Origin of the sequence: Pseudomonas sp. Pseusp11, assembly GCF_047304405.1 — a bacterium.
Classification (GTDB): Bacteria; Pseudomonadota; Gammaproteobacteria; order Pseudomonadales; family Pseudomonadaceae; genus Aquipseudomonas.
Genome location: NZ_JBGLZF010000004.1, coordinates 1 through 56,909, shown reverse-complemented (window position 1 = coordinate 56,909; position 56,909 = coordinate 1). Strand labels below are relative to the sequence as shown.

At 59.5% G+C, this 56,909-nt stretch carries 51 protein-coding genes and 2 tRNA genes (1 of these 53 running past the window's edge); 33 read left to right on the top strand and 20 right to left on the bottom strand.

What is annotated here, in order from left to right; genetic code table 11:
- Window positions 1-885, top strand: the 3' portion of a protein-coding gene (gene radA, locus ACCC96_RS04320; protein WP_019581287.1) for a DNA repair protein RadA. It extends 483 nt beyond the left edge of the window; only the last 885 of its 1,368 coding nucleotides appear in the window; its start codon lies beyond the left edge, outside the window; the stop codon is at window positions 883-885.
- A gap of 68 nt (window positions 886-953) precedes the next feature.
- Here the strand turns inward: radA and ACCC96_RS04315 are convergent, their stop codons facing one another.
- A complete protein-coding gene (locus tag ACCC96_RS04315) occupies window positions 954-1,322 on the bottom strand; it encodes a PilZ domain-containing protein (RefSeq protein ID WP_413695081.1) in 369 nt (122 codons plus the stop codon).
- 160 nt (window positions 1,323-1,482) lie between these two features.
- Here ACCC96_RS04315 and ACCC96_RS04310 point away from each other — a divergent pair, with 160 nt between their 5' ends.
- The 3 genes from ACCC96_RS04310 to yjiA all read left to right on the top strand — a co-directional run bounded on the left by ACCC96_RS04310 (window position 1,483) and on the right by yjiA (window position 4,855).
- Entirely contained in the window at window positions 1,483-3,549 is a 2,067-nt protein-coding gene (locus tag ACCC96_RS04310) for a carbon starvation CstA family protein (protein WP_413695080.1), read from the top strand.
- A 15-nt stretch (window positions 3,550-3,564) separates the two neighbouring features.
- Window positions 3,565-3,762, top strand: a complete 198-nt coding sequence (locus ACCC96_RS04305) for a YbdD/YjiX family protein (RefSeq protein ID WP_007937254.1) — start codon at window positions 3,565-3,567, stop codon at window positions 3,760-3,762.
- Window positions 3,763-3,883: 121 nt separating this feature from the next.
- Complete coding sequence (gene yjiA, locus ACCC96_RS04300) at window positions 3,884-4,855, top strand: GTPase (RefSeq protein WP_413695079.1); 972 nt, start codon at window positions 3,884-3,886, stop codon at window positions 4,853-4,855.
- A 93-nt stretch (window positions 4,856-4,948) separates the two neighbouring features.
- On the opposite strand, the gene ACCC96_RS04295 is transcribed toward yjiA, so the two are convergent.
- From ACCC96_RS04295 to ACCC96_RS04275, 5 genes are all read right to left on the bottom strand, one after another.
- Window positions 4,949-5,638, bottom strand: a complete 690-nt coding sequence (locus tag ACCC96_RS04295) for a GntR family transcriptional regulator (RefSeq protein WP_413695078.1) — start codon at window positions 5,636-5,638, stop codon at window positions 4,949-4,951.
- A gap of 26 nt (window positions 5,639-5,664) precedes the next feature.
- Window positions 5,665-6,369 carry a FadR/GntR family transcriptional regulator gene (locus tag ACCC96_RS04290; RefSeq protein ID WP_019650949.1) on the bottom strand — a complete coding sequence of 235 codons (705 nt, stop codon included), beginning with the start codon at window positions 6,367-6,369 and terminating at the stop codon, window positions 5,665-5,667.
- Between the two features lie 53 nt (window positions 6,370-6,422).
- Window positions 6,423-7,736, bottom strand: a complete 1,314-nt coding sequence (locus ACCC96_RS04285; RefSeq protein WP_413695077.1) for a C4-dicarboxylate transporter DctA — start codon at window positions 7,734-7,736, stop codon at window positions 6,423-6,425.
- Window positions 7,737-7,990: 254 nt separating this feature from the next.
- Window positions 7,991-9,244, bottom strand: coding sequence for a serine hydroxymethyltransferase (gene glyA, locus ACCC96_RS04280; RefSeq protein ID WP_018925867.1), 1,254 nt, complete (start codon window positions 9,242-9,244; stop codon window positions 7,991-7,993).
- A 279-nt stretch (window positions 9,245-9,523) separates the two neighbouring features.
- Entirely contained in the window at window positions 9,524-13,372 is a 3,849-nt protein-coding gene (locus ACCC96_RS04275) for an EAL domain-containing protein (protein WP_413695076.1), read from the bottom strand.
- A 278-nt stretch (window positions 13,373-13,650) separates the two neighbouring features.
- On the opposite strand from ACCC96_RS04275, the gene ettA reads away from it, so the two are divergent.
- The gene (ettA, locus tag ACCC96_RS04270; RefSeq protein WP_007938460.1) at window positions 13,651-15,315 is read left to right on the top strand and encodes an energy-dependent translational throttle protein EttA; all 1,665 of its coding nucleotides are present in this window, start codon (window positions 13,651-13,653) and stop codon (window positions 15,313-15,315) included.
- A gap of 85 nt (window positions 15,316-15,400) precedes the next feature.
- On the opposite strand, the gene ACCC96_RS04265 is transcribed toward ettA, so the two are convergent.
- From ACCC96_RS04265 to ACCC96_RS04250, 4 genes are all read right to left on the bottom strand, one after another.
- Entirely contained in the window at window positions 15,401-15,895 is a 495-nt protein-coding gene (locus ACCC96_RS04265; RefSeq protein WP_258671202.1) for a GreA/GreB family elongation factor, read from the bottom strand.
- A gap of 70 nt (window positions 15,896-15,965) precedes the next feature.
- Window positions 15,966-16,322, bottom strand: coding sequence for a hypothetical protein (locus ACCC96_RS04260; protein ID WP_413695075.1), 357 nt, complete (start codon window positions 16,320-16,322; stop codon window positions 15,966-15,968).
- 84 nt (window positions 16,323-16,406) lie between these two features.
- Window positions 16,407-18,260: a DUF4105 domain-containing protein gene (locus tag ACCC96_RS04255; RefSeq protein WP_413695074.1), complete on the bottom strand. Its 1,854-nt coding sequence runs from the start codon at window positions 18,258-18,260 to the stop codon at window positions 16,407-16,409.
- Window positions 18,261-18,367: 107 nt separating this feature from the next.
- Window positions 18,368-18,856 (bottom strand): DUF3015 domain-containing protein, encoded by a 489-nt coding sequence (locus tag ACCC96_RS04250; RefSeq protein ID WP_019650956.1) that lies wholly within the window; start codon window positions 18,854-18,856, stop codon window positions 18,368-18,370.
- A gap of 275 nt (window positions 18,857-19,131) precedes the next feature.
- On the opposite strand from ACCC96_RS04250, the gene ACCC96_RS04245 reads away from it, so the two are divergent.
- Together ACCC96_RS04245 and ACCC96_RS04240 are read left to right on the top strand one after the other, a co-directional pair.
- Complete coding sequence (locus ACCC96_RS04245; RefSeq protein WP_413695073.1) at window positions 19,132-21,570, top strand: Lon protease family protein; 2,439 nt, start codon at window positions 19,132-19,134, stop codon at window positions 21,568-21,570.
- A 291-nt stretch (window positions 21,571-21,861) separates the two neighbouring features.
- The gene (locus ACCC96_RS04240) at window positions 21,862-22,203 is read left to right on the top strand and encodes a hypothetical protein (protein WP_019581273.1); all 342 of its coding nucleotides are present in this window, start codon (window positions 21,862-21,864) and stop codon (window positions 22,201-22,203) included.
- 6 nt (window positions 22,204-22,209) lie between these two features.
- Here ACCC96_RS04240 and ACCC96_RS04235 read toward each other — a convergent pair whose 3' ends face one another.
- Window positions 22,210-24,039 (bottom strand): hypothetical protein, encoded by a 1,830-nt coding sequence (locus ACCC96_RS04235; RefSeq protein WP_413695072.1) that lies wholly within the window; start codon window positions 24,037-24,039, stop codon window positions 22,210-22,212.
- Window positions 24,040-24,199: 160 nt separating this feature from the next.
- On the opposite strand from ACCC96_RS04235, the gene ACCC96_RS04230 reads away from it, so the two are divergent.
- The 3 genes from ACCC96_RS04230 (at window position 24,200) to ACCC96_RS04220 (ending at window position 25,864) form a co-directional block, all read left to right on the top strand.
- Window positions 24,200-24,688, top strand: coding sequence for a TIGR00645 family protein (locus ACCC96_RS04230; RefSeq protein ID WP_007938436.1), 489 nt, complete (start codon window positions 24,200-24,202; stop codon window positions 24,686-24,688).
- Window positions 24,689-24,822: 134 nt separating this feature from the next.
- Window positions 24,823-25,116 (top strand): DUF6482 family protein, encoded by a 294-nt coding sequence (locus ACCC96_RS04225; RefSeq protein ID WP_413695071.1) that lies wholly within the window; start codon window positions 24,823-24,825, stop codon window positions 25,114-25,116.
- Window positions 25,117-25,246: 130 nt separating this feature from the next.
- Window positions 25,247-25,864, top strand: a complete 618-nt coding sequence (locus ACCC96_RS04220) for an FKBP-type peptidyl-prolyl cis-trans isomerase (protein WP_007938433.1) — start codon at window positions 25,247-25,249, stop codon at window positions 25,862-25,864.
- Window positions 25,865-25,925: 61 nt separating this feature from the next.
- On the opposite strand, the gene ACCC96_RS04215 is transcribed toward ACCC96_RS04220, so the two are convergent.
- From ACCC96_RS04215 to ACCC96_RS04205, 3 genes are all read right to left on the bottom strand, one after another.
- Window positions 25,926-26,183 (bottom strand): hypothetical protein, encoded by a 258-nt coding sequence (locus ACCC96_RS04215; protein WP_018925879.1) that lies wholly within the window; start codon window positions 26,181-26,183, stop codon window positions 25,926-25,928.
- Between the two features lie 205 nt (window positions 26,184-26,388).
- Window positions 26,389-26,730, bottom strand: coding sequence for a zinc ribbon domain-containing protein YjdM (locus tag ACCC96_RS04210; RefSeq protein ID WP_007938431.1), 342 nt, complete (start codon window positions 26,728-26,730; stop codon window positions 26,389-26,391).
- A gap of 190 nt (window positions 26,731-26,920) precedes the next feature.
- The gene (locus ACCC96_RS04205; protein WP_019650960.1) at window positions 26,921-27,889 is read right to left on the bottom strand and encodes a polyprenyl synthetase family protein; all 969 of its coding nucleotides are present in this window, start codon (window positions 27,887-27,889) and stop codon (window positions 26,921-26,923) included.
- A 240-nt stretch (window positions 27,890-28,129) separates the two neighbouring features.
- On the opposite strand from ACCC96_RS04205, the gene rplU reads away from it, so the two are divergent.
- From rplU to ACCC96_RS04180, 5 genes are all read left to right on the top strand, one after another.
- Window positions 28,130-28,444, top strand: a complete 315-nt coding sequence (rplU, locus tag ACCC96_RS04200; protein WP_007901869.1) for a 50S ribosomal protein L21 — start codon at window positions 28,130-28,132, stop codon at window positions 28,442-28,444.
- Between the two features lie 33 nt (window positions 28,445-28,477).
- On the top strand, window positions 28,478-28,735 hold the full coding sequence (gene rpmA / locus ACCC96_RS04195; RefSeq protein ID WP_003228360.1) for a 50S ribosomal protein L27: 258 nt from the start codon (window positions 28,478-28,480) through the stop codon (window positions 28,733-28,735).
- A gap of 195 nt (window positions 28,736-28,930) precedes the next feature.
- Complete coding sequence (gene cgtA / locus ACCC96_RS04190; protein WP_413695070.1) at window positions 28,931-30,154, top strand: Obg family GTPase CgtA; 1,224 nt, start codon at window positions 28,931-28,933, stop codon at window positions 30,152-30,154.
- A gap of 137 nt (window positions 30,155-30,291) precedes the next feature.
- Entirely contained in the window at window positions 30,292-31,410 is a 1,119-nt protein-coding gene (gene proB, locus ACCC96_RS04185) for a glutamate 5-kinase (RefSeq protein ID WP_007938428.1), read from the top strand.
- 12 nt (window positions 31,411-31,422) lie between these two features.
- The gene (locus tag ACCC96_RS04180; protein ID WP_007938427.1) at window positions 31,423-31,887 is read left to right on the top strand and encodes a CreA family protein; all 465 of its coding nucleotides are present in this window, start codon (window positions 31,423-31,425) and stop codon (window positions 31,885-31,887) included.
- Between the two features lie 122 nt (window positions 31,888-32,009).
- Here ACCC96_RS04180 and rpsT read toward each other — a convergent pair whose 3' ends face one another.
- A complete protein-coding gene (gene rpsT / locus ACCC96_RS04175; protein ID WP_007901883.1) occupies window positions 32,010-32,288 on the bottom strand; it encodes a 30S ribosomal protein S20 in 279 nt (92 codons plus the stop codon).
- Between the two features lie 387 nt (window positions 32,289-32,675).
- On the opposite strand from rpsT, the gene murJ reads away from it, so the two are divergent.
- From murJ to ispH, 6 genes are all read left to right on the top strand, one after another.
- Window positions 32,676-34,214: a murein biosynthesis integral membrane protein MurJ gene (gene murJ, locus ACCC96_RS04170; RefSeq protein WP_413695069.1), complete on the top strand. Its 1,539-nt coding sequence runs from the start codon at window positions 32,676-32,678 to the stop codon at window positions 34,212-34,214.
- A gap of 129 nt (window positions 34,215-34,343) precedes the next feature.
- Window positions 34,344-35,294 carry a bifunctional riboflavin kinase/FAD synthetase gene (ribF, locus tag ACCC96_RS04165; protein ID WP_019650963.1) on the top strand — a complete coding sequence of 317 codons (951 nt, stop codon included), beginning with the start codon at window positions 34,344-34,346 and terminating at the stop codon, window positions 35,292-35,294.
- Window positions 35,295-38,126 carry an isoleucine--tRNA ligase gene (gene ileS / locus ACCC96_RS04160; RefSeq protein WP_413695068.1) on the top strand — a complete coding sequence of 944 codons (2,832 nt, stop codon included), beginning with the start codon at window positions 35,295-35,297 and terminating at the stop codon, window positions 38,124-38,126.
- Window positions 38,119-38,631, top strand: a complete 513-nt coding sequence (gene lspA, locus ACCC96_RS04155) for a signal peptidase II (protein ID WP_007938422.1) — start codon at window positions 38,119-38,121, stop codon at window positions 38,629-38,631. The genes ileS and lspA overlap by 8 nt, the downstream gene beginning before the upstream one ends.
- 7 nt (window positions 38,632-38,638) lie before the next feature.
- Complete coding sequence (gene fkpB / locus ACCC96_RS04150; protein WP_177318289.1) at window positions 38,639-39,076, top strand: FKBP-type peptidyl-prolyl cis-trans isomerase; 438 nt, start codon at window positions 38,639-38,641, stop codon at window positions 39,074-39,076.
- 90 nt (window positions 39,077-39,166) lie between these two features.
- Complete coding sequence (ispH, locus tag ACCC96_RS04145) at window positions 39,167-40,114, top strand: 4-hydroxy-3-methylbut-2-enyl diphosphate reductase (protein ID WP_018925888.1); 948 nt, start codon at window positions 39,167-39,169, stop codon at window positions 40,112-40,114.
- Here the strand turns inward: ispH and ACCC96_RS04140 are convergent.
- Window positions 40,083-40,640, bottom strand: a complete 558-nt coding sequence (locus ACCC96_RS04140; protein ID WP_413695067.1) for a GspH/FimT family pseudopilin — start codon at window positions 40,638-40,640, stop codon at window positions 40,083-40,085. The genes ispH and ACCC96_RS04140 overlap by 32 nt on opposite strands.
- A 131-nt stretch (window positions 40,641-40,771) precedes the next feature.
- Here ACCC96_RS04140 and ACCC96_RS04135 point away from each other — a divergent pair, with 131 nt between their 5' ends.
- From ACCC96_RS04135 to thiO, 7 genes are read left to right on the top strand one after another with little or no spacing between them, the layout of a single operon-like run.
- Window positions 40,772-41,245: a GspH/FimT family pseudopilin gene (locus ACCC96_RS04135; protein WP_019650966.1), complete on the top strand. Its 474-nt coding sequence runs from the start codon at window positions 40,772-40,774 to the stop codon at window positions 41,243-41,245.
- The gene (pilV, locus tag ACCC96_RS04130) at window positions 41,242-41,691 is read left to right on the top strand and encodes a type IV pilus modification protein PilV (protein ID WP_026346003.1); all 450 of its coding nucleotides are present in this window, start codon (window positions 41,242-41,244) and stop codon (window positions 41,689-41,691) included. The genes ACCC96_RS04135 and pilV overlap by 4 nt, the downstream gene beginning before the upstream one ends.
- On the top strand, window positions 41,688-42,401 hold the full coding sequence (locus ACCC96_RS04125) for a PilW family protein (RefSeq protein WP_019650968.1): 714 nt from the start codon (window positions 41,688-41,690) through the stop codon (window positions 42,399-42,401). The genes pilV and ACCC96_RS04125 overlap by 4 nt, the downstream gene beginning before the upstream one ends.
- 11 nt (window positions 42,402-42,412) lie before the next feature.
- On the top strand, window positions 42,413-42,892 hold the full coding sequence (locus ACCC96_RS04120) for a PilX N-terminal domain-containing pilus assembly protein (protein WP_086945905.1): 480 nt from the start codon (window positions 42,413-42,415) through the stop codon (window positions 42,890-42,892).
- A complete protein-coding gene (locus ACCC96_RS04115) occupies window positions 42,879-46,001 on the top strand; it encodes a pilus assembly protein (protein ID WP_413695066.1) in 3,123 nt (1,040 codons plus the stop codon). Before ACCC96_RS04120 ends, ACCC96_RS04115 begins: the two co-directional genes overlap by 14 nt.
- 13 nt (window positions 46,002-46,014) lie before the next feature.
- Complete coding sequence (locus ACCC96_RS04110) at window positions 46,015-46,416, top strand: type IV pilin protein (RefSeq protein ID WP_019581258.1); 402 nt, start codon at window positions 46,015-46,017, stop codon at window positions 46,414-46,416.
- 56 nt (window positions 46,417-46,472) lie between these two features.
- Complete coding sequence (thiO, locus tag ACCC96_RS04105; protein WP_413695065.1) at window positions 46,473-47,573, top strand: glycine oxidase ThiO; 1,101 nt, start codon at window positions 46,473-46,475, stop codon at window positions 47,571-47,573.
- Window positions 47,574-47,592: 19 nt separating this feature from the next.
- On the opposite strand, the gene ACCC96_RS04100 is transcribed toward thiO, so the two are convergent.
- The 4 genes from ACCC96_RS04100 to ACCC96_RS04085 all read right to left on the bottom strand — a co-directional run bounded on the left by ACCC96_RS04100 (window position 47,593) and on the right by ACCC96_RS04085 (window position 51,901).
- Window positions 47,593-48,939 carry a sigma-54-dependent transcriptional regulator gene (locus ACCC96_RS04100; protein WP_413695064.1) on the bottom strand — a complete coding sequence of 449 codons (1,347 nt, stop codon included), beginning with the start codon at window positions 48,937-48,939 and terminating at the stop codon, window positions 47,593-47,595.
- A complete protein-coding gene (locus ACCC96_RS04095) occupies window positions 48,936-50,525 on the bottom strand; it encodes a sensor histidine kinase (protein WP_413695063.1) in 1,590 nt (529 codons plus the stop codon). Before ACCC96_RS04095 ends, ACCC96_RS04100 begins: the two co-directional genes overlap by 4 nt.
- On the bottom strand, window positions 50,515-50,748 hold the full coding sequence (locus tag ACCC96_RS04090) for a PP0621 family protein (RefSeq protein ID WP_007938406.1): 234 nt from the start codon (window positions 50,746-50,748) through the stop codon (window positions 50,515-50,517). The genes ACCC96_RS04095 and ACCC96_RS04090 overlap by 11 nt, the downstream gene beginning before the upstream one ends.
- A 136-nt stretch (window positions 50,749-50,884) precedes the next feature.
- Entirely contained in the window at window positions 50,885-51,901 is a 1,017-nt protein-coding gene (locus tag ACCC96_RS04085; RefSeq protein ID WP_413695062.1) for an outer membrane protein assembly factor BamD, read from the bottom strand.
- 151 nt (window positions 51,902-52,052) lie between these two features.
- On the opposite strand from ACCC96_RS04085, the gene rluD reads away from it, so the two are divergent.
- The 5 genes from rluD to ACCC96_RS04060 all read left to right on the top strand — a co-directional run bounded on the left by rluD (window position 52,053) and on the right by ACCC96_RS04060 (window position 56,908).
- Window positions 52,053-53,015, top strand: coding sequence for a 23S rRNA pseudouridine(1911/1915/1917) synthase RluD (gene rluD, locus ACCC96_RS04080; RefSeq protein ID WP_007901932.1), 963 nt, complete (start codon window positions 52,053-52,055; stop codon window positions 53,013-53,015).
- Window positions 53,012-53,734, top strand: coding sequence for a peptidoglycan editing factor PgeF (gene pgeF / locus ACCC96_RS04075; RefSeq protein ID WP_019650975.1), 723 nt, complete (start codon window positions 53,012-53,014; stop codon window positions 53,732-53,734). Before rluD ends, pgeF begins: the two co-directional genes overlap by 4 nt.
- 130 nt (window positions 53,735-53,864) lie before the next feature.
- Window positions 53,865-56,429 carry an ATP-dependent chaperone ClpB gene (gene clpB / locus ACCC96_RS04070; protein WP_413695061.1) on the top strand — a complete coding sequence of 855 codons (2,565 nt, stop codon included), beginning with the start codon at window positions 53,865-53,867 and terminating at the stop codon, window positions 56,427-56,429.
- Between the two features lie 317 nt (window positions 56,430-56,746).
- Window positions 56,747-56,822 (top strand) — tRNA-Asn (locus ACCC96_RS04065).
- Between the two features lie 9 nt (window positions 56,823-56,831).
- Window positions 56,832-56,908 (top strand) — tRNA-Pro (locus ACCC96_RS04060).
- Window position 56,909: the final 1 nt, after the last annotated feature.

The following is a 56,909-nucleotide window of genomic DNA, read 5'->3' as shown; positions in this document are numbered from 1 at the left end:
GCCCGGCAGGAAAAGCCCAAGGTGATGGTGATCGACTCGATTCAGACGATCTTCACCGAGCAACTGCAGTCGGCACCGGGGGGCGTCTCCCAGGTGCGCGAAAGTGCAGCATTGCTGGTGCGTTACGCCAAGCAAAGCGGCACGGCGATTTTCCTCGTGGGCCATGTCACTAAAGAAGGTGCGCTGGCCGGCCCCCGAGTGCTGGAGCACATGGTCGACACCGTTCTGTATTTCGAAGGCGAATCCGATGGGCGCCTGCGTTTGCTGCGGGCGGTGAAAAACCGGTTCGGCGCGGTGAATGAACTGGGCGTGTTCGGCATGACCGACAAAGGCCTGAAAGAAGTCTCCAACCCTTCGGCGATTTTCCTGACACGCGCTCAGGAAGAAGTCCCGGGCAGTGTGGTCATGGCCACGTGGGAAGGCACCCGGCCGATGCTGGTGGAAGTCCAGGCGCTGGTGGACGACAGCCACCTGGCCAACCCGCGCCGGGTGACGCTCGGTCTGGATCAGAATCGCCTGGCCATGTTGTTGGCGGTTTTGCACCGCCACGGCGGCATCCCGACCCACGATCAGGACGTGTTCCTCAACGTGGTCGGCGGCGTGAAAGTCCTGGAAACCGCTTCCGACCTGGCGCTGATGGCGGCGGTCATGTCCAGTTTGCGCAACCGGCCGCTGCCGCACGATCTGCTGGTGTTTGGCGAAGTCGGGTTGTCGGGTGAAGTACGCCCGGTACCCAGTGGCCAGGAGCGCTTGAAAGAAGCTGCCAAGCACGGCTTCAAACGCGCCATCGTGCCCAAGGGCAATGCACCGAAAGAGCCGCCGCCGGGGTTGCAGATTATCGCCGTGACGCGCCTGGAACAGGCCCTCGACGCACTGTTCGAATAAACCGTAAACGGGACACAAACCCTGTGGGAGCGAGCAGGCTCGCTCCCACAATGGAAGGCGGGAGGCTTTCAGACTTCGATCAGGGCAGCCAATTCGCGCTCTAGTTCCCGGGGATCGCCCAGGTTGAACTCAATCAACCGCCGCAGGCGCTCGATGGATTCCAGGCTGATGTGTTTGCAGACGAACCCGAGCTGGCCATGGTCATCGTGGGTCAGTTGCACATCCATCTTGATGGCGACGTCATCGTTGAGATGAATGTCGACCAGGAAATGCCATTCTCGATTACCCAGCCATGGCTCAGGCTTCTCGACCAGCAGTCCCTTGAGCGACAGGTCAATCAGCCGCACCGGCCAGGTGAATTCCCCTTGGCTCAGCTCGGTTCGAGCATCGAACGCAATACGTCTGAAGCGGCGGCGATCGGCAGTTTGTTCGCTCATGGCGCAATCCTCGTAAAGGTTCGCTGACTATAGACCCGCATTGCCGAAGGCTGCCAGCACAGTGATGGCTCTAGACTGATGTCGAACTATGGTCTTTGCCGCCAGTAGCGCTAAACTCGGGATGGCTGTCTTTCTTGTCCACTCTGGCTGGAATCATAAAATGAAAAATAATAATAGCCCGCTACGCCACTTACCCTGGCTGCTGCTGGCAGTCTTGGGAGCGTGCGCCCTGGGCGTAGTGGCATTGCGCCGAGGCGAGGCGATCAACGCCTTGTGGATCGTTGTCGCAGCAGTCGCTATCTATCTTGTCGCATACCGCTACTACAGCCTGTTCATCGCTAACAAGGTGATGCAACTCGATTCACGTCGGGCTACACCTGCCGTAATCAACAATGATGGTCTGGACTACGTGCCGACCAACAAACACATCCTTTTCGGTCACCACTTCGCAGCCATCGCCGGTGCGGGGCCGCTGGTCGGTCCGGTGTTGGCGGCGCAGATGGGCTACCTGCCCGGCACGTTGTGGCTGATTGCCGGCGTGGTGCTGGCCGGTGCGGTTCAGGACTTCATGGTCCTGTTCATGTCCACCCGCCGCAACGGCCGTTCCCTGGGCGACATGGTCCGTGAAGAAATGGGCCGCATCCCCGGGACCATCGCGCTGTTCGGCTGCTTCCTGATCATGATCATCATCCTCGCGGTGCTGGCGCTGATCGTGGTCAAGGCCCTGGCCGAAAGCCCGTGGGGCATCTTTACCGTGATGGCGACCATCCCGATCGCGATGTTCATGGGCATCTACATGCGCTACATCCGCCCGGGCCGCATCGGTGAAATCTCGGTGATCGGCGTGCTGTTGCTGCTCGGTTCGATCTGGCTCGGCGGGCAGATTGCCGCGGACCCGGTGTGGGCCAAGGCGTTCAGCTTCACAGGCGTACAAATCACTTGGATGCTGATCGGCTACGGTTTCGTGGCAGCCGTGTTGCCGGTGTGGCTGATTCTGGCGCCGCGTGATTACCTGTCCACCTTCCTGAAGATCGGCACCATCGTTGCGCTGGCGATCGGCATTCTGATCACCATGCCCGAGCTGAAAATGCCGGCATTGACCCAGTTCATCGACGGCACCGGACCGGTGTGGAAGGGCGGGCTGTTCCCGTTCCTGTTCATCACCATCGCTTGTGGTGCGGTATCCGGTTTCCACGCGCTGATTTCCTCCGGCACCACGCCGAAGCTGCTGGATAACGAAGTCAACGCTCGCTACATCGGTTACGGCGGCATGTTGATGGAGTCCTTCGTGGCGATCATGGCGATGGTGGCCGCTTCGGTGATCGAGCCGGGCGTGTACTTCGCCATGAACAGCCCGGCCGCGGTCGTCGGCGGTGATGTGGTGGCGGTAGCGACAGCGGTCAGCAACTGGGGCTTTGCCATCACGCCGGAAGCGTTGCAAGCGGTAGCCAAGGACATCGGTGAAACCACCGTCCTGGCCCGTGCCGGCGGTGCGCCGACGCTGGCGGTGGGTATCGCGCAGATCCTGCACAGCGTGCTGCCGGGTGAAAACACCATGGCGTTCTGGTACCACTTCGCGATCCTGTTTGAGGCGCTGTTCATCCTCACTGCGGTCGACGCCGGCACCCGTGCCGGACGTTTCATGCTGCAGGACTTGCTCGGCTCCTTCGTGCCGGCGCTGAGACGCACCGAGTCCTGGACCGCCAACCTGATTGCCACTGCTGGTTGCGTGGCGATGTGGGGCTATCTGCTGTACCAAGGCGTGATCGATCCATTGGGCGGCATCAACACCTTGTGGCCGCTGTTCGGTATCTCCAACCAGATGCTGGCTGGTATCGCGCTGATGCTGGCAACCGTTGTATTGATCAAAATGAAACGCCAACGCTACATCTGGGTCACCATGCTGCCAGCCGTTTGGTTGCTGATCTGCACCACCACCGCAGGCTTCATCAAGCTGTTCGACGCCAACCCGGCGATCGGCTTCCTGTCGCTGGCGAAGAAGTACAGCGACGCGTTGGCCAGCGGCCAGATCTTCGCGCCGGCCAAGAGCATCGAGCAGATGCAGCATGTGATCTACAACGCCTATACCAATGCAACGCTGACTGCGCTGTTCCTGTTCGTGGTGTTCAGCATCCTCTTCTACGCGCTCAAGGTCGGCATTGCCGCCTGGGGCACCAAAGAACGCACGGATAAAGAATCACCATTCCAGGCTCAGCCGGATGCGTAACCTGAGGATTGCACCATGTTCAATGACCTGAGTCGCCTCGGTAAATACCTCGGTCAGGCCGCGCGCCTGATGGTCGGCATGCCCGACTACGACAACTACGTCGAGCATATGCAAACCAAACACCCGGACAAACCGGTGATGAGCTACGAGGCGTTCTTTCGCGAACGTCAGGAGGCTCGTTACGGCGGCAAGGGTGGACCGAAGTGCTGTTGATGTACGCGGTTTAGGCAATACACCACTGTAGGAGCACGGCTTGCTGGCGAAGGCGATCTTCAAGATGCTTTCGCCGGCAACCCTGGCTCCTACAGTTTTTTTGCGTCCGGGAGATCTTATTTTGTTAGCGCCAATCCCTGTCACGATCCTCAGCGGCTTCCTCGGCGCTGGTAAAACCACTTTGTTGCGCCACCTGCTCAAAGCCGAGCACGGCCTGAAAATCGCCGTGATCGAAAACGAGTTCAGTGACGCCGGCATCGACACCCAACTGTTGGGCGACGAGCCTGTGCAAGTGATGACGCTGTCCAACGGCTGCGTCTGCTGCACCATCCACACCGATTTGACCAAAGCGCTGTACCTGCTACTGGAGCGCCTGGACAGTGGCGAAATCGCCTTTGACCGCCTGGTGATCGAATGCACCGGTCTGGCCGACCCGGCCCCGGTGGCGCAAACCTTTTTTATCGATGAAGAGCTGCGCGAACGCTACATCCTCGACGGCATCATCACCCTGGTGGACGCGGCTCATGCCGACCTGCACCTGACCCAGACCATCGCCCAGGCGCAGATCGGTTTTGCCGACCGCTTGCTGGTGAGCAAACGCGATCTGGTGGATGAGCCGAGCTTCACTGCCCTCAGCGAGCGCCTGACCCGTATCAACCGTCGCGCACCGATTCGTGTGGTCGACCACGGCAAGATTGATCTGGCCGAATTGCTCGATGTGCGTGGCTTCAACCTCAATGCCGACCTCGGTGGTGGCGTGAGTTTGCGCCCGGTGAGCAAGGCGCCCTCCATCGATCGCATTTCCAGCCTGGTGCTGCGTACCGACAAGCCGCTGGATATCGACAAGCTCAGCGAGTTCATGAACGAACTGCTGGAAGACCACGGCAAGCAATTGCTGCGCTACAAAGGCGTTTTGAACATCCTTGGTGAGCCGCGGCGCATGGTGTTCCAGGGCGTGCTGAAACTGTACGGCTTCGATTGGGATACGGAGTGGGCGGACGACGAGACGCGGGAAAGCGTGATCGTGTTCATTGCCGATGAGTTGCCGGAAGAGAAGATTCGCGAGGGGTTTGCGCGGGTTGCGGCGGATTGAAACTGTGTTCGTCGATGATGACGTCTTCGCGGGCAAGCCTCGCTTCTACAGATGATCAAAACTGTAGGAGCGAGGCTTGCCCGCGAAGGCGATCTAACCGGCAACACGATTTCGGCTAGATACCGGTTCTGAGTTCAGTAATGTCTCTTCCAAATGATCCAGATGCCGGGTCATCAACATCACTACCATTGCCACATCCCCGCACTCAACCGCATTCAAAATGCCTTCGTGCGCCTGCCACGTGCAATAACCCTCCGCCTGCGCATCAAACTGCGCAATCGCCAGCGAAGTCAGCGGCACCAGACTCCCGAGAAAATGCGCCAACGGTGCGTTCCCCGCCATTTCGGCCAGTTGCAGATGAAACTCCCCAGACAATCGAATGGCCGGACCACGCGACGTGCATTGGCGTTCGCTGTCGATCAAGGCGCGCAGGCGTTTCAGGTCCTGTGGGCGAGGTTGCTGGCAGGCCAGTCGAGCCAGCGTGACTTCGGTCAAACGGCGAGCATGAAGCGTCTGACGGGTCTGTTCGGCATCGGGATCGGCGACCCGGGGGCGATGATTAGTCCGCAGGATGATGATCTGCTGATGGGACAACTGCGTCAGCACACCACGAATGTCACTGCGCCTGGCACTGAACATCTGCGCCAGGCTTTCTTCGGTAAAGCGACTGGCCGCATTGATGCGCTGTTCTAGAATGGCGTCGAAGATTCGCGAATAGAGATCATCCACCGGCGGGCGAAAGGGCAGGGCAACAAGCGTTTGTGGTGAGGCGAAGCTGTTCATGGCCTGTCTCCAGTTCGAAGAGGGGGTCAATTGCCGAGGTGGTCGTCCGGGATATTCAATTCGATGCCCATCCGTTGACCTTCCCGAAGGATGTGCCGACGCATTTCGGCGCTGGCCTGGGCGCTGTTTTTGCTGCGGATCGCTCGTACCATGGCTTCGCTTTCTTCAAGGCGCTCAGCCAAGTGCTCGGGAGAATTGCGCAGCACGTCGGCGCTTTGCTTGAGGGCGTTGCTGGTCTGCTGCACCACGCTCTGGAAAATCGGATTCGAGGTCAGGGTGAACAACTCTTCGTGGAACGCGATGTAGGCGTTCACACCGGCCTCGCTGTCGTTGGCTTCCAGGGCTTCGCGCATGTCCATCAGGGTCAGGCGCAGTTGCCCGACTTCCTTGCTGCTGATGGACTGTGCCACCAGGCCGACGATGAACGGTTCGAGGGTGTAGCGCAGTTGCAGCACGTCTTCCAGGCTGGCCCCGGCGACCGCGCTGTCGTGGCTTTGGCTGTCGCTGAGATTGGCCTCCAGCACCACCACGCCTTTGCCCGGCATCGAGCGCACCAGCCCGAGGGTTTCCAGCACGATCACCGCTTCGCGCAGGCTTGGGCGGCTGATGCCCAGTTGTTCGGCCAGTTCACGCTGGCCCGGCAGCATGTCGCCGGAACGCCACTGACCGCGGGCCAGCGCGGCCCGAAGTTTTTCTACCACTGAATTTACGACGGTTGACGAGGTAATCACTGTTCGCTCCAAGTCGCGATAAATGTGCCCGCCCATGGGCAGGCACATGTTGTTTAAAATTCCTGCTGATGCGCCGGGACCACCGGTTTTCTCGGCTGGAAGGTATATCCCACTTGGCCGGAAAGCACTTTGTTTGCCCGTTGGATATCGATGTCCTTTTCCCAGCGAGCGATGGCCACCGTGGCGACGCAGTTACCAATCAAATTGGTCAGCGCCCGGCCGATGCCCATGAACCAGTCCACCGCCAGCACCAGCACCAGGCCCACCACCGGAATTGCCGGGATCGCTGTCAGGGTGGCGGCGAGAATCACCAGCGCCGAGCCGGGAATCCCGTGGGCACCTTTGGAGGTGATCAGTGACACCAGCAAAATCGTCAGCAGGTCAGTCATGGCCAGCGGCGTGCCGGTGGCATTGGCGATGAATACAATGGCCAGGGTCAGGTAGATCGAAAAACCATCAAGGTTGAACGAATACCCGGTTGGAATCACCAGCCCGACCGTGGAGCTGCCGATGCCCAGATGCTCAAGCTTGCGCATGATTTGTGGCAGCACGGCGTCGGAAGAAGCGGTGCCCATGACGATCAGCAGTTCTTCGCGCAGGTACTTGAGCAGCGGCCACATCCGCAGACCCGAGAGGCGCATCACCAGGCCGAGAATCAGCGTCACGAATGCCGCGCAAGTCAGGTAAAACAGGCCGACCAGGCTGCCCAAGTGTTGCAGCGAGTCCAGGCCATATTTACTGGTGGTGAAGGCGATGGCGCCGAAGACGCCGATCGGCGCCAGGCGCACAATCATGCCCATGATGCGGAAGATCACATGGCTCAGCTCGTTGATCAGCCGGGAAATACCCGACGCCGCTTCACCCACCAGGTTCAGCGCGCTGCCGAACAGCACCGAAAACAGCAGGACTTGCAGGATGTTGTTGTCGGCGAAGGCGCCGATCACCGACGTCGGAATCAGTTCCATCAGGAACTGCGTGGTGGTGTGCATGTGCTGACCGCGCTGGGCGATGTCGCCCATGTCGGCGGCGGAGAGCTGCTCAAGATGAATGTTCGCGCCGCTGCCGATGCCGGTCGTGAAGGCGAACACCAGGCCGATCACCAGCGCGATGGTGGTCAGTATTTCGAAGTAGATGACCGATTTGAGGCCGATGCGTCCGACCTTCTTCAGGTCACCGGCACCGCTGATGCCGCTAACCACCACGCAAAACACGATCAGGCCAATAAGCATCTTGATCAGTTTGATGAAGCCGTCGCCAAGGGGTTTGAGTTGGGCGGAGTATTCGGGAAGGGTCAGCCCGCAGACGATGCCGAGCACCAGTCCGAGAACCACTTGAAGGAAGATTGAACGCGAGCACCATCTGAGCATGGGAGGAATCCTGGTCGGTGTCCTGGCTGCCGTGCGCTAAGCGCATCAGATTCAGGACTTAATTATTGTGGTCTTACCGGTATGTCCAGTGCAGGCGCAGTCTACGCTGAGTTTTTTCGGGATTACAAGTGAAAATCTAAAAATTGGCATGACCGGTCTGACCAGTGGTGCTAACCCCATTGATCTTTATGGCGGACGAAAAAAAACCGGCCATCACTGGCCGGTTTTTTCATTGCTGCGGTTTAGCGGGGCAATTAAGCGCCGTACACCGGCAGTTTCTTGCAGATGGCCTTGACCTTCTCACGAACGGCATCGATCACCGCCTCGTTGTTCAGGTCAGCCAGGATGTCGCAGATCCAGCCGGCCAGCTCTTTGCACTCTGCTTCCTTGAAGCCGCGAGTGGTCACAGCCGGGGTACCGAAACGCAGGCCGGAGGTGACGAACGGGGAGCGTGGATCGTTCGGTACCGAGTTCTTGTTCACGGTGATGAACGCTTTGCCCAGTGCGGCGTCGGCGTCTTTACCGGAGATTTCCTGCTTGATCAGCGACAGCAGGAACAGGTGGTTCTGAGTACCGCCCGACACCACGTCGAAACCGCGCTCGATGAACACGCCGGCCATGGCCTGGGCGTTTTTCACCACTTGTTGCTGGTAGGCCTTGAACTCAGGCTGCAGCGCTTCCTTGAAGCAGATCGCCTTGGCAGCGATCACGTGCTCCAGCGGGCCGCCCTGGGCACCCGGGAATACTGCGGAGTTCAGCTTCTTCTCGATGTCGGCGTTGGCGCGAGCCAGGATCAGGCCGCCACGTGGACCGCGCAGGGTTTTGTGGGTGGTGGTGGTCACCACGTCAGCGAAAGGCACCGGGTTCGGGTAGACGCCAGCGGCGACCAGACCGGCCACGTGGGCCATGTCGACGAACAGGTAAGCACCAACCTTGTCCGCGATAGCGCGGAAGCGTGGGAAGTCCAGAACCTGCGAGTAGGCAGAGAAACCGGCCACGATCATTTTCGGCTTGTGCTCAACGGCCAGACGCTCGACTTCGTCGTAGTCGATCAGGCCATTGGCATCGATGCCGTACTGAACGGCGTTGTACAGCTTGCCGGAGGAAGAAACGCTGGCACCGTGGGTCAGGTGACCACCGTGAGCCAGGCTCATGCCCAGAATGGTGTCGCCCGCTTGCAGCAGGGCCAGGTAAACGGCGCTGTTGGCTTGCGAACCGGCGTGCGGCTGAACGTTGGCGTAATCGGCGCCGAACAGCTCTTTGGCGCGGTCGATGGCCAGTTGTTCGACGATATCGACGAACTCGCAACCACCGTAGTAGCGCTTGCCCGGGTAGCCTTCGGCGTACTTGTTGGTCAGTACCGAGCCTTGAGCTTCCATCACCGCAGGGCTGGTGTAGTTTTCCGAAGCGATCAGCTCAATGTGTTCTTCCTGGCGCTGAGCTTCTTGCTCCATGGCGGCAAAAAGATCGGCGTCGAACTTGGCAATAGTCAAATCACGGCTGAACATGGCGGTCCTCAAGGATCGGGGCAGAAAAGGGAGGCATTCTAACCCAATGGGTTTTAGATGGCATATGAAAGGACATCATGTCGCAGACAAGTGGTGTTCATGCGCAGGATTTGTGGCGTCTGTGGTGAGGGGGCTTGTCGGAACGCCGCATCGCCCCGTTCGGCTGCGAAGCAGTCGTAGTTTGCGCGAATGCGGTTTGTCTGAAGAAATGTCAGCGCAGGTTTTGGGGCCGCTTCGCGACCCAACGGGAGCAAGCTCCCTCGCCACAGAAGTTCCTCTTCAGTCGAACATGAACAACGCATCATTGCTGAACTGCGCTTCGAACCGGCTGGCCGGCATCGGGCGGCCGAACAGGTAGCCCTGAACCTCATCGCAACCGTGCTCGCGCAGGAAGTCGAGCTGTTCGTGGGTTTCTACGCCCTCGGCGATTACCGCCAGATTGAGGCTGTGGGCCATGGCGATGATCGCCCGGGCAATCTGCGCATCCTGTTCACCCGACGGCAGGCCATCAACGAAGGTGCGGTCGATTTTCAGCACATCGATCGGGAATTGCTTGAGGTAGTTGAGCGATGAATAACCGGTGCCGAAGTCGTCGACCGCAATGCTCAGGCCGAGGTTTTTCAGTCCGGCGAGGATCTGCATCGCCTCGCTGACTTCGCGCATCAGGATACTTTCGGTCAGCTCCAGCTCCAGGCACGCCGGCGGCAGGCCGGTTTCCCTGAGGATGGTGGCGATCCGTGTGCCGAGCTGCCCGTCGGAGAACTGCCGGGCCGAAATATTCACCGAGACCTTCGGCACCCGCACCTTGGCCTGGTGCCAGGTCTTGAGTTGACGACAGGCCTCACCGATCACCCAGTCGCCGACATCCACCACCAGCCCGAGCTCTTCGAGCACCGGAATGAAATCTCCCGGCGGCACCAGGCCGCGGCGCGGATGGCGCCAGCGCAGCAGGGCTTCGGCGCCGGTCAGGCGTTTGCCGTCGCCGCTGAATTGCGGCTGGTAGTACAGCACGAATTCGTTTTGTTCCAGGGCGTGGCGCAAGTCGCTTTCCAGCTCCAGACGCTCCAGGGCGCTGGCGTTCATGTCGGCCTGATAGAACTGGAAGTTGTTCTTGCCGCGCTCCTTGGCGTGGTACATCGCGGTGTCGGCGTTCTTCATCAGCTGACTGAGTTCGCTACCGTCCTGAGGACTCAGGGCGATGCCGATACTGGCGGTGACGAAGAACTCGCGGCCTTCGAGCACGAACGGTTTCACCAGGCTGGCGAGGATCTGTTCGGCCACGTGAATGGCCCGGTTCAGCGCGATCTCGCGGTTGACCCGCGGTTGCAGCAGCAGCGTGAACTCATCGCCGCCCATGCGCGCCACTGTGTCGTCATCGTCGACGCAGCCGAGCAGGCGCGTGGCCATTTCCTTGAGCATGCGGTCGCCGGCGGCATGACCCAGGGAGTCGTTGATCGGCTTGAAGCGGTCCAGGTCGAGGAACATCAGCACCACCCAGGACTTCTGCCGTTCGGCCGACTGCAGCGCGGTGTGCAGGCGATCCTGGAACAGCGTGCGGTTGGGCAGGTGGGTCAGGGCGTCGTAATAGGCGAGGCGGTGAATCCGTTGCTCACTGGCCTTGCGTTCGCTGATGTCGCTGAAGAAACACACATAACTGGCCAGATCGCCTTCGTCGTCGAGCACCGCCGTAATCCCGACCCAGGCCGGGTAGTGCTCGCCGTTGCGACGCTTGAGCCAGACTTCGCCTTCCCAGGTGCTGTGCTGATGCAATTGCTTGAGCACGTAGCGCAGATGAGTTTCCTGCTGCTCGTCGACGGTGAGCATGTTCGGCAACTGATCGAGCACCTGGGACACCGCATAGCCGCTGACTCGACTGAAGGCCTCGTTGGCCTGGACGATGTAGCCGGCCGGGTCAGTGATCAGAATCGCCGAGGTCGAGTGCTCGAATACCGTGGCCGCCATGCGCAGGTCTTTCTCGGCCCGGCGTTGCTGGCTGATGTCGCGACCGACCCCGAGCACACCTTCGAAGGCGCCGTGTTCGTCCCAGACCAACACCAGACGCAACTCGATAGGGATCTTGCGTCCATCGGCCCGCAGGCAGTCGAACAAAAACAGTTGGGTCTGCACCTGACTGCGCAGCAGTGTCAGTTGATCGGGTTTATCCAGCGCTTTGCTGACCCGGTCCATCAGGCTGTAGATGCCGCTCAGTTGTTGCGGGTTGGCGATGGTCGATTGCCAGCCGTTCTGGAATATCCAGTCGGCGTCGAAGCCCAGCACCGCTTGTACCGAAGGGCTGACGTAATTGAGCGCCATCTTGCTGTCAGTGGAGAAAATCACGTCGCTGATACTTTCGGCGAGCATCCGGTAGCGCTGCTCGCTGTCGCGCAGGGATTCACTGGCTTCGATCTGCTCGGTGATGTCCTTGGCCACGCCGATGATGCGCGTGACCTGATCGTGCTTGTCCCGCGCCAGGGCCTGTTCGCGAATATCGAAACGCCGCCATTTGCCATCGCGATGACGGAAGCGCAGCTGGCACTGCAGCAATTGGGTATAACCCGCCTGACGCTGAGACTGGCGAGAGCGGTGGTAGTAGTCGGCATCTTCCGGGTGCAAGAGGATTTCCCAGAAGTACTCGCCCATCTGGTGCAGCTCGGTGCGGTTGTAACCCAGCGTCTGCCCAAGGTGATGGTTGCTGAAGATCATCCGCTGGCTGATCACGTCTTGCACATACAGGTGATCCGGCACGGTACGCACCACATCGGACCAGAATCCTTCGCGCTCCAGCAGCGAAAGCTCAATGAGTTTGCGGCTGGTGATGTCGCTGATGCTCAGGATCACCGCTCTATAGTCGGGCTGATCTTCCGGCAGGCGCAGCACGAGCCACAAGTGCTGGTCGCGGCCATTGGCGTCCTGAAGCTTGATTTCCAGCTCAAGCTGTTTCTGCTGGTGGAGCACCGCTTCGAGCACTTGATTACCGATGGCCGTGCAGTCCAGTGGGCAGCCGTTGATCAGTAGTTTCCAGGCCTGATCGCAGGAATTGACGTTGAGCAGTTGCAGGGCGACCTGGTTGACTTCGGTGATGCGCAGTTCCTGCAACAGTTGCTGGCGTTGCTCCGGTATCTCGAGCCAGGTTCTCAGCTGCTCGCTGCTGGTGAGTTGCTCTTTGTCGAAAAAACTTTTGAGCCCGGACAGGTCCAGCACGCACAGGGCAACGCCGGTGCCTTCGAAGATGTCCTGATAGCGTCGGCGGCCTTCATGCAGTTGGCGTTGGCGGCGACGAATGTTCAGCAAAGCGATGAACGGTAACAGTGAGAAGGCCAGGCCCAGAAGGCATTTGCCGATGAATGCCGGCAGCAGTTGTTCGATCACCCGTTGCCGGTCGAACAGTCCGCGCAGTTGCCAGTCGCTGCTGCTAAGGGGGACGGTCAACACGCTGTTGGTCAGTTCGTCGGGTGTCAGCACCGCGGGTTTGGCTGAAGCCAGGGCGTCATCGCGACTGATGATCTGATGATTGATGCGGTTTTCCACCAGCCACAGGGGGCGAATGCCGGCGTCGCCCTGTTTGGTCAATGAAGAGAAAAATGTCGGTGTCAGGCGCAGGGCCCAGTAGCCGCGAGTGCTGCCGCTGGCCTGATGCAGGAGCAGGTGCACCACCGAGCCGTCATCGGCATTGCTGAAATAGTGGGCCTGGGCGCGGCTGCGCTGGACCAGTTCGCTCAGGTAGTTGGCGTCCTGGCTGTCGACGGCGCTGTCACTCAGGACTTTCCCGGAAGGGCTGAGCAGCGCCAGGCTGCGCAGGTCGGGCAGCGACTGTTGCAGTTTGCGCAGCAATGCCTGCTGTTCGTCGGCGCTTTGCGGTTGTTCGACGATCGGTAGCAGATTAAGGGCGATCTGGGCGTTGAGCGCCATGTTGAGGCTGACTTGAGAAGCCAGATCGGCGGTGTAGTCGATGGTGTACTGGCGCTGGTTTTTCTGGGTTTCGCGCAGCTGATCCAGCAACTGCCAGAACAGCAGAGCGAGCAGCAACAGCACGAGAGTCGCCAGCGCGCCCTTCAAGCTTCCGCGCAGGGGCGAGCCGAGCCCAGGGTTGAGCACGCTCGCGGACGGTGGCGGAGTGACATTGGACAAACTGTAATCCTGCGGTTTGGCTGGACTGGCGCGGCGTGCACTATAAGCCGGACGCCCGAAGGGCGGCTAGCATGCCTTGAGTTGTGGCGAAGTGCCAGCCCCGCTCGGCTGGACTGCCTTCTGTCAATGAGGTAGCTTTGCCGGTTACGCGGGAGCGTTCCAGCTCCTAGGTTTTTTCAGCGCGCCGCCTTGATACCCATCAAACGAACGACGCGCATGGCCTGGCCGGGCATCGCCTGCGCTCCAATCATTCATCAGTCACTGACCCTAGGTTCTCCATGGCTCAATACGTCTTCACCATGCATCGGCTGGGCAAAGTTGTTCCGCCGAAGCGGGAAATCCTGAAAAACATTTCGCTGTCGTTCTTCCCCGGCGCCAAAATCGGCGTCCTCGGCCTCAACGGTTCGGGTAAGTCCACGCTGCTGAAAATCATGGCAGGCGTCGACACCGAGTTCGACGGCGAAGCCCGTCCGATGCCGGACCTGAACATCGGCTACCTGCCGCAAGAACCGATCCTGGACCCGACCAAGACCGTGCGTGAAGTGGTCGAGGAAGCGGTCAGCGTGATCAAGGACGCCCAGGCGCGTCTGGACGAGGTCTACGCGGCCTACGCCGATCCGGATGCCGACTTCGACAAGCTGGCTGCAGAGCAAGCCAAACTTGAAGCCATCCTGCAGGCCAGCGATGGCCACAACCTGGATCGCCAACTGGAAGTCGCTGCCGATGCGCTGCGTCTGCCGGCCTGGGATGCCAGGGTTGAACATCTTTCCGGTGGTGAAAAGCGGCGTGTGGCCCTGTGCCGCCTGCTGCTGTCCGCCCCGGACATGCTGCTGCTCGACGAACCAACCAACCACCTGGACGCCGACTCCGTCGCCTGGCTGGAGCACTTCCTGCACGATTTCCCGGGCACCGTGGTTGCGATCACGCACGACCGTTACTTCCTGGACAACGTTGCCGGCTGGATCCTCGAACTCGACCGCGGCGCCGGTATCCCGTACGAGGGCAACTATTCGGGTTGGCTCGAAGCCAAGTCCGATCGTCTGGCGGCCGAATCCAAGCAGCAATCGGCTCACGAAAAGGCCATGAAGGAAGAACTGGAGTGGGTTCGCAAAGGCGCCAAGGCCCGCCAGTCCAAGTCCAAGGCTCGTCTGCAACGCTTTGAAGAAATGCAATCGCAGGAATTCCAGAAGCGCAGCGAAACCAACGAGATCTACATCCCGGCCGGTCCACGCCTGGGCGACAAGGTCATCGAATTCAAGAACGTCACCAAGGGCTACGGCGATCGCGTGTTGATCGACAACCTGTCGTTCTCCATGCCTAAAGGCGCCATCGTTGGCGTGATCGGCGGTAACGGTGCCGGTAAATCGACCCTGTTCCGCATGCTGATGGGCAAGGAAACGCCGGATTCGGGCAGCATCGAAGTCGGCGAAACCGTGCAACTGGCGTGCGTCGATCAGAGCCGTGAAGACCTGGATGGCAGCAAGACTGTGTTCCAGCAGATCTCCGACGGTTCCGACCAGATTCGCATCGGCAGCTACGAGATCCCGTCGCGTACCTACGTCGGTCGTTTCAACTTCAAGGGTGGCGATCAGCAGAAGTTCGTCAAGGACCTGTCCGGCGGTGAGCGTGGTCGCTTGCACCTGGCCCTGACCCTGAAAGAGGGCGGCAACGTCCTGCTGCTCGACGAACCGTCCAACGACCTCGACGTTGAAACCCTGCGTTCCCTGGAAGAAGCCTTGCTGGACTTCCCGGGCGCCGCCATTGTGATCTCTCACGATCGGTGGTTCCTTGACCGCGTCGCGACGCACATCCTGGCGTACGAAGACGACTCGCAAGCGGTGTTCTTCGAAGGCAACTACACCGAGTACGAAGCCGATCGCAAGAAACGCCTCGGCGAAGCGGCCTCCCAGCCGCACCGCGTACGGCACAAGAAACTGGCCTGATTTCAGGTTGGTCGCATAAAAAAACGGAGCCTTTCGGGGCTCCGTTTTTTTATGGGCGTTCAGCAAGATCGTGGCGGCCTGAAGATCACCCGATCTCTATGGCCAGCACCTCAATCACCAAATCCCCCGCCGGCCGCTTCCACAGCACTTCATCGCCCTTGTGCGCGCCCAGCAACGCCCGTCCCAGCGGCGAACTCCAATTGATCAGCCCATGGGCGGCATCCGCCTGGTCTTCTCCGACCAATTGCACGCGCTGTTCATGATCGTGCTCGTCGGCAAAGGTCACCCAATTGCCAATCTGCACTTTGTCGGTCGAGGAGGCTTGTGCGACCACCTGTGCGCTTTGCAGGCGCTGCTTGAAGTAGCGCCAGTCGCGATCGAGGTCAGCCTGGCGCTGCTTGTCGGCCAGGTCACCTTTGGCGCTTTCCTCGTCGAGCAGGCTTTGCAGCGCGGCGACTTTCGCCTGAAGCTGCATGAGCCCGGCGGGCGTGACGTAATTGGGCTGCGCGCTAACCTGTCGTTCGACTGGCAGGTCGGCTTGTGCGGCGGCGTTATCTTCATTGACGAAGGCGCGACTCATGCTTTTCTCCCGTTATAGGGTTTGGGCCATGGTCGCAGGCTTTAAGTTTCGACGAATGTCTGTAAACGACTTATTGCGAGCGATAGGCTCGCGCGGCGTCCCGGTCTTTCTGCTGTTGCCAGGCCCGTTCGCGCTCGTCCCAATGGCGTTCCCTGTACTCGTTTCGATCCTCGTTTTCGCGCATGGCCTGGCACTGACGGAAGCCATCGGTCCAGCCTTCGGCGTATTGCTTGTCCTTGAGGTAGCGCGGGACGTTTTTGCGAAATTCACCGGTAATCGCCCCGGCGGCTTGTCGACCGCTGCTGCAACCGTCATCGAAGCCATCGGCGAACGCCGGCGGATAACCCCTGGCGATCAGATCCTCGTGGGTCGACTGACACCCTGTGATCAGGACCAATAACCCCAACACTCCCACGCAACGCCACATCTCGGACTCCAGGGCCGTTCAACGGCCTATAGGGGAAGTCTAGAAGCGGATTTGTCGGATGGGAGTGAAAGAAAGGTCAAAAGATCAATAGTGATACCACTTCACTTCAAGCATCACTTCGTTTTCAGGTGATGCCAGGTGGCTGAATTCGCGTTGGGCACTCAGGCGCAAACCGAGGTTACGCGACAACTCCCACTGCTGATTCAGGCTCATGCTCCGGCGCACTTCGCCATTGGTGAAGTAATCGCCCTTGGCTTCCAGGCTGAAATTACCCAACGGGTTTTTCCACAGCAGGCCACTGTTGAAGCCTGCCGCCGGGGCAATGAAGCCCGCGAAGTCGTTGTTGTGCTCCACGCGCACGGTGCCCAAGGCGAACCCGAGGATGTCGTCGCTCAGTTGCCAGGTTCCGCCGCCACCACCGTTGACATGACTGACCAGGGTTTCGTCATCATGCTTGCCCGGCACACGCTCCAGGCCGCCGGTGACTTGCCACGACAGCGGCTGCAACAGCGCGTTGCGCGGGGTCAGGGAGCGGATGGTCGCCAGGTCCAGTTGCTGCAACTGCCAGTGATTGCCTTCGTATTGGCGCAGCTTCATCTGCAGGATTTCGATCTGCGCGCCAAGGGGGAAGCTTTCGGCGTTGTCGTTGAGGTCGTGGTAGGCCATGCGCAGGCCATATTCGCCGAAGGCTTTGTCACCCCGGGTGCCGATGCCAGCCTGCCAGGTGCGGGACTCGTGGCCATCCTCAGGCAAGCCAGGTCGCGTAATGTCCAGTTCCGGAGGCGGGTTTTGATTGATCGCGCGCAGCAATTCGAAACTGCGCTGAGCCCGTTGCGGGTCACGTTCCTGACCGTTGGCCCGATAACGCTCCAGACGATAGGCCGCATCGATGATCAGCGCCTGACGCTCGCGCGGTTGCGCCTTGAACGCCGGTTCCTGCAATTGCTTCTGATCGGCGCTGACTTTCAGCACCCACTGCTGCTCTTCATCGGTCAACGGCTGCGCGCGGCTCAGCAGTTCACGCTCGCGGGACGGGCGATATTCGATCGACTCCACCAGCCCGGCCTGTTTCACCGCTTTGACGGTGTCGGTGGGAATGGCGGTCAATGGGAACTGATCGGTCAGCTTCAGGCCCGGCCGCGCCACCTGCAGCAGCTCAAGCAGGCGATAGGAGCAGTTTTCATCGAAGAAGAAGTAGTCGAACTGGATCTGCTTGAGCTCCCAGACATGCTCGACCATGCGCTCGGTTTCCTGCTGGGTCAGGTTCAAGCGGTATTCCCATAGGTCGCGGTTTTCGAGGCTACGGTATTCCGAGAGTTTTTCCTGATAGGGCACCAGTGCAAACAGCCCCGGATAACCACCCATCAGGCCTTTCCACGCGTACAAAATGCTGTTGTCCGACCCTTCGATGTAGGCGCCGAAGTTGATCGCGTAACTCAGCAGCGAGGTCTTGTCGCGCTGCACATCGGCCTGATCGATGCGCAGCAAGGTATGGCCGAACATCGACGACGGGCTGTTCAGGTAGGCGGCCGGGAAAATCATCACCGCACTGTGGGGCGAAACGTCCTTGAACCATTGCTTGAATTCAGCACAGTCCAGCGACGGCAGATCCGTCAGGTCAAGTTGCGCCTTGAGCCAGCGAGTACGGGCCGGATAGACGCATTGCGCATGCTGCTCGCCGGCACTGGTCGGGGCATACAGCGCCTGTACGGTCGCCGCCAGTTCGCGGTCGGGGTGTTCGTTGCCGTCGGAGGCGAGAAAGAATTTTTTGTCGCTGACATAGCTGCGCCAGCCACCGAGCTTGGCGGTTTCGTAATGACCCAGCGAAATCCAGAAGGGGTCGTTGGCCAGTTGCTGCAAACGTTGATTGTCGATGTGGGGCGCGGCGGATAGCGGGGCGCAGACACAGAGCGCCAGCCAGGCAAGGCGTTTGAGCATAGTGAGCAACTTAAGTCGAAAGAAACAAAGACCCAAAGAGGCAGGCGAAAAAGGGCCCGGGTCAAAAAATAAAACCCGCTCCCCAAAGAGAGCGGGACGGGTCGAGCTTAAGCTTGAGTGGCGTACTTGGCCAGACGAGGATCGTTCTTCAGTACGGCCAGGGTGTTGGTATGCACATCCTCAGCGGTCACGTCAGCTTTGCTGAAAATTTGCTGGAAGTGTTGATGAGTCACGGTGGCGAAGTGCGCACGGTCTTCCGGCGCCACACCCAGTACCACGGCGTAAGTGGTCAGCGCTTCACCCTGACCTTTAGCCATGTCTTCGGACAGCTCGTTCATCATGCCATTCATGGCGAGCCAGGATTTGCCGCCATAGGTCAGCGCCGCATTGGTCGAGCAACCGTTGGTACCGGAGGTCATGCCGAAAGTTGCGTTACCTGAGGTGCCGTTGGTGGTGGATGCCAGGAAGTGTGCCGGGGTGCCACGCTGACCTTCGAACAGCATGTTGCCCCAACCGCAGTCCGGACCGCCTGGCGCCTGAGCCATGGCGTTGATGGATACAACGGTGAAGAGAGTACCAAGAAGAATCCGTTTCATAGCTATGTTCTCTTTGTGTGCATACCAATGGACAGGGTGCTGGCCCCTAATGGTGCCAGTGGGCCGGTTATTCGTTCCAGCCGCGCAGTTTGGAGTTTAGGCAGGTTCCAGGGGTTCCGTGATTTTTTGCGAAACATTCCCTGAAAACCTTGATTTTGACCCGCGCGGCCCGAGGATGGGGGCTTGTCTAAGCTTTGGCTTGAGGTGCGCCTTGCCAGTGGGTACGGGCAGCGCCAGAATGCCGTTATCTGCCCCGCCTGATGTAAGGAAGCCCGATGCCTGATCCTGTTGCTGCCAGCTTGCGTCTAGCGCCTGAAGCGCTGACCCGTCCGTTTTCCGCTGAACAGTTCAGCTTCTCTACCACCAATGATCTGGAGCCCTTTCGCGGTGTGCTTGGCCAGGAACGTGCGGTCGAAGCCTTGCAGTTCGGTGTGGCCATGCCGCGCCCCGGTTACAACGTGTTCGTCATGGGCGAGCCCGGCACTGGCCGGTTTTCGTTCGTCAAACGCTACCTCAAGGCCGAAGGCAAACGCCTGCAGACCCCGGCCGACTGGGTCTACGTCAATAATTTCGATGAGCCTCGCGAGCCTCGCGCCCTGGAATTGCCGTCGGGCACCGCCGGCGCCTTCATCGGTGACATCAACGGCTTGATCGACAACCTGCTGGCGACCTTTCCGGCAGTGTTCGAGCACCCGTCCTACCAGCAGAAGAAAAGCGCCATCGATCGCGCCTTCAACCAGCGTTATGACCGTGCGCTGGATGTGATCGAGCGTCTGGCGCTGGAGAAAGACGTCGCGCTCTACCGCGACAGCAGCAACATTGCCTTCACCCCGATGAGCGAAGGCAAGGCCCTGGATGAGGCAGAATTCGCCCAGTTGCCGGAAGCCGAGCGCGAGCGCTTTCATGATGACATTTCCGGGCTCGAAGAGCGGTTGAACGAAGAACTCGCCAGCCTGCCGCAATGGAAGCGCGAGTCGAGCAATCAGCTGCGCCAGCTCAACGAAGAAACCATCACCCTGGCCTTGCAGCCATTGCTGGCGCCGCTGTCGGAAAAGTACGCGGAAAACGCAGGCGTTTGCGGTTACTTGCAAGCGATGCAGGTGTACCTGCTTAAAACGGTGGTCGAGCAACTGGTGGACGACAGCAAGACCGACGCCGTCGCCCGCAAATTGCTTGAAGAGCAATACGCCCCGAGCTTGGTGGTCGGGCATCCGCACAGCGGCGGTGCGCCGGTGGTGTTCGAGCCGCACCCGACCTACGACAACCTGTTCGGCCGCATCGAATACAGCACCGATCAGGGTGCGCTCTACACCACCTATCGGCAGCTGCGACCGGGTGCTTTGCACCGGGCCAACGGCGGTTTCCTGATCCTCGAAGCGGAAAAAATGCTCAGCGAGCCATTCGTGTGGGATGCGCTCAAGCGTGCCTTGCAATCGCGCAAGCTGAAAATGGAATCGCCACTGGGTGAGCTGGGCCGTCTGGCCACCGTGACGCTGACGCCGCAACACATTCCGTTGCAGGTCAAAGTCGTGATCATCGGCGCCCGGCAGCTCTACTACACGCTGCAAGACCTCGATCCGGACTTCCAGGAGATGTTCCGCGTCCTGGTTGATTTCGATGAAGACATTCCGATGGTCGACGAAAGCCTGGAGCAGTTCGCCCAGTTGCTCAAAACCCGTACCTCGGAAGAAGGCATGGCGCCGCTGACCGCGGATGCGGTGGCGCGTCTGGCGACTTACAGCGCACGTCTGGCCGAGCACCAGGGACGTTTGTCGGCACGGATCGGCGATCTGTTCCAACTGGTCAGCGAGGCAGATTTCATTCGTGACCTGGCGGGTGACAAGATGACTGACGCCGGGCACATCGAGCGTGCGCTCAAGGCCAAGGCCACCCGTACCGGGCGCGTTTCGGCGCGGATTCTCGATGACATGCTGGCCGGGATCATTCTGATCGACACCGATGGCGCGGCGGTCGGCAAGTGCAACGGGCTGACGGTACTGGAAGTCGGCGATTCGGCCTTCGGGATACCGGCGCGGATTTCCGCCACGGTGTATCCGGGCGGCAGCGGCATCGTCGACATCGAGCGCGAGGTCAACCTCGGCCAGCCGATTCACTCCAAAGGCGTGATGATCCTCACCGGGTACCTGGGCAGCCGCTATGCCCAGGAATTCCCGTTGGCGATTTCCGCAAGCATCGCCTTGGAGCAGTCCTACGGTTACGTCGACGGCGACAGCGCATCGTTGGGCGAGGCCTGCACGCTGATCTCGGCCTTGTCGAAAACTCCACTCAAGCAGTGCTTTGCGATTACCGGTTCGATCAACCAATTCGGTGAAGTGCAGGCGGTAGGCGGGGTCAACGAGAAGATCGAAGGCTTCTTCCGGCTCTGCGAGGCTCGCGGCCTGACGGGCGAGCAGGGAGCGATCATTCCTCAGGCCAACGTCGCCACGCTGATGCTCGACGAGAAGGTGCTGGCGGCGGTGCGCGCGGGGCAGTTCCATGTCTACGCGGTGCGCCAGGCCGACGAAGCCCTGAGCCTGCTGGTCGGCGAGCCGGCCGGTACGCCGGATGAGAATGGCGACTTTCCCGAGGGCAGCGTCAACGCGCGGGTGGTGGAACGATTGCGGGTGATCGCGGAAATGGTCAGCGAGGAAGACCTCAAAGAGGCCGAAAAGGAGTTGGCGCAGGAAGCATTGCTGGAAGTCAAACCAGCCTGATGTGAAGCAAAAGATCACAGCCTTCGGCAATTCCTACAGGGAAACGCGTTCGGCGTAGGAGCTGCCGCAGGCTGCGATCTTTTCAGCGAAATGCGATCCTCAAAGGATTAGCATTTCGTCACAACTCTGGCGTCAATATTTGCACGGCGACCACTCGGCGCCTTCTGGCCGCGTGCCGCGTGCGAGCTGAACTTTTCTTCTATTCTCTGCTCAAGGATATCGACAGTTATCACTGGATCGAGACAGCCTTCCCGTGGAGGCTGAATACCGGATCTACCGAGGGTCGCCGCCATGTCGCGCAACCTCTGCCTCACCCGTCAATGCCTGGGCCTTGTGACCCGTATCGAATGTGCTATCCGCCCGCTGGCGGGAGATACGGGCATGTGGACCTTGCTTTTTGCCGCCGGAATGGCCGGCGAGCAACCTTCAGCCATCAAGGCTCAAGGCCCGTTCCGTGGGCCGGTCGTGGCTGAATCGATCCTCGACACCATCGTCGAAAGTCTGACCCTGCATGGCTACGAGTTGGCCGATGACCCGCAAATCTGGTGCCTGCACCTGCAAGCCCAGTTGCGAGAGATCAACGGTGGCCGTTTCCACAACCTTGCCGGTCCCGGGTTTCGACCTGAAGGCTGATCCAGGCTATTGATCCAGGTTACCTGGCTCGGTCTTGTCGAGTTTGACCTCGAAACCGTATTGCACGGTGGTGAGGTTGGTTCGCTGATAAGTTTCCAGACGTGTGGGCTGGCCGTAGAAGTAATGCACTGCGAATAACCCCGGACCTTGCGCATTCGCGTCGTGACTGACCGAAAGAATCTCCTTCAGATAGTTGCCACTGTCGTCCTTGGCGAAAAAGCGCCAGTCCTGGTCGGGGAACAGCTTCAGATCAACCACCAACTCATTCCCTTTGAGCGCCAGGCCCTTGGGCAGTTGGTGGGCGTCGTAGGTTTGCTTGTCGACAGTCGCCAGGAACAGCGGCATGGAGCCCACTGCGTAGGCCGGAGTTTCTGCAAACAGATTCAGATCGTAGGTGATGCTGCCGCGTAGCGGGTCGACCTGATACGCCTCCGGTGGCAGCTCGATCGGCCCGTCGCGCCGGCCATTGCTGTCTTGGGTAAAAAACGTCACGGGACTTTCGCCGGGATTGAACGAGGTGCCGAGCAGTTCGTCATTGAAGCTTCTGGGGTGATCGAAATCGATGCGCGCGGCGCTTGGATCATCGATCGACTGGCTGATACTGATGCTTTTTTTCAGTTGGTTCTCGTCCAGCGTCGCACCCTTGAGCCAGGTCGCAGCCTGGTCGTCGTATACCACCACGGGCAAGGCCAGTGGCTGGATGGTTTTTTCCGTCGTGTGCGGGTCGAAGCGGCGTACCGGCAGGTTTAGGTTCTTGCGGGTCACCGTGACCGCCGAGAAGTCCAGCAAGCTGACTTCGAGCGTGTCGATCGGTCCGTTGAAGTACACCTTGGCGTACTGTCGGGTTTGTTGTTTTTCAAAGGCGCGCTGGTCGTCCTCGAGCTGTTTTTCGAACGCTTCGCTCCAGGCTTTCTGCTGTTGCATTTGCGCCAGTTGTTTTTGATAGAACGCAATTTGCGCGGCGGTTTCATTGATCGCGCCCGAGCGCGAGAGGAATTGCCCGGTGGTGTCCCTGGCCTGAACGATCAGCGGGTTGGGCGGTGTATCGCGAACCTCGGGGGCCGGTGGTGCGCTGTTACTGAATTCGATTTCGGCGTGGTTTTTTTCAAGCTTCAGCAGCGTGACACTAAGGTTGTCATTGGTGCGCGTCTGGCCGACGTCCTTTTTTGTCAGGTCGAAGCTGTAGATTCGGCGTGGGGCGATGACCTCCACCTTGCCTTGCAGACTCACCGGTTGTGGCAGGTTCTTCTTGTCCACACCCAGGCCTTCGATGAAGGGGTAGGTCACCGTCAAGTCATCGGGGTTGGTCAGGTTGGAGCTCGACGGGCTCAGCTGGATTCCGGGGTCGGTTTCCGACCATTCCGGCTGAAACGCGATGACGCGCTTGTTGCTGAGGGTCACCGATTGCCATTCCAGGTCATGAGGGAAAAGGAATGCGCCAGGGGTGTTGAAGTGAAGGGGGAATACCGGTTGCAGATCGGTCAGGTAATCTGAGCTGGACTCCTTGTGCAGCACGAGAAGCCCGTTGATGTAGGTGTCGACCAGCGCCTGGGGCGTGGGGTAGTGCTTGAACACGGCGAGGGCATCTTCGCCGTATTCGGTGACCACCGGTTTACTGTCGAGCTTGAGTTGCGCGCGCTCGAGCAGCAGCAGTGAACCGCCGAGTTCGGTCACCACGTCCTTGAGTTTCGGATCCTTGATCGCCTCCAGAGACTTTTCGAACTGCGCGGTCTTTTCTTCGAGGCTGACCTGGCGTTTCTCATCGCTGGGTGAACAACCACCGAGCAGCAATGCGAAGCCAAGTCCGGCACTCATTAAGGGCAATCGCACATCCATTTCCAGTTTTCCTGTCCGATGTCGCTGACCTGTCATTGATCTGGACACTAGCAGAAAAACTTTGTCACACACACGCAGGTTGCGGATTTTCCGGCGGTTTCTGGGTGTAACAGGCGGCTGTTATACTCGCCGCCATTTCCAGCCCCTTGTGTGAGATTCAATGGAACGCTTTATCGAAAATACAATGTACGCCTCCCGCTGGTTGCTGGCGCCGATCTATTTCGGTTTGTCGCTGGGCTTGCTGGCGTTGGCACTGAAATTCTTCCAGGAAGTCATCCACGTCATCCCTAACGTGTTCTCGATGGCCGAGTCGGATCTGATTCTGGTGTTGTTGTCGCTGATCGACATGGCGCTGGTAGGCGGCTTGCTGGTGATGGTGATGATTTCCGGTTACGAGAACTTCGTTTCCGAACTGGACATCGACGACAGCAAGGAAAAACTCAATTGGCTGGGCACCATGGACTCGTCTTCGTTGAAGATGAAGGTCGCGGCTTCCATCGTGGCGATTTCGTCGATCCACCTGCTGCGGATCTTCATGGACGCCAAGAACGTCGATCCCGAGCATTTGCAGTGGTACGTGATCATCCACATGACCTTCGTGGTATCGGCGTTTGCCATGGGTTACCTGGACAAGCTGACCAAGCACTGATCCGCCCTTACTTGCTGCACCGCACCGCCCGTCTGTTGCGAAACAGACGGGCGGTGTCGTTTGTGGCTTGTACTTTGGCGCGTCGAGGCATATCCCTGTAATGATCCTGGCTCGCCACTGCGTGAGGTGCACTCATGAACCTGCAAGAGTTGAATGCCTATGCTGTCGCCGGAAAAATCGATGAGCTGAACCTGATCTCGACGGAAGGCGTGTTCTACGTGCTGGAGGCTCGGATGCATGGCGTGGCGCATCGAGTGCTCGATGCCCATGGCGAGACATTGCGGCTGCGCTCAGTCGAGCATGCGCGTGAAGTGCTTCACGCCTGTCCCAAGTCATTCAACGTTGTACACACTCCGGCTGATGACGAAATGTGCGGTACCAGTGCCGAGGAAAGTCCGAAATTACCAAGCACCTTCCGTTCTGTGTAACAGGGCTGACGCCGCTCATCAACGTGGCGTCATCTGTGCTAGTCTGCTCGCCCTTTTGATTCCGGGCGCTCCGGGATGCGCTGTGCACGCACGGCAAGTTCCAGGGCCGTCCACACAGCGGAGCAGTGTCATGTCCGAAGTAAATCTGTCCACCGACGAAACCCGCGTCAGCTACGGCATTGGCCGTCAGTTGGGCGACCAACTGCGTGACAACCCGCCACCGGGCGTGAGCCTGGACGCAATCCTGGCGGGTCTGACCGACGCGTTCGCCGGCAAGCCAAGCCGTGTGGGTCAGGAAGAAATGTCCGCCAGCTTCAAGGTGATCCGCGAGATCATGCAAGCTGAAGCGGCTGCCAAGGCTGAAGCTGCTGCTGGCGAAGGTTTGGCTTTCCTGGCTGAAAACGCCAAGCGTGAAGGCATCACTACTCTGGCTTCGGGCCTGCAATTTGAAGTGCTGACTCAAGGTGAAGGCGCCAAGCCAACCCGTGAAGATCAAGTACGCACTCACTACCACGGCACTCTGATCGACGGCACTGTGTTCGACAGCTCCTACGAGCGCGGCCAGCCTGCAGAATTCCCGGTAGGCGGCGTTATCGCTGGCTGGACCGAAGCCCTGCAACTGATGAACGCGGGCAGCAAATGGCGTCTGTACGTGCCGAGCGAACTGGCTTACGGCGCTCAAGGCGTTGGCAGCATTCCGCCGCACAGCGTACTGGTATTCGACGTCGAACTGCTCGACGTTCTGTAATCCCGGTGTTGGAGCTGGCCCGCTCCTGCAGGGCCAGCTCCGGCATTTTTACAAATGATCTTCATACCTCGAACTTGGTATTCAGGTCATGACTCGGGCGCAACGCCCGGGCATAGCAAAACAGAAATAGATTGCGCACCAGTTCCTTGAGTACCACCGGCTCACTGGAACTCAGGCCATTGACGTCCAGATCACCCTGATCCTGCAGCTCGTTCAAGGCTTCTTCTTCAAGCACCGCACAGACTTCCCCGGTTTCCCGATGCAGGATTCTGAGGTAGGGATGTGGGCGGTCCAGCCAGGCATCGATCAAATAAGTCATGGGTCTCATCTCCATTGATTGGTTTCAATGAGAATAATTCCTATTCATTAAATAGCAAGGGCCTATTGGCGGTTTGCGTTTTTTATCGGGTAAGGATTGCGTAAGGTCAAAACGGCTGGTGTTTGGCTATTGCGAGGAGTGTTGGGTGACGCGGGGAAGGGCGAAGCACCATCCCACGCCAGGCGCGGGATGGAGTACAAAAGGCTCAGACTTTTCTGACGAACTCGGATTTGAGTTTCATCGGGCCGATGCCGTCGATCTTGCAGTCGATGTCGTGGTCGCCATCGCACAGGCGGATGTTCTTGACCTTGGTGCCGACCTTGACCACCAGGGAAGTGCCTTTGACCTTGAGGTCCTTGATCACGGTGATGGTATCGCCGTCCTGCAGGACGTTGCCGACCGAGTCCTTTTTCACGGTGTCGTCGGACGCTACTTCGGCTTCGCCGTTGGCGGACCACTCATGGGCGCACTCCGGGCAGATCAGCTGTGCGCCGTCTTCGTAGGTGTATTCGGAATTGCATTTCGGGCAGGGTGGCAACGTGCTCACTAAAGCTCCTTGGATTCAGGATGGCTAAAAAGCGCACATTATATAGGGATTTATCGCTGGAGGGAGCCAACAGCAAAAGATCAAAAGATCGCAGCCTCGCTCCGCTCGGCAGCTCCTACAGGAATGTTGACTAATGCGGTCACCGTAGGAGCTGTCGAGCGGAGCGAGGCTGCGATCTTTTGTTGTGAAATCAGTGCGTGCGAGCGACCGCAAACTCACTCAATTCCACCAGCGCATCGCGGTATTCGCTGGCGGGCAGGGCGTCGAGGCACTTGATCGCACGGGCCACGTAGTCGCGGGCCAGTTGCGCGGTGTAATCCAGCGAGCCGGAAGCTTCGACCGCTTCGCGAATGCTTTCCAGGTCTTCGATGCCACCTTTCTGGATCGCCTGACGAACCAGCGCGGCCTGCTCCGGAGTGCCTTCGCGCATGGTGTAGATCAGCGGCAGCGTCGGCTTGCCCTCGGCCAGGTCGTCACCGACGTTCTTGCCCAGGGTCTCGGCATCGCCACGGTAGTCCAGCAGGTCGTCGACCAGTTGGAAGGCTACGCCCAGGTGATCGCCGAAGGTGCGCAGCGCTTCGCTCTGTTCCAGCGAGGCACCGGCCAGGGCCGCGGCACTGTGGGTCGAAGCCTCGAAGAGCATCGCGGTTTTGCCGCGAATGACTTCCATGTAGGTTTCTTCGGTGGTGCTGGCGTCGCGGACCTTCGACAGCTGTAGCACCTCGCCTTCAGCGATGATGCGCGTGGCTTGCGAAAGGATCTTCATCACCGGCATGGAGCCCAGTTCGACCATCATTTCGAAAGAACGCGAATACAGGAAGTCGCCGACCAGCACGCTCGGCGCGTTGCCCCACATGGCATTGGCGGTCGAACGGCCACGGCGCATGCCGGACATGTCGACGACGTCGTCGTGCAGCAGGGTGGCGGTGTGCAGGAACTCGATGGTCGCGGCCAGCAGGCGCAGGTCATCGCCTTCGCGGCCCAGTGCCTTGCCGCATAGCAGTACGAGCAAGGGACGCAGGCGTTTACCGCCAGCCGAGGTAATGTAGTCGCCGATTTTCGATACCAGCGGCACTCGGGAAGTCAGCTGCTTCTTGATGATGCCGTCGACGGCGCTAAAATCGTCCGCCACCGCGCGGTAGAAAGCTTGGGGTTGCATCAGCGACAGTTGCTCCAGAAGGGTTGCGCGGCATGCTAGGACCCACGTCCGGGCCTGTCAAGGCGCGATGGACGGCCACTTGCAACGCCAGAGTAGCTTGCGTACAATCGCGCACCCTGAACTTCCTGGGCAGCACCTGCCTTACGCAATTGCAAACAGGCCTTCCAGCCTTATGCAGCCATGCCAGCCAATACCTCTTCTTATAAAGAGCTGGGTGAGCAGGATTATCGGAGAAATACCATGTCTTATGCAGTAATCGTTACTGGTGGCAAGCAGTACAAAGTTGCTCCAGGTGAATACCTGAAGATCGAAAAACTGGAAATCGCTACCGGCGAATCCGTAACTTTTGATCGCGTTCTGTTGGTTGCCAATGGCGACGACGTGAATATCGGCGCTCCAGTTGTTCCTGGCGCTACCGTTGTGGCTGAAGTGATCTCCCAAGGTCGTCACGATAAAGTCCGCATCATCAAGTTCCGTCGCCGTAAGCACCACATGAAGCGTATGGGCCACCGCCAGTGGTACACCGAGATCAAAATCACCGGTATTCAGGCTTAATCAGCCTAATTCCTCACTAGGAGAATTGAACTCATGGCACACAAAAAAGCTGGTGGTAGTACCCGTAACGGTCGCGACTCAGAAGCCAAACGCCTTGGCGTGAAGATGTATGGCGGCCAGGTCATCAAGGCCGGTAACATCATCGTGCGTCAGCGCGGCACCCAATTCCACGCTGGCTACGGCGTTGGCATGGGTAAAGATCACACCCTCTTCGCGAAAATCGAAGGCGTGATCAAGTTTGAAGTAAAAGGCGCCTTCGGTCGTCGTTACGTGAGCGTCGTCGCAGCTTAATTGCGCGATCGCTGGAAAAGCCCTGTCTTGCGACGGGGCTTTTTCGTTTGTGGGGTGAGTCTCTTGCAAAGCTGTTTGTGATGGGCTCCAGCGCTGTATTGGCGGTCGTTGATTGAGGTCGCTGCGCTCATTTTTGCAAGAGTCTTATGTCTTGGTTGTTTTTCGGCTCGTCCGTATGGCGAGAGGCGTTTTGTTATGAAGTTTGTTGATGAAGTATCGATTCGAGTAAAGGCCGGCGACGGTGGCAACGGTTGCATGAGTTTCCGTCGAGAGAAATTCATTGAAAACGGCGGCCCGAACGGCGGCGACGGTGGTGATGGCGGTTCCATCTACATGATGGCCGACGAAAACCTGAACACCCTGGTCGACTACCGTTACACCCGGCACTTCGATGCCGAGCGCGGTTCCAACGGTGGCAGCACCGACTGCACCGGCAAAAAAGGTGAGGATCTGATCCTGCGGGTGCCGGTCGGTACCACAGTGATCGACTCTGCCACCCAGGAAGTCATTGGCGACCTGACCAAGGCCGGCCAGAAGCTGATGGTGGTTCAGGGCGGCTGGCACGGTCTGGGTAACACTCGTTTCAAATCCAGTACCAACCGTGCGCCGCGCCAGACCACGCCGGGCAAGCCGGGTGAGCAGCGCGACCTGAAGCTGGAAATGAAGGTGTTGGCGGACGTCGGTCTGCTCGGTTTGCCGAACGCTGGCAAAAGTACTTTCATTCGCTCGGTGTCGGCCGCCAAGCCGAAAGTCGCTGACTACCCGTTCACCACATTGGTGCCGAACCTGGGTGTGGTCAGTGTCGATCGCTGGAAGAGCTTCGTGGTCGCGGATATTCCGGGTCTGATCGAAGGTGCTTCCGACGGCGCAGGCCTGGGGATTCGCTTCCTCAAGCACTTGTCGCGTACGCGTCTGCTGCTGCACCTCGTCGACATGGCGCCGCTGGATGACACCAGCGCGCCGGATGCTGCTGAAGTGATCGTCAGCGAGCTGACCAAGTTCAGCCCGTCCCTGGCTGAGCGTGATCGCTGGCTGGTGCTGAACAAGTGCGACCAGATCCTTGAGGAAGAGCACGATGCTCGCGTCAAGGAGATCGTTGATCGTCTGGAATGGACTGGTCCGGTCTATGTGATCTCGGCGATCGCCAAGCAAGGCACCGAGCGTCTGTGCCACGACATCATGCGTTACCTGGAAGATCGCGCCGATCGCCTGGCTAACGACCCGGCCTACAAGGAAGAGTTGGCTGAACTCGATCGGCGCATCGAAGATGAAGCGCGCGCCCAGTTGCAGGCGCTGGACGATCAGCGTGCCCTGCGCCGCAGCGGCGTGAAGTCGGTCCATGACATCGGTGACGACGATTGGGACGAAGAAGATGTGGATGACGAAGACGGTCCGGAAATCATTTACGTGCGTGACTGATTCGTTGCGATAAACTTAAGCGCCGCTCACTGGAGCGGCGTTTTAGTATCTGGAAATCGACTGTTGGTCACGAAGAACCACGAATAACGTCACGGGCAGTGCCAGGTCGCGCTGCCCTCAAGCTAAGGTTGAAGATGATGCGGAGCAAGGTGACAGGTGCGCAGCGTTGGGTCGTGAAGATCGGCAGCGCTTTGCTGACGGCGGACGGCAAGGGCCTGGATCGCGCGGCAATGGGTGTCTGGGTCGAGCAGATGGTTGCCCTGCATGAGGCGGGCGTTGAGCTGGTGCTGGTGTCCTCTGGGGCAGTGGCGGCGGGCATGAGCCGTCTGGGCTGGACCTCACGACCCAGTGCGATGCACGAGTTGCAAGCGGCTGCCGCCATCGGTCAGATGGGGTTGGTGCAGGCCTGGGAGTCGAGCTTCGCCGAACATGGTCGGCATACCGCACAGATTCTCCTGACTCACGACGATTTGTCCGACCGCAAGCGCTACCTGAATGCTCGTAGCACCCTGCGTGCGCTGGTCGAGTTGAAAGTGATCCCGGTGATCAATGAAAACGACACCGTGGTCACTGACGAAATCCGTTTCGGCGACAACGACACGTTGGCGGCGCTGGTGGCGAATCTGGTCGAAGCCGATTTGCTGGTGATCCTCACCGATCGCGATGGCATGTTCGATGCTGATCCACGCAACAATCCCGACGCCAAGCTGATTTACGAGGCGCGGGCCGACGATCCGGCGCTCGATGCGGTAGCAGGTGGCACTGGCGGCGCGCTGGGGCGTGGCGGCATGCAGACCAAGCTGCGCGCTGCGCGTCTGGCGGCGCGCTCCGGTGCGCACACCATCATCGTTGGCGGGCGTATTGAGCGAGTGCTGGATCGCCTCAAGGCTGGCGAGCGCATCGGCACTTTGCTGTCGCCTGAGCGCGGCATGCTGGCGGCCCGCAAACAGTGGCTGGCCGGGCATCTGCAAACTCGCGGCACGCTGGTGCTGGACGCGGGTGCGGTGACCGCGCTGTCCCAAGGCAATAAAAGTTTGCTGCCGGTAGGTGTAAAGCTGGTCCAGGGCAGCTTCCGTCGCGGCGAAATGGTGGTCTGTGTGGCGCCGGACGGTCGTGAAATCGCCCGTGGCCTGGCTAACTACAGTGCTCTGGAAGCACAAAAAATCATCGGTCAGTCGTCTGAGGCGATTATCGGTCTGTTGGGTTACATGGCGGAGCCGGAGCTGGTTCACCGGGATAACCTGATTCTGGTCTGAAGGAATACCTGAATGCGTGTGGCAAAAGGATTGTTGGGCTTGTTGTTGGCGATGCCGCTGCTGGCCTCGGCCGAGGAAATTGGCCAGGTGTCGACGGTGTTCAAATTCGTCGGCCCGAACGACCGTATCGTTGTCGAGGCGTTTGATGATCCGAAGGTGGAGGGCGTGACCTGTTACTTGTCGCGCGCCAAGACGGGTGGCGTGAAAGGTGGTCTGGGATTGGCCGAGGATCGCGCTGAAGCGTCTATTGCATGTCGCCAGGTCGGGCCGATCAACTTCAAGGGTGAGCTCAAGGATGGCGAGGAGGTGTTCAAGGAGCGCACCTCGCTGGTATTCAAGACTATGCAGGTGGTGCGATTCCTCGACAAGAAGCGCAATACCCTGGTGTATCTGGTCTACAGCGATCGTTTGATCGAGGGCAGTCCGCAGAATGCGGTGACGGCGATTCCGATTCTGCCGTGGACTCACGCCCAGTAATCTGACGCAGGTCCAGGTGTGGGGGCGAGCAGGCTCGCTCCCACATTTTTTTGCGTATCACCTGCTAAATCGCAGGCAATAAAAAACCGACCCTGAGGTCGGTTTTTTAACGAGCGCGTCGCTTAGGCAGCAGCGGCAACGTTCAGGGCCTTGACGTGGCCATTCAGACGGCTCTTATGGCGAGCAGCTTTGTTCTTGTGGATGATGCCTTTATCGGCCATACGGTCGATAACTGGCACGGCCAGAACGTAAGCAGCTTGAGCTTTAGCAGCGTCTTTTGCGTCGATGGCTTTAACTACATTCTTGATGTAGGTACGAACCATGGAACGCAGGCTGGCGTTGTGGCTGCGACGCTTCTCAGCCTGTTTTGCACGTTTTTTGGCGGAAGGTGTGTTGGCCACCGTCGAGCTCCTCGAAAGACTTTTTAGGAAATAGCAAACAAAATAGGCCGCGAATCATGCCGATGAGTTGATGGCTTGTCAAGGGCGGAAGAGACGTTCCGCTAAGTGGCCGGTTCCGGCCCCATGAAAACTACTGCGCTCGGCAATACAGCGTTGAAAGCAGACTCGAAATGCTCATTGACTAAAGTCAACTCCGCTTTCTCGCCTGCTTTCGCCTTGTCTTGCCTTCGCTCGCTACGTTTTCAAGGGGGCGGTGCGCTGGATATTTCTTTCCGGCGCGCGACCTGTAAACTCGCGAGCTTTGGCTCTGTGCTGTTGCGGCGCGGAGTATCGCATAAGTGGGCGCGTTGTTCGCCTGCTGTTTATCGACAGGCACAAACTCTTTCAATGAATCTACTCAAATCGTTGGCCGCTGTCAGCTCTATCACGATGCTTTCCCGGGTGTTGGGGTTTGTTCGTGACACTCTAATCGCCCGTGCATTTGGTGCCGGAATGGCGACCGACGCCTTCTTTATCGCCTTCAAACTGCCCAATCTGCTGCGGCGGATCTTTGCCGAAGGGGCGTTTTCCCAGGCCTTTGTGCCGATTCTTGCCGAATACAAAAGCCAGAAGGGCGAGGAGGCAACGCGGACCTTCATTGCCTACGTCTCAGGCCTGCTGACACTGGTACTGGCGCTGGTCACTGCGTTGGGCATGCTCGCCGCCCCTTGGGTCATCTGGGCCACGGCACCGGGTTTCGTCGATTCTCCTGAAAAATTCCGGCTGACAACCGATCTGCTGCGGGTCACTTTCCCTTATATATTGCTGATCTCCCTGTCATCGTTGGCCGGGGCGATCCTCAACACCTGGAACCGCTTCTCGGTGCCAGCCTTCGTGCCGACCCTGCTCAATGTCAGCATGATCATCTTTGCGGTATTCCTGACGCCGTATTTCGATCCGCCGGTGATGGCGCTGGGCTGGGCCGTTCTGGTGGGTGGGCTGGCGCAGTTGCTCTATCAACTGCCGCACCTGAAAAAAATCGGCATGCTGGTACTGCCGCGTTTGAACCTGCGCGATAGCGGTGTCTGGCGAGTCATGAAACAGATGCTGCCCGCGATCATCGGGGTTTCTGTGAGTCAGATTTCGCTGATCATCAATACTATTTTTGCCTCGTTCCTGGTGGCCGGTTCCGTGTCCTGGATGTATTACGCCGACCGCCTGATGGAGTTGCCATCCGGCGTGCTGGGTGTGGCGCTGGGCACGATTTTGTTGCCGACCCTGGCCAAGACCTATGCCAGTCAGGATCGCCACGAATACTCGCGAATCCTCGATTGGGGGCTGCGCCTGTGCTTCATGCTGGTGTTGCCGTGCGCCCTGGCGCTGGGGATTCTGTCTGAGCCGCTGACGGCCTCACTGTTCCAGTACGGCCAGTTCAGTGCTTTCGATGCGGCCATGACCCAGCGTGCGTTGATCGCTTATTCCGTCGGCTTGCTGGGGATTATTGTGATTAAAGTGCTGGCACCGGGCTTTTATGCGCAACAAAACATCCGCACCCCGGTAAAAATCGCGATTTTCACCTTGATTGTCACCCAGCTGTTCAACCTGGTGCTGATCGGTCCGCTGGCGCACGCCGGCCTGGCCCTGGCCATCAGTGCGGGTGCCTGCATCAACGCCGGTTTGCTGTTTTATCAACTGCGCAAGCAGCAGATGTATCAGCCGCAACCGGGCTGGGCGAAGTTCGGGCTTAAATTGCTGGTGGCGGTAGCGGTGATGTCTGCAGTATTGCTGGGTGCGATGCACTTTATGCCGGCCTGGGGGCAGGGGCCGATGCTTGAGCGGCTGCTGCGTCTGGGTGCATTGGTGATCGCAGGCGTCGTGGCGTATTTCGGCATGTTGCTGTTGATGGGCTTCCGTTTGCGCGACTTCAATCGCAAGGCCTTGAGCTGAAGACGTTATCTCGATAATCATGGGCGAACCGGCAGTTTTGTCGGCTCGATTACTTTGGGTTACGGTGTTGCCTGTCGTCGGCCGCCGGGTGTGGTTATAATCGACCACTTTATGAGCAAGAAGCGCGTTATGCAGCTGGTTCGAGGTCTCCACAACCTGCGCCCCCAGCATCGGGGCTGTGTCGCCACTATTGGCAACTTTGACGGTGTTCACCGTGGCCACCAGGCTATCCTGGTCCGGCTGCGAGAGCGTGCGCTCGAGTTGGGCGTGCCCAGCTGCGTGGTGATTTTCGAGCCGCAGCCGCGGGAGTTCTTCGCTCCGGAAACCGCCCCGGCCCGTCTGGCTCGTCTGCGGGACAAACTGCAGTTGTTGGCCGAAGAAGGTGTCGACCGGGTGTTGTGCCTGGCTTTCAACCATCGCCTGAGCAAACTCAGCGCCAGGGAGTTCGTCGATACCATTCTGGTGGACGGCCTCGGCGTGCAGCATCTGGAAGTCGGTGACGATTTCCGGTTTGGCTGCGACCGGCTGGGGGATTTCGACTACTTGCAACAGGCCGGCGTCCTTCAGGGCTTTACCGTCGAAGCAGCGCAGACCGTCGAGCTGGACGGCATTCGTGTCAGCAGCACTCAGGTCCGCAATGCTCTGGCGGCTGCCGATTTCGCCTTGGCCGAGCAACTGCTCGGTCGCCCGTACCGGATTGCCGGGCGGGTCCTGCACGGCCAGAAGCTGGCGCGCCAGCTGGGTACGCCCACGGCCAACGTGCAACTCAAGCGTCGTCGTGTGCCGTTGAGCGGGGTTTACCTGGTCAGCGTCGACATCGATGGCAAGACCTGGCCAGGCGTCGCCAATATTGGTGTGCGGCCAACGGTCGAAGGGGATGGCAAAGCCCACCTCGAAGTGCACCTTTTAGATTTTGCCGGCGATCTGTATGACCGGCGTTTGACGGTGGTTTTCCACCACAAGCTGCGTGAAGAGCAGCGTTTCGCCTCTCTGGAGGCGCTTAAGACGGCGATCAATGCGGATATCGCCGCCGCCCGTGCCCTGTCGCACCTAGCGCCAATCGCTAATGAAGAGCCTTAAATGACCGACTATAAAGCCACGCTAAACCTTCCGGACACCGCCTTCCCAATGAAGGCCGGCCTGCCTCAGCGCGAACCGCAGATTCTGCAGCGCTGGGACAGCATTGGCCTGTACGGTAAGTTGCGCGAGATTGGCAAGGATCGTCCGAAGTTCGTACTGCACGACGGTCCTCCGTACGCCAACGGCACGATTCACATCGGTCATGCGCTGAACAAGATTCTCAAGGACATGATCATCCGCTCGAAAACCCTGTCGGGTTTCGACGCACCTTATGTTCCGGGCTGGGACTGCCACGGTCTGCCGATCGAGCACAAAGTCGAAGTGACCCATGGCAAGAACCTGGGCGCCGACAAGACCCGCGAACTGTGCCGTGCCTACGCCACCGAGCAGATCGAAGGCCAGAAGTCCGAATTCATCCGTCTGGGCGTGTTGGGCGACTTCGCCAACCCGTACAAGACTATGGACTTCAAAAACGAGGCCGGTGAAATCCGCGCCCTGGCGGAAATCGTCAAGGGTGGCTTCGTGTTCAAGGGCCTGAAGCCTGTGAACTGGTGCTTTGACTGCGGTTCGGCCCTGGCTGAAGCGGAAGTCGAGTACGAGAACAAAAAATCCGCGACCATCGATGTGGCGTTCCCGATCGCCGACGAAGCCAAACTGGCGGCCGCGTTCGGTCTGCCATCGTTGGGCAAACCTGCTTCGATCGTGATCTGGACCACCACCCCGTGGACCATCCCGGCCAACCAGGCGCTGAACGTTCACCCGGAGTTCAACTACGCCCTGGTCGACGTCGGCGACAAGCTGCTGGTACTGGCTGAAGAACTGGTCGAATCCTGCCTGGCCCGCTACAGCCTGGAAGGTTCGGTGATCGCCACCACCACCGGTAAAGCGCTGGAACTGATCAACTTCCGTCACCCGTTCTACGATCGCCTGTCGCCGGTTTACCTGGCCGACTACGTTGAGCTGGGCGCGGGCACCGGCGTGGTTCACTCCTCGCCAGCCTACGGTGTAGACGACTTCGTGACCTGCAAGAAGTACGGCATGGTCAACGATGACATCATCAATCCGGTGCAAAGCAATGGCGTGTATGTGCCATCGCTGGAGTTCTTCGGCGGCCAGTTCATCTGGAAGGCCAACCCGGCCATCGTCGACAAACTGACCGAAGTCGGCGCGCTGCTGCACACCACCACCATCGAACACAGCTACATGCACTGCTGGCGTCACAAGACCCCGCTGATCTACCGCGCCACCGCGCAGTGGTTCATCGGCATGGACAAAGAGCCGACGGCTGGCGACACCCTGCGCAAACGCGCGATCAAAGCCATCGAAGACACCAAATTCGTCCCGGCCTGGGGCCAGGCGCGTCTGCACTCGATGATCGCCAACCGTCCGGACTGGTGCATCTCCCGTCAGCGCAACTGGGGTGTGCCGATCCCGTTCTTCCTGAACAAGGAAAGCGGCGAACTGCACCCACGCACCGTCGAACTGATGGAAATCGTCGCCCAGCGCGTCGAAGTCGAAGGCATCGAAGCCTGGTTCAAGATGGACGCCGCCGAGTTGCTCGGTGACGAAGCGCCGCTGTACGACAAGATCAGCGACACCTTGGACGTCTGGTTCGACTCGGGCACCACGCACTGGCACGTCCTGCGTGGTTCGCACCCGATGGGCCATGAGGCCGGTCCACGCGCCGACCTGTACCTGGAAGGCTCGGACCAGCACCGCGGCTGGTTCCACTCGTCGTTGCTGACCGGTTGCGCCATCGACGACCACGCACCGTACCGCGAACTGCTGACCCACGGCTTCACCGTCGACGAATCCGGTCGCAAAATGTCCAAGTCCCTGGGCAACGTGATCGCGCCGCAGAAGGTCAACGACACCCTGGGCGCCGACATCATGCGTCTTTGGGTCGCTTCCACCGATTACTCGGGTGAAATGGCGGTTTCCGAGCAGATCCTGCAACGCAGTGCGGACGCTTACCGGCGTATCCGTAACACCGCGCGCTTCCTGCTTTCCAACCTGACCGGTTTCAACCCGGCCACCGACATCCTGCCGGCCGAAGAAATGCTCGCCCTGGACCGTTGGGCCGTGGACCGCACCCTGCTGCTGCAACGCGAGCTGCAAGAGCACTACGGCGAATACCGCTTCTGGAACGTTTACTCCAAGATCCACAACTTCTGCGTGCAGGAGTTGGGCGGTTTCTACCTGGACATCATCAAGGACCGCCAGTACACCACTGGCGCCGACAGCAAGGCCCGTCGTTCGTGCCAGACCGCGCTGTTCCACATCAGCGAAGCGCTGGTGCGCTGGATCGCGCCGATCCTGGCGTTCACCGCCGACGAGCTGTGGCAGTACCTGCCGGGCGAGCGTAACGAGTCTGTGATGCTCAACACCTGGTACGAAGGCCTGAGCGAATTGCCGGAAGGCTTCGAGCTGGACCGCGACTACTGGGAGCGGATCATGGCGGTGAAGGTGGCGGTCAACAAGGAAATGGAAATCCAGCGCGCAGCCAAGGCCGTCGGTGGCAACCTGCAAGCCGAAGTGACGCTGTTCGCCGAAGACGCGCTGAGCGCCGACCTGGCCAAGCTGAGCAACGAACTGCGTTTCGTGCTGATCACTTCGACCGCCAGTGTTGCGCCATTGGTGCAGGCACCGGCCGATGCCGTGGTCACCGAAGTCAGCGGCCTGAAGCTCAAGATCGTCAAGTCGGCTCACGCCAAGTGCGCCCGTTGCTGGCACTGCCGTGAAGACGTCGGCGTGAACCCGGAGCATCCGGAAATCTGCGGTCGTTGCGTCGACAACATCAGCGGTGCGGGCGAGGTTCGTCACTATGCCTAATGCGGCTGGCCGTTTCGGACGGCTGAGCTGGCTCTGGTTGAGTTTGCTGGTCCTGGTCATCGACCAGGCCAGCAAGTTCTACTTCGAAGGCAAGCTCGAGATGTACCAGCAAATCGTGGTGATTCCCGATTTGTTCAGCTGGACCCTGGCCTACAACACTGGCGCGGCGTTCAGCTTCCTGGCCGATAGCTCGGGCTGGCAGCGCTGGCTGTTCGCCCTGATCGCGGTGGTGGTCAGTGCGGTGCTGGTGATCTGGCTCAAGCGCTTGGGGCGCAACGAAACCTGGCTGGCGATTGCGCTGGCCCTGGTGCTGGGTGGCGCGCTGGGCAATCTGTACGACCGCATTGCCTTGGGCCATGTGATCGATTTCATTCTGGTGCATTGGCAGAACCGCTGGTATTTCCCGGCGTTCAACTTTGCTGACAGTGCCATTTCTGTCGGTGCCGTGATGCTCGCGCTGGATATGTTCAAAAGTAAGAAGACCGGAGAAACCGTTCATGACTGAACAGGTATTGGCTGAACAACGTATCGGCCAGAACACGGAAGTCACCTTGCACTTTGCATTGCGCCTGGAGAACGGCGACACCGTCGACAGCACGTTCGATAAAGCCCCGGCGACCTTCAAGGTCGGCGACGGCAACCTGTTGCCAGGCTTCGAGGCCGCGCTGTTCGGCTTCAAGGCCGGCGACAAGCGCAGCCTGTCCATCGAGCCGGAAAACGCTTTTGGCCAGCCTAACCCGCAAAACGTGCAGATCATCCCGCGCTCGCAGTTCCAGGACATGGAACTGTCGCCAGGATTGCTGGTGATCTTCAATGATGCGGCCAATACCGAGCTGCCAGGCGTGGTGAAGGAATTCGATGACGCGCAAGTGACCATCGACTTCAACCACCCGCTCGCCGGTAAGACCTTGACCTTTGACGTCGAGATCATCAACGTCAAGGCGCTGTAAAGTTGTGGGAGCGAGCCACAGCAGGCTCGCTCCCACAGTTGGTTTTTCACTGTTTTCGCTATTTCTTGCGCGCAAGACACGAGGCACAGCATGCAAATCAAACTCGCCAACCCCCGTGGCTTCTGCGCCGGTGTGGACCGGGCGATCGAAATCGTCAACCGCGCCCTGGAAGTCTTCGGGCCGCCGATTTATGTGCGCCACGAAGTGGTCCACAACAAATTCGTCGTCGAAGACCTGCGTGCCCGTGGGGCGATCTTCGTCGAGGAACTGGATCAGGTGCCGGACGACGTGATCGTGATCTTCAGCGCCCACGGCGTTTCCCAGGCCGTGCGTACCGAAGCCACAGGTCGTGGCCTTAAAGTGTTCGACGCGACCTGCCCGCTGGTGACCAAGGTGCACATCGAAGTCGCGCGTTACAGCCGCGACGGTCGGGAATGCATCCTCATCGGCCATGCCGGCCATCCGGAAGTCGAAGGCACCATGGGCCAGTACGATGGCAGCAATGGTGGCGCGATCTATCTGGTCGAAGACGAGAAAGATGTCGCCGAGTTGCAGGTGAACAACCCTGAAAAGCTGGCCTTCGTTACCCAGACCACCCTGTCCATGGACGACACCAGTCGAGTGATCGACGCCCTGCGTACACGTTTCCCGGCGATCGGCGGTCCGCGCAAGGACGACATCTGCTACGCCACGCAAAACCGTCAGGACGCTGTCAAGCAACTGGCGGACGAGTGCGACGTGGTGCTGGTGGTTGGCAGCCCGAACAGCTCCAACTCCAATCGTCTGCGTGAACTGGCCGAACGCATGGCCACCCCGGCCTATCTGATCGACGGTGCCGAAGACCTGCAAAAGAGCTGGTTCGACGGTGTCGAGCGTATTGGCATCACGGCCGGTGCCTCCGCTCCGGAAGTGCTGGTACGTGGCGTGATCCAGCAATTGCAGGCCTGGGGTGCCACGGGTGCCGATGAACTGGCTGGTCGCGAGGAGAACATCACCTTCTCCATGCCTAAAGAGCTGCGCGTGCGTTCGCTGCTGTAATACTTTTCGCCTTTCGACACAGCGCCTGCTCAGCCTTATGGTTGGCCAGGCGCACTCGACCGCTCGCCGCCAGCACCACCTGGAGCTGGCTGACCGGCTCGCGAGCCGAACAAATATGTAGCGTCCCTGCCTGAAATGCCCGTTCGGGCATCAGCGGTTGGCCCAGACTGCTGAAACGCACGAAGCGCCTGACCGGCCAATTGCCGACAATCGGCACCCGAGTGCTACTCATGTGCTCAACCAGCAGCGGATTGCTGTTGTCTTCCGGGCCTTTGCCGCTGATATCCAGAATGATCCGCCAGCCTTGGCTCCAGTCGCCGTTGATAGCGTGAATCACCACGCTCTGATTGCGGGTGATGGCAGTCGTTCTGGCTGTGCGTATACCACTGACAATCGACTGCGCCGCTTGCTCCCGATGGTTTGATTCTGTCAGGGCCGCAAATGCCGGGCTGACCAGGTGCAGAACAATCCCGACAATTGTCAGTCCCATGAGCAGTCCGATCAGGCTGAAACCTTGCTGATGCATGTCATCTCCCTCCATGGAGTGCTGCGGCCCGCGCGATTCTTGCGCGAGTAATGGCAAAACAACCGTACATCTGTCGGTCGAATGTTCTAGCGTGTAGAAGCAGGTATAGCCGACGGCAACGGAGGGCACTGATGGATCATCGTACAAAAGGTTTCACGCTGATCGAGCTGCTGGTCACGCTCGCGGTGTTTCTGATCCTGATTACCCTGGCCGTTCCGGCGTTCACCCGCTCGGTGCAAAGCAACAAGGCCGACACCGAGGTCGGCGACTTGCAACGGGCACTCAATTACGCACGGCTTGAGGCGATTGATCGGGGCCTCACCACTAGGATTCGCCCGACCGCCGGCGGCAGTGTCTGGACCGGCGAGCTGAGCGTTTATGACGGTACTGGCAATCCGGCCAATGTATTGCGGGTTGTTCCAGCGATGAGCAGCGGAGCAACTCTGACGCTAACCTCAGGAGTGACCGCGATTGATTTCAACAATCTCGGCGGTTTGGCGGCGCCGTCCACGGCGGTGGTGATCAGTTATGTGCTGGGGGCGCAAAGCAGGACGCTGAATGTGTGTTTGAACGGACGAATTCTATTGGGTGGAAGTTGCGGATGAGGGGTTGGAGCAAGCGTGCACAGGAGGGCATGACGCTGATCGAGGTATTGGTCGCGTTGTTGGTGCTGGCTGTGGGTCTGTTGGGCGCGGCGGCGATTCAGCTCAATGCGTTGAAGTACACCGACAGCTCGCGGATGACCAGTCAGGCGAGTTTTATCGCCTACGACATGATGGACCGCATCCGCGCCAACTCCGGCGCCGATTACACCGTCACGCCACCGACCTCGGGCAACCTGAGCGTGGCCCGGGATCAGGACCTCTACGACTTCACTACCAATATCATCAATTTCGGCGGCGCCACGGCCACCGGCAGCATCGTCCGCAACCAGCGGGTGTACACCATCACCATTACCTGGGACGACTCCCGGGCCGCCAATATCGCCGATTCGCGCCGCAGTTTCGTCCTCACCAGCCGCGCCACCGTTGATCCGGCGACGACACCATGAACAGAACCAGCAGAGGTTTCGGCCTGATCGAATTGCTGATCGCCCTGGCATTGAGCCTGATCGTGATCCTGGGCGTGGCGCAGATTTTCATCGCGGCCAAAAACACCTACGTCAGCCAGAGCACTGCCGCCGGCATGCAGGAAGATGCACGGTTCGTCCTGAGCAAGATGATTCAGGAAATTCGCATGGTCGGCATGTTCGGTTGTCTGGGTACGATTACCGACGCCAGCTCGGCGGGGGATTTCAATGCAAGCCTGCTCACGCCGATCAGTTGGGACAATGCCAACCTCAAATTGACGCTGGTCACCGCAGATGTCGGCGGCAGTGGCGGAGTGCCGACCTGGACGGTGGTTTCCGACTGTCGAAATACCGCGACGGCCTACACCGGTTTACGCACGCCGGCATCGGGGCAGTTGGCGTTTCCGATCAGGCGGCTGATCTACAGCTTCAGCAACAACCAACTGCTGATGGGCACCGGCACCGGCACGCCGACTCAGGCTGTGCTCATCAATAACGTCAGTGCTTTTGGCGTGAGCTTCGGGCTCGCCAGCTCAGCTACGGATACAGCCGCCTCCAGCTATAGCAGCAATCCGTCCGATCCGGCGCGAATCCGCAGTGTGCGGCTGACGCTGACCCTCACCGACCCGAACAACCGGGTCCGCAATCAAACCTTCAACGTGGTTGCCGCCTTGCGCAACCGGTTGCAATGAGGGGAGGGCCGATGAGTCGTGCACCCATGACATCTCACGCCCAGCGCGGCATGGCGCTGTTGGTCAGCCTGGTGTTTCTCCTGGTGCTGACATTGATCGGTCTCTCGTCGATGCAGAGCGCCACGTTGCAGGAGAAAATGACCAGCAGCGTGATCCTGCGCAACCAGTCGTTCCAGGGCGCGGAAGCGGCGTTGCGGGTCGGTGAAAGCGCGGTGCAACTGAACTCCTACTCATTGCCGGTCTGCAGTGGCACCAGCCAGTGCGCACCGCCGGCCGAGGCGTCGGTCATTACCGCCGCCGGGTTCAACTCCACCTCGGGGGTGAACTGGATCGCCTCCGGTAGCGGCTTTTACGGAGTGCAGAACATTGGCACTACCCTGACTGCCGTGAATGTGCCGAGCAACACGTCGGCAACCCTTTATCGGGTGACCGCCGTGGGCATCGCGGGCAGCTCGCGCAGTGTGGTGGAGAGTATTTATGCGAAGTACTGAGACCCGCACAGGCTGGCGCCGTTGGTTACTGCAGCTGCTCTGCGGCGCGGCCTTGAGCCTTTACCTGGCCGCGCCGACCTACGCCTTCACGCCCTCGGATTCTCCGCTGTTGAGCGCCGCCGCCGTGCCTCCCAATGTGATGCTGCTGCTCGATGACTCGGGGAGTATGAACAACATTATCTGGGCGGCCGGCTTCGACCCGACGGTCGTACGCACCCCGGTGACGATTTGCCTCTCCAATGGTTCGTGCAACAAAGGCCGCGACCTGGACATGACCGATAACAATATCGCCTTGTCGAGTTTGAATCATGGAACATGCTCGAAGGCCGGATGGTACGGTTTTTATAAAAACAGCCTTCTCGGTCTGGATTCGCTTTGCCTGAAGCTTCCCGATCCGGTGGGAAGCGAGGACACGCGGTATACGGCGAATTATTTGTCCTACCTGATCAGCCTGGCCAACAACACTGACCGGGACTTCACCGACGGCTCGATCCCCAACGATTACCGGATGAACGTGGCGCGCAACGTTTCCAAGACGTTGGTGGCCAACAACCGTTCGCTACGCATCGGCCTGTCGACATTCAACCTGGCGGTCGGCAACCATAAGAATGACGGTGGTTACATCGCCCGCTCGATCAGCGATTTGTCGGCGGTCAGCGGCACTGTGACTCAGGCTCAAGCCGATACCAATTACACCTCACTGATCGCCGGGATCGACGAGCTGAGTGCGCAAGCCAATACGCCGCTGGCGGAAGCCTATTACGAGATCACTCGTTATTTCCGTGGCATGGCGCCGTACAACAACTCGACGCCCGACACCTATACCAGTCCGATTCAGTACCGTTGCCAGAAAAACTACGGGGTGGTGATCACCGATGGTCTGCCGACCTACGACCGAACCTTTCCGACCGACGATCCGCTGGGTGGCAGCCGGTTACCGAACTGGGACGGGATCAGCAGTAACGATGGTACCGACCCCTCAGGCGATGATGAGGGCGACACCCTGTACCTGGATGACATTGCCAAGTTCGCCTTCGACATCGACATGCGCTCCACGGGAACCGATGCCACGGGCAAAAGCTGGAACGCCCCGGATTTTCCCAGGCAGTACATGAACACCTATACCGTGGGGTTCACCGCGGCAAACCAGATGTTGGCGGATGCCGCGACCTATGGGCAGGGCAAGTACTATCAGGTAAACGACAGCGCGGGACTTGGCAACGCACTGTCTGCAGCCCTGAGCGACATCACTTCCAAGGCCGGCTCAGGTGGCAGTGGCGTAGCCAGCGGCACGACCCTGACCAGCGACTCGAGATATTTCCAGACCAGTTACGATCCCAAGGACTGGCGGGGTACGATCAAGTCCTTCGGCTTCACGTCGGCGGGCGCGGTTAACACCGCCGCCGTGCTGTGGACGACCGACACCACCATCGTGCCCGGCGCCACCGCGCCGACCTACCAGTCCTGGAACACGCAAACCAACGCGGCGGTCACCCTGGCTTACAGCAATTTCTCTGCGGCGCAGCAGACAGCCCTCAACCAGGGACTGCCCACTGGCATCAACGGCAACGATCTGGTGGAGTGGAGCAAGGGCATCAACAAAACCGGGCTGAAAGTTCGCAGTGTATTGCTCGGCGACATCATCAATTCGCCACTCGTGCTGGCCTCACCCACGGACAAAACCGCGTCCGATCTGGTGGCAGACACCAGCTACAGCACTTACCTGACCACCAAAGCCGCCAACATGAATGCCAGCCTGGTGGTGAATGCCAACGACGGCTTTGTAAACATCATCAACTCGGCCAATGGTGTCAGGCGTTATGCCTACATGCCCTCCAGCGTGCTGCCATCGTTGAACGACATCGCTGATCCCACTTACATCAACGGTGTGAGCCACAAGTTTCTGGTCGATGGCCAGGTCGGCGTGTTCGATGCGCAGCTCAACAGCGCCTGGAAAACCCTGGCGATTGGCGGAACGGGGGCGGGCGGCAGAACCTTTTATGCGCTGCAATTGTTCGACGCATCGGCCGGTAACGAGACTAAGGCACTGTGGGAAGTCAGCGCACCGGCCACGGCCAGTACAGCGAACATTTTCAATGATCTGGGTTATGCCTATGCACGTCCAGAAGTGGCACGCTTGGCTGATGGGCGCTGGGCTGCGTTTATCTCCAACGGCTATGGCAGCAACTCCGGGGTGGCAGCGTTGTATGTGGTGGATATTCGCGACGGCTCGCTGATCAAGAAAATCGTGGTCGACAGTACCGAAACCACCAACGGCCTGTCGTCGGTGAAGCTCAGGGTCAACTCGCAGAATGTGGTGCAGGCGGCCTATGGGGGCGATCTGAAAGGGCGGTTGTGGAAGTTCGATTTGAGTGGCGCCACCCCTGACACCTGGGGCGTGGCGTTTTCCGGCAAGCCGTTGTTCACCACTGCAGGTGGCGCGACCCAGCCGATTACCGCGCAACCGTTGCTGGCGGATCACGTGTTGGGCGGCAAGGAGGTGTTTTTCGGCACCGGCAAATTCAATGAGGTTACCGACAAGACCAACAAGGATCTGCAGGCGTTCTACGCGGTATGGGATGCCGAGGGGGGCGCGGGGCAAATCACCGTTTCCAGTTTGCAGGCGCAGGCGGTGACCGGCGTGTTTTCGGGCAGCACCGGGCAATTCATCACCACCAGCCAGAACGAGGTGACCTACCCGGCCAAGAAAGGCTGGTACTTGCCCCTGGTATACAACAACGTGCTGACGGGGGAGCGGGTGATCTATCAGGCCAGTCTGGTATCGGGGCGAATTGTTTTTACCACGCTCAGTGTGGATACCGTGGACCCCTGTGCCAGCTTCGGCACCGGCAAACTGGTCGAACTCGATGCGTTCAGCGGTAAGATGCTCAATTACGCGGTACTCGACACCAATGCCGACGGGGTGGTCGACGGCAACGACACGATTTCCAGCGGGGTGATCTTCACCGGTGGTATCCCGACCCTGAACGCGGTCGTCAATGACGCAACCCGCAAGATTGTGAATGACTCCGGTGGTGGCGTGACCACTCTGGTGGAAAAATCCGGTGGCGGCAGCGGCCGTCGCATCATGTGGCGACAAATACAGTAAGTGAGAGTGAGGCATGCGCAGATCCAACCGAGGTTTTACCCTGATCGAAATCATGATCGTGATTGCGATCATCGGGATCGTCATCACCATTGGCTATCCGAGCCTCACCGAGTACGTAAAAAAGGGCCGCCGTACTGAAGTCGCCGGGTTGCTTTCCGAGCAGGCGCAGATCCTCGAGCGTTTCTATTCGAAGAATAATGTCTACACCAATGCCACTGGCCTCAGCGCTGGCAATGATTTCTACACCATCACCCCGACCCTGACCGATCAGACCTTCCTGCTGACGGCAACACGCAAGGCCGGTTCGACCATGGCCAGCGACAAGTGCGGTGATTTCACTCTCACCAATACCGGTGTCAGGAGCATGGTCAATGCCGCGTCCGGCCTGGCCACCAAGGATTGCTGGGGTCGCTGAGTTCCTTTTTCGGGCGCCTTTTGCGCCCTCTGTCTATTGAACGGTTGGATCAGAACATGAGCAGTGAACAGCAAGTGGTGATTGTCGGTGGCGGGGTGATTGGCCTGCTGACGGCGTTCAATCTCGCGTCCGAAGTGCAGAGCGTGGTGCTGCTGGACCGCTCGAACGTCGGTCAGGAGTCTTCCTGGGCCGGTGGCGGGATCGTTTCGCCGCTCTACCCATGGCGCTACAGCCCGGCGGTCACTGCACTGGCTCATTGGTCCCAGGATTTTTATCCACAACTGGCCCAGCGTTTGTTCGCTGCCACCGGTGTCGATCCTGAAGTGCACACCACCGGGTTGTACTGGCTGGACCTGGATGACGAGGCCGAAGCACTCGCCTGGGCCGAACGGGAGAACCGTCCGCTGCGGGCTGTGGATATCTCTGCGGCCCACGATGCAGTGCCGGTATTGGGCGCCGGTTTTTCGCGGGCGATCTACATGGCCGATGTGGCCAATGTGCGTAATCCACGGCTGGTGAAGTCCCTCAAGGCCGCCTTGCTGGCGTTGCCGAACGTGACGATCCATGAACAATGCGAGGTCAGCGAATTTATCCGGGAAGGTTCTGTGGTGGTCGGGGTACAGACCTCGATGGGGGCCATTCGGGGTGATGAGGTGGTTTTGACAGCGGGGGCCTGGAGCGGTGACTTGCTGAAAAAGCTGGACCTGGAGCTGCCGGTCGAACCGGTCAAGGGTCAGATGATTCTCTACAAGTGCGCGGCGGATTTCCTGCCGAGCATGGTCCTGGCCAAGGGGCGTTATGCCATTCCCCGGCGCGACGGGCACATCCTGATCGGCAGTACGCTGGAGCATGAGGGCTTCGACAAGACGCCAACCGATACGGCGCTGGAAAGCCTGAAGGCATCGGCGGTGGAATTGATTCCGGCATTGGCGGATGCCGAGGTGGTGGGGCATTGGGCGGGGTTGCGGCCCGGGTCGCCTGAAGGAATCCCCTATATCGGTCGGGTGCCGGGATATGACGGGCTCTGGCTCAACTGCGGGCATTACCGTAACGGGCTGGTGCTGGCGCCGGCGTCATGTCAGTTGTTTGCCGATGTGATGCTGGGGCGGGCGCCGATTATCGACCCTGCGCCGTATGCGCCAGCCGGACGAATCTGACAGAAGAGCTGTTAACGGTTCAATCCAGCCCCAATTTCTTCAGCCTGTAACGCATCGACCGAAATGACAGATTCAATCGCTGGGCCGCCGCCGTGCGGTTCCAGCGGGTTTCTTCCAGGGCCTGGAGGATGAGTTTGCGTTCGACGTTTTCCAGATAGGCTTCCAGATTATCTATCTGTGTCAGGTCTGGCACGCCGCCGTCCGGGTTGCAGTTGCCTTCCGCCAGGCGCAGGTCGCTGGCTTCGATCTGTTTGTTCTCGCACAAGGTGTGAGCCCGTTCGAGCATGTTCTCCAATTCCCGCACGTTTCCAGGAAAGCGATAGTTTTTCAGCGCTTCGAGGGCTTGTGGGTGGAGTTTTGCGGGGGGCTGGCCAGTGCTGGCCGCCAGTCGCTTGAGCATATTGTTGGCCAGAAGCTCAATGTCGTCGCGGCGTTCGCGCAAGGACGGTACTCGCAGCTCGATCACGTTCAGGCGGTAGTACAAGTCCTGGCGAAAGCGTTCGGCGGCGACTTCGGCATCGAGGTCTTTGTGAGTGGCGCAGAGGATGCGCACATCGACCACGGTTTCCTGCTGGCCACCGATGCTGCGAACGGCTTTCTCCTGTATGGCCCGCAGCAGTTTGACCTGCATTGCCAGCGGCAGGTCAGCCACTTCGTCGAGGAACAATGTACCGCCATGGGCGGCCTGGAACAGCCCGGGCTTGTCTTCGATGGCGCCGCTGAAACTGCCTTTGCGATGGCCGAAAAACTCGCTTTCCATCAGTTCTGACGGGATTGCCCCACAGTTTACCGGGACGAACGGTCGGCTGGTGCGCGGGCCTTGGTCGTGGATAAGTCGAGCGACCAGTTCCTTGCCGCTGCCGGACTCGCCACTGATGTAGACCGGGGCTTGGCTGCGGGCCAGTTTGTCGATTTGTTTGCGCAGGTTGCGCATTGGCAGCGAGTCGCCCAGCAGCCGACGGTCGATGCCGCTGCTGGTGCCGCCTGGCGCTGGCAAGCTCAGGGCGCTGATGACCAGTTCGCGCAGACGGGTGAGGTCGACCGGTTTGGTCAGGAAGTCGAAGGCGCCGGCCTTGAGGGCATTTATTGCTGTCTCCAGGCTGCCGTAGGCGGTGATCATCGCCACCGGCACTTGTGCATAGCGCTGCTGGATGTGCTGCACCAGCGCCAGACCGGTGCCGTCAGGCAGGCGCATGTCGGTCAGGCACAGGTCGAACGTATCCCGAGCCAGTAGCGCCTGCGCTTCTGCGAGGTTGCGTGCGCTGAAGGTGTCGAGTTTCATCCGTCCCAGGGTGATTTCCAGGAGTTCGCGGATATCCGGCTCGTCGTCGACGATGAGGATTTTTTGCCGTGGGCTCGTGTTCAACTTTGTTTCCGTCCGTGAGCAAAGGTGATGCGAAAGCAGCCGCCGCCTTGGCGTGATTTGAAGTCTAGGCGGGCTTGATTGCTTTCGCACAGCTCACGGGACAGATAAAGCCCCAGGCCAGTACCCTGGCTGCTGGTGGTGAAGAACGGTTCGAACAGGTGAGTACGCTGGTCCGGTGCAACGCCGGGGCCATCGTCCAGGACTTCCAGGGTCGGCAACTGGCTGTCCGGGTCGACAAACAACTCGAGCCAGGCCTGCGCCCGATCATGCTTGAGGGCGCTATGGCGCCAGGCATTGCGCAACAGGTTATCGAGAATCTGGGTCAGCTGATCCGGATCCATCAGGGTTTTGAAGTCTCCCGAACCGATGCGCAGGTGAATCTGCTGATGTTCTTTCGAGCCTTCGCGGGTTTCGGCGACGAAATGCTCCAGCCACGGCTTCAAATCGAGCCGTTGCGGCACGGTTTGCTGACGACGGGACAATTGCAGGACGTTTTCGATTACCCGATTCATGCGCTGAGAGTGGTCTTGAATAATCTGCGTCAGACGCCGGTCCGCACCGTTCAGTTCCTCGGATTCCTGCAGTAACTGCGCGGCATGACTAATGGCGCCCAGTGGATTGCGGATCTCATGGGCAATCCCGGCGGTCAGGCGACCTAAGGCCGCGAGTTTCAGTTGTTGGGCCTGTTGGGCGATTTGGGCGAGGTCTTCGAGAAAAACCAGCGTCTGGTGGTGCGGGCTTTGGTCCAGGGCAATGAAGCTTGGTTGCAGCTCGAGGCCGTTGCTGGCGATCTGCAGGCTTTGCGGGCGCAACGTTGGATTGTTGAGCCACAGTTGGAGCCGCTCGACCAACGGTGTCGAGTAATCGTCGATCAACTGGCCGTCCAGTTTTTCCTGCCCCAGCAAGGTCAAGGCGCTGTGATTGGCCAGTTGCACCCGCCGCTGGTTGTCGAGCACCAGAATGCCCGTGCGCATGCGTTGCAGGATCAGTGCGTTGAGGGCTTCGAGACCGAGCACTTCACTGGCCCGCTGTTCGGCCAGGGTTTCGCTGACCTCCAATCGTCGGGTCAAGCCCTGCACCAGCAGCGCCGCGGCAAAACACAGGGCGCCGAGGGTGCCGATTTGCAGGTAATCGCTGGGGCTGGCGGGGTGGTTGAAGCTCAGGATGAAGCTCAAACCCACAATGCCAAGGGCACCGACCGCTGCGATCAGCAGACCGAAACGCCCGCGCAGCAAGGTATTGCTGATGGCCACTGAGACGATCAGCAAATTGCCGATGGCACTGGCCATGCCGCCTGCGGCATAGAACAGGCCGCACAGCAGCAGGACATCGACCAGCGCCAGGCCGAACAGCTGCGCGGGGCGCCGGGTGTTCCCCAGAAAGACCACCAGCAGGATATTCAGCACCAGGTACAACCAGCTGCCGTTGCGCAGCAGGTCGTCATTGGCGAACTTCAGCAACTGGTTGTCCATGTTGCTGGAGATCAACAGCACCAGGGTGATGCCGACGCTTAAGCGGTAGAGGTGATAGAGGCGCAGCAGTCGCTGGGCCTGTTTGTTGCCTGGGCTGGGCGTCTCAGCGATCACTGGAGCCCGGGCCTTGCTCAAGGTGAGCCTGGCTGCAATACCACTGTTGTTCGAGTTTCAACGCGCGGTCGCGGGGCAGGTGTACGCCGCAATGAGCACAGCGAACCATGGGCGGAGCATCTTGCTCGCGCGGCATATTGGCGACCGACGTCGGGCCCTTGAACTTGCGCCAGAACCATACGGCAGCGGCAATCAGGGCGATCCAGAACAATAGACGAAGCATGGTGAGCTGCTTTTTGATTAATGAATTGGCAGTTTAGCCAAGGACGGGTCAAGCGCACAGCGCAATACGCTCACCCTAAAGTCCGGCAATAAAAAAGGCGCCTCGAAAGGCGCCTTCCCGGTACAACATCCCCGCGTCAGTCGAACAGGCCGAAGGTCATGTGACTGAACCAGGAACGGTCGGTGTTGCTGGACTCGGGTTCCGGTTCTTCGATCGCATCGCCGTTTTCATCTTTAGGCTTGAGCTCGTTCGGAATCGCGTCCTTGGCATCCTGGAACTGCTTCTGCACGTCCTGGTTGGCGCGGGTTTCGCCCGGCGGCAGTGGCGGACGGGATTCGATCAGGCCCAGGGTGGCCTTGCTCAGCCACGAACGGTTGTCGGCTTCGGCTACCCTCGGCACAAACTGACCGTCCACCAGGCTTGGGTGGTTCGGGTAGTTGAGTTTCAGGGTTTCGAGGCTGGTCGCGGCCAGTTCGTCCAGGTGCAGACGCTGGTAGGCTTCGGTCATCACCGCCAGGCCGTCACCGACCGATGGGGTTTCCTGGAAGTTTTCCACCACGTAACGACCACGGTTGGCGGCGGCAACGTAGGCCTGACGGGTCAGGTAGTAGTCGGCAACGTGGATTTCGTAGGCCGCCAGCAGGTTGCGCAGGTAAATCATGCGCTGCTTGGCGTCCGGCGCGTAGCGGCTGTTCGGGTAGCGGCTGGTCAGCTGGGCGAACTCGTTGTAGGAGTCGCGGGCAGCGCCCGGGTCACGCTTGGTCATGTCCAGTGGCAGGAAGCGCGCCAGCAGGCCGACGTCCTGGTCAAAAGAGGTCAGACCCTTGAGGTAGTAGGCGTAATCGACGTTCGGGTGCTGCGGGTGCAGACGAATGAATCGCTCGGCGGCGGACTTCGCAGCCTCAGGCTCGGAGTTCTTGTAGTTGGCGTAGATGAGCTCGAGTTGAGCCTGATCGGCATAGCGACCGAACGGATAACGCGACTCCAGGGCCTTCAGCTTGGCTGTGGCGGCGGTGTAGCTATTGTTGTCCAGATCGTGCTGAGCCTGCTGGTACAGCTCGACTTCGCTCAGGTTTTCGTCTACGACTTCCTTCGATGAGCAAGCAGCGGTCAATGCGAGGATGGCGATCAGCAGCAGGTGTTTCACTTGCATGGCGGCTTGCGTCCCTATGACGGCCGCTGTCTTGGGCGGGGCCGTCCTGTTATGATGAGTGCCCCGTTGAAAAGCCTCGGGGCAAAAGACGCCGTATTTAACCACAAGCGCGCAGCCGAAACCAAAGGCTGTGCCGACGCCTAGTCTGAGCATGTCCGATAAAATTGAACTTCGCGCAGAGGTGCCGTCCGAATTGGGCGGCCAACGCCTCGATCAAGTCGCCGCACAATTATTCGCTGAGCACTCGCGCTCGCGCCTTTCCGCCTGGATCAAAGACGGCCGCCTGACTGTGGATGGGGCGGTTATCCGCCCGCGAGACATCGTTCACGGTGGCGCCATTCTTGAACTGACTGCCGAGCAGGAAGCTCAGGGCGAATGGATCGCTCAAGACATTGAGCTGGACATCGTCTATGAAGACGACGACATCCTGGTGATCAACAAGCCCGCGGGCCTGGTGGTGCATCCGGCCGCCGGTCACGCCGACGGCACCTTGCTCAACGCCTTGCTGCACCACGTGCCGGACATCATCAATGTGCCCCGCGCCGGTATCGTGCATCGCCTGGACAAGGACACCACCGGTCTGATGGTGGTGGCCAAGACCATTCAGGCGCAGACACAGCTGGTCACGCAATTGCAGAGCCGCAGCGTCAGCCGGATCTATGAGTGCATCGTAATCGGTGTGGTGACGGCCGGCGGCAAGATCAACGCACCGATCGGTCGTCACGGCCAGCAGCGCCAGCGCATGGCGGTGATGGAAGGTGGCAAGCAAGCCGTCAGTCACTACCGCGTGCTCGAGCGTTTCCGCTCCCACACTCACGTGCGGGTGAAGCTGGAAACCGGTCGTACGCACCAGATTCGCGTGCACATGGCGCACATCAACTACCCGTTGGTCGGAGATCCTGCCTACGGCGGTCGTTTCCGTATTCCACCGGCCGCCAGCGTGACCATGGTCGAATCCCTGAAGAATTTCCCGCGTCAGGCGCTGCATGCGCGGTTCCTGGAGCTGGATCATCCGACCACCGGTAAACGCATGAGCTGGGAATCGCCACTGCCGGATGACTTCGTCTGGTTGCTGTCGCTGCTCAAGCAAGACCGCGAGGCGTTCATCGGATGACCTGGCTGACGCCTGACTGGCCCGCGCCGGCCAGCGTCAAAGCCTGCGTTACCACCCGTGCGGGCGGCGTCAGTCTGGCGCCGTTCGACAGCCTCAACCTGGGCGATCATGTCGACGACAGCCCTGAAGCTGTCGCCGAAAACCGCCGTCGCCTCACCGATCGTTTCTCGATTCAACCGGCCTGGTTGCAACAGGTTCACGGCATTGTCGTGGCCCAAGCGGACCCAAACCTGGTAGCCACTGCCGACGCCAGCTGGACGGCAACACCCGGTATTGCTTGCACAGCTATGACCGCCGACTGCCTTCCTGCGCTGTTTTGCGACCGTGCCGGCACCCGCGTCGCTGCCGCCCATGCCGGTTGGCGCGGGCTGGCGGCGGGTGTGCTGGAAGCGACCCTCGACAGTCTGGCTGTACCGCCCGAAGACGTGCTGGTCTGGCTCGGCCCGGCCATAGGCCCTCAAGCCTTTGAAGTCGGCCCGGAAGTGCGCGAAACCTTCGTCCAGCAATTGCCTGAAGCCGCCCAAGCCTTCGTGCCGAGCCAGAATGCCGGCAAGTTCATGGCCGACATCTATGAGCTGGCGCGTTTACGTCTGGCCGCTCGCGGGGTTACCGCTGTTTATGGCGGCGGATTCTGTACCGTGACTGATCCTCGCTTCTTTTCTTACCGCCGCAGTCCACGCACCGGCAGGTTTGCCTCTCTGATCTGGCTCGAACGCTAGACTTCTCTGATCTACATCAACTGCACGACGCTTGAATCTCCCAGAATCGACCACATCTATAGCGGTATCTGGCAGGTTTCTTTATTCGGGATGTTTATAGGTCCGGCCTGCTCAAAAGGAAGGTGAACCCATGCGTATAGACCGTTTAACCAGCAAGCTGCAGTTAGCCCTGTCCGACGCCCAGTCCCTGGCTGTCGGCCTCGATCATCCGGCCATTGAACCGGCGCACTTGATGCAAGCCATGCTTGAGCAGCAGGGTGGTTCGATCAAGCCTCTGCTGATGCAGGTGGGTTTCGACGTCAACAGCCTGCGTAAAGAGCTGACCAAAGCGCTCGATCAGCTGCCGAAAATCCAGAACCCGACCGGCGACGTGAACATGTCGCAGGATCTGGCGCGTCTACTGAACCAGGCCGATCGCCTGGCCCAGCAGAAGGGCGACCAATTCATCTCCAGCGAACTGGTGCTGCTCGCCGCGATGGACGAAAACAGCAAGCTCGGCAAATTGCTGCTCGGACAGGGCGTGAGCAAGAAAGCCCTGGAAAATGCGATCAACAACCTGCGCGGCGGTGACGCAGTCAATGACGCCAACCACGAAGAATCGCGTCAGGCGCTGGATAAATACACCATCGACCTGACCAAGCGCGCCGAAGAGGGCAAGCTCGATCCGGTGATTGGCCGTGACGACGAAATTCGCCGCACCATTCAGGTTCTGCAACGCCGCACCAAGAACAACCCGGTGCTGATCGGTGAGCCTGGCGTGGGTAAAACCGCGATCGCCGAAGGCCTGGCCCAGCGCATCATCAACGGTGAAGTGCCCGATGGCCTGAGAGGCAAGCGCCTGTTGTCCCTGGACATGGGGGCGCTGATTGCCGGTGCCAAATACCGTGGCGAATTCGAAGAGCGCCTCAAGTCTCTGCTCAATGAACTGTCGAAGCAGGAAGGGCAGATCATTCTGTTCATCGACGAATTGCACACCATGGTCGGTGCCGGCAAGGGCGAAGGCTCGATGGACGCCGGCAACATGCTCAAGCCTGCATTGGCTCGCGGTGAGCTGCATTGCGTCGGCGCGACCACGCTCAACGAGTATCGCCAATATATAGAGAAGGACGCGGCTCTCGAGCGGCGCTTCCAGAAAGTCCTGGTGGACGAGCCGAGCGAAGAAGACACCATCGCCATCCTGCGTGGCCTTAAAGAGCGTTACGAGGTTCACCACAAGGTGGCGATCACCGACGGCGCAATCATCGCCGCGGCCAAGCTCAGTCATCGCTACATCACTGACCGCCAACTGCCGGACAAGGCCATCGACCTGATCGACGAAGCCGCCAGCCGCATCCGCATGGAAATCGACTCCAAGCCGGAAGTGCTGGACCGTCTGGAGCGTCGCCTGATTCAGCTGAAGGTGGAATCCCAGGCGCTGAAGAAAGAAAGCGACGACGCGGCGAAGAAACGTCTGGAAAAACTGCAGGAAGAAATAGCCCGTCACGAGCGCGAGTATTCGGACCTCGAAGAAATCTGGAACTCGGAAAAAGCCGAAGTCCATGGTTCGGCGCAGATCCAGCAGAAAATCGAACAGTCCCGTCAGGAACTGGAAGCCGCACGCCGTAAAGGCGATCTGAACCGCATGGCCGAGCTGCAATACGGGGTGATCCCGGACCTGGAGCGCAGCCTGCAAATGGTCGACCAGCACGGCAAAAGCGAAAACCAGTTGTTGCGCAGCAAGGTGACTGAAGAAGAGATCGCTGAAGTCGTGTCGAAGTGGACCGGCATCCCCGTGGCGAAAATGCTCGAGGGCGAGCGCGAAAAACTGATGAAGATGGAAAGCCTGTTGCACCAACGTGTGATCGGTCAGGACGAAGCAGTGATCGCCGTCTCCAACGCAGTACGGCGTTCCCGTGCCGGGTTGTCCGATCCGAATCGCCCGAGCGGTTCGTTCATGTTCCTCGGCCCGACCGGTGTCGGTAAAACCGAGTTGTGCAAGGCGCTGGCCGAGTTCCTCTTTGACACTGAAGAGGCGATGGTGCGGATCGACATGTCCGAATTCATGGAGAAACATTCCGTGGCTCGCCTGATTGGCGCGCCACCGGGATATGTGGGCTATGAAGAGGGCGGTTACCTGACTGAGGCGGTGCGTCGCAAGCCTTACTCGGTGATCCTCCTGGATGAGGTCGAGAAGGCCCACCCGGACGTGTTCAACATCTTGCTTCAAGTGCTCGAAGATGGCCGTTTGACCGACAGCCATGGCCGCACGGTGGATTTCAAAAATACCGTGATCGTCATGACCTCCAACCTCGGTTCGGTGCAGATCCAGGAACTGATAGGGGATCGCGAAGCGCAGCGCGCAGCGGTGATGGATGCGATTTCCACGCACTTCCGGCCGGAGTTCATCAACCGGGTCGACGAAGTGGTGATCTTCGAGCCGCTGGCTCGGGATCAGATCGCCGGCATTACCGAGATCCAGTTGGGTCGCCTGCGCAGCCGCCTGACCGAGCGCGAGCTGAAGCTTGAGCTGAGTCCGGAAGCGATGGATAAGCTGATCGCCGTCGGTTACGACCCGGTCTATGGCGCACGGCCGCTCAAACGGGCGATCCAGCGCTGGATCGAGAACCCGCTGGCACAGCTGATTCTATCGGGTCGTTTCATGCCCGGAGAGACCGCCAAAGGTGTGGTGGAGCACGACGAAATCGTCTTTGTCTGATCCCCAGTGGCAACAAAATGAAAGAGGCCTCGCATTGCGAGGCCTTTTTTTCGATAGGCTGTTGAACTCAAAGGAAAATGCTTGTAAAGTGCGCCCCGCAGTAAGTCACCCCGAGAGGGTTTCTGCTCCCCAAGCAGGAATCTGAAATAAGTTGCAAATCATTAACTTGAAAGCAATTTAGGGGGTTGACAGAGGTGCTTAAGATTGTAGAATAGCGCGCCTCAGACACACGAACGCAGCGATGCGAACGGGTCGAAGAGGTGAAGCATGCTTCACAGTTGTAAATTGAAATACCAGTTGTAATTGAAATATGTAGTTCCGTGATAGCTCAGTCGGTAGAGCAAATGACTGTTAATCATTGGGTCCCAGGTTCGAGTCCTGGTCACGGAGCCAATTTCAAACCGGGGTATAGCGCAGTCCGGTAGCGCGCCTGCTTTGGGAGCAGGATGTCAGGAGTTCGAATCCCCTTACCCCGACCAT

Bases quoted from the DNA above. Each gene is read 5' to 3' on its own strand.
- ACCC96_RS04315 (WP_413695081.1), bottom strand. From the start codon at position 1,322: ATGAGCGAACAAACTGCCGATCGCCGCCGCTTCAGACGTATTGCGTTC.
- ACCC96_RS04310 (WP_413695080.1), top strand. From the start codon at position 1,483: ATGAAAAATAATAATAGCCCGCTACGCCACTTACCCTGGCTGCTGCTG.
- ACCC96_RS04305 (WP_007937254.1), top strand. From the start codon at position 3,565: ATGTTCAATGACCTGAGTCGCCTCGGTAAATACCTCGGTCAGGCCGCG.
- ACCC96_RS04295 (WP_413695078.1), bottom strand. From the start codon at position 5,638: ATGAACAGCTTCGCCTCACCACAAACGCTTGTTGCCCTGCCCTTTCGC.
- ACCC96_RS04285 (WP_413695077.1), bottom strand. From the start codon at position 7,736: ATGCTCAGATGGTGCTCGCGTTCAATCTTCCTTCAAGTGGTTCTCGGA.
- glyA (WP_018925867.1), bottom strand. From the start codon at position 9,244: ATGTTCAGCCGTGATTTGACTATTGCCAAGTTCGACGCCGATCTTTTT.
- ettA (WP_007938460.1), top strand. From the start codon at position 13,651: ATGGCTCAATACGTCTTCACCATGCATCGGCTGGGCAAAGTTGTTCCG.
- ACCC96_RS04265 (WP_258671202.1), bottom strand. From the start codon at position 15,895: ATGAGTCGCGCCTTCGTCAATGAAGATAACGCCGCCGCACAAGCCGAC.
- ACCC96_RS04260 (WP_413695075.1), bottom strand. From the start codon at position 16,322: ATGTGGCGTTGCGTGGGAGTGTTGGGGTTATTGGTCCTGATCACAGGG.
- ACCC96_RS04255 (WP_413695074.1), bottom strand. From the start codon at position 18,260: ATGCTCAAACGCCTTGCCTGGCTGGCGCTCTGTGTCTGCGCCCCGCTA.
- ACCC96_RS04250 (WP_019650956.1), bottom strand. From the start codon at position 18,856: ATGAAACGGATTCTTCTTGGTACTCTCTTCACCGTTGTATCCATCAAC.
- ACCC96_RS04245 (WP_413695073.1), top strand. From the start codon at position 19,132: ATGCCTGATCCTGTTGCTGCCAGCTTGCGTCTAGCGCCTGAAGCGCTG.
- ACCC96_RS04240 (WP_019581273.1), top strand. From the start codon at position 21,862: ATGTCGCGCAACCTCTGCCTCACCCGTCAATGCCTGGGCCTTGTGACC.
- ACCC96_RS04235 (WP_413695072.1), bottom strand. From the start codon at position 24,039: ATGGATGTGCGATTGCCCTTAATGAGTGCCGGACTTGGCTTCGCATTG.
- ACCC96_RS04230 (WP_007938436.1), top strand. From the start codon at position 24,200: ATGGAACGCTTTATCGAAAATACAATGTACGCCTCCCGCTGGTTGCTG.
- ACCC96_RS04225 (WP_413695071.1), top strand. From the start codon at position 24,823: ATGAACCTGCAAGAGTTGAATGCCTATGCTGTCGCCGGAAAAATCGAT.
- ACCC96_RS04220 (WP_007938433.1), top strand. From the start codon at position 25,247: ATGTCCGAAGTAAATCTGTCCACCGACGAAACCCGCGTCAGCTACGGC.
- ACCC96_RS04215 (WP_018925879.1), bottom strand. From the start codon at position 26,183: ATGACTTATTTGATCGATGCCTGGCTGGACCGCCCACATCCCTACCTC.
- ACCC96_RS04205 (WP_019650960.1), bottom strand. From the start codon at position 27,889: ATGCAACCCCAAGCTTTCTACCGCGCGGTGGCGGACGATTTTAGCGCC.
- rplU (WP_007901869.1), top strand. From the start codon at position 28,130: ATGTCTTATGCAGTAATCGTTACTGGTGGCAAGCAGTACAAAGTTGCT.
- rpmA (WP_003228360.1), top strand. From the start codon at position 28,478: ATGGCACACAAAAAAGCTGGTGGTAGTACCCGTAACGGTCGCGACTCA.
- cgtA (WP_413695070.1), top strand. From the start codon at position 28,931: ATGAAGTTTGTTGATGAAGTATCGATTCGAGTAAAGGCCGGCGACGGT.
- proB (WP_007938428.1), top strand. From the start codon at position 30,292: ATGCGGAGCAAGGTGACAGGTGCGCAGCGTTGGGTCGTGAAGATCGGC.
- ACCC96_RS04180 (WP_007938427.1), top strand. From the start codon at position 31,423: ATGCGTGTGGCAAAAGGATTGTTGGGCTTGTTGTTGGCGATGCCGCTG.
- murJ (WP_413695069.1), top strand. From the start codon at position 32,676: ATGAATCTACTCAAATCGTTGGCCGCTGTCAGCTCTATCACGATGCTT.
- ribF (WP_019650963.1), top strand. From the start codon at position 34,344: ATGCAGCTGGTTCGAGGTCTCCACAACCTGCGCCCCCAGCATCGGGGC.
- ileS (WP_413695068.1), top strand. From the start codon at position 35,295: ATGACCGACTATAAAGCCACGCTAAACCTTCCGGACACCGCCTTCCCA.
- lspA (WP_007938422.1), top strand. From the start codon at position 38,119: ATGCCTAATGCGGCTGGCCGTTTCGGACGGCTGAGCTGGCTCTGGTTG.
- ispH (WP_018925888.1), top strand. From the start codon at position 39,167: ATGCAAATCAAACTCGCCAACCCCCGTGGCTTCTGCGCCGGTGTGGAC.
- ACCC96_RS04140 (WP_413695067.1), bottom strand. From the start codon at position 40,640: ATGCATCAGCAAGGTTTCAGCCTGATCGGACTGCTCATGGGACTGACA.
- ACCC96_RS04135 (WP_019650966.1), top strand. From the start codon at position 40,772: ATGGATCATCGTACAAAAGGTTTCACGCTGATCGAGCTGCTGGTCACG.
- pilV (WP_026346003.1), top strand. From the start codon at position 41,242: ATGAGGGGTTGGAGCAAGCGTGCACAGGAGGGCATGACGCTGATCGAG.
- ACCC96_RS04125 (WP_019650968.1), top strand. From the start codon at position 41,688: ATGAACAGAACCAGCAGAGGTTTCGGCCTGATCGAATTGCTGATCGCC.
- ACCC96_RS04120 (WP_086945905.1), top strand. From the start codon at position 42,413: ATGAGTCGTGCACCCATGACATCTCACGCCCAGCGCGGCATGGCGCTG.
- ACCC96_RS04115 (WP_413695066.1), top strand. From the start codon at position 42,879: ATGCGAAGTACTGAGACCCGCACAGGCTGGCGCCGTTGGTTACTGCAG.
- ACCC96_RS04110 (WP_019581258.1), top strand. From the start codon at position 46,015: ATGCGCAGATCCAACCGAGGTTTTACCCTGATCGAAATCATGATCGTG.
- thiO (WP_413695065.1), top strand. From the start codon at position 46,473: ATGAGCAGTGAACAGCAAGTGGTGATTGTCGGTGGCGGGGTGATTGGC.
- ACCC96_RS04090 (WP_007938406.1), bottom strand. From the start codon at position 50,748: ATGCTTCGTCTATTGTTCTGGATCGCCCTGATTGCCGCTGCCGTATGG.
- ACCC96_RS04085 (WP_413695062.1), bottom strand. From the start codon at position 51,901: ATGCAAGTGAAACACCTGCTGCTGATCGCCATCCTCGCATTGACCGCT.
- rluD (WP_007901932.1), top strand. From the start codon at position 52,053: ATGTCCGATAAAATTGAACTTCGCGCAGAGGTGCCGTCCGAATTGGGC.
- pgeF (WP_019650975.1), top strand. From the start codon at position 53,012: ATGACCTGGCTGACGCCTGACTGGCCCGCGCCGGCCAGCGTCAAAGCC.
- clpB (WP_413695061.1), top strand. From the start codon at position 53,865: ATGCGTATAGACCGTTTAACCAGCAAGCTGCAGTTAGCCCTGTCCGAC.